The following is a 56283-nucleotide window of genomic DNA, read 5'->3' on the forward strand; positions in this document are numbered from 1 at the left end:
TGAATTGTTCCTATCGATATCCTGATCCTTCGTCATCTGCGGCCGCGAAGGCCCTTCTGCCGTTTGGATAGCCGGACATATGGCGCGGCGGGTGGCGTGATATTTTGTGACCGTAAAACCGGCCGCCTTCAATCTGACAGTGGCTGGATTGAGGGCAATATCAAACACATAACTCCCGGGGGTGAATTGAGCCGCAGGCTCAAGAGGGGGACAGCGCCCCCGCTTTTTTCACATCTCCCAGGGAAACGTGTCGAGCCGCACCGGCCGGTCCGCGGTGACCAGTACCTGGGTTTCCAGCTTGACCGACTCGGATCCTTTCTCGCCGATCAGGCTTTCAATGCAGATCACCATGTTTTCCTCGAATTGCCCGCCGTGGGCGCCGTCAAAGTCCACATGCAGCGGAACCACCGGCCATTCGTCAGCCATGCCGACGCCGTGAGCTGCCAATGAGTAACGGTAGGGTTGATAGGCGTCCGGGATCTGCCAGCTTTTGGCGTTGAACCCGGCGAAACTCAGACCCGGCTGCAGCAGCGCCATGTTGTGTTCGATCTGCGCCCGTGCCGCCGTGTACAGCCGCTTCTGGGTGTCTGTCATCGGCACATAGCCGCAGGTCCAGCTGCGCGACAGATCCGCGCAATAGCCATAGGGGCCGATCATGTCGGTATCGAATGAGATCATCTCTCCCTCGCGGCATTCGCGGGATGAGCATTCCTTGTACCAGGGGTTGGTGTTGGGCCCACAGGTGAGAAGCTTGGTTTCCAGCCATTCGCCGCCCGAGCGCGCGTTCTCGAAATGCAGATGCGCCCACAGCTCCTGTTCGGTGACACCGGGCACCGAATGCTCGTAGATCCGCGCCATGCCGGCCTCGCAGACCCGGATGGTCCAGCGCATCAGTTCGATCTCGTCTGCCGATTTGATGGCGCGGGCGGTCTCGGTAACCTGGCCGCCGTCGATGACCTGGATGCGGTGTTCCGACAACGCATGCACGCCCTCGGGTTCAATCCGGTCGACGCCCAGCCGCAGGTTGCCGCCGCCGTATTGCTTGATCAGATCCGCGATCTCCGCCGCCCAGGGGGACAGTCTGTCCGCGGCCTTGTCACCAGCGCACATGAACATCCAGCCGATGGCGTTCCTGACCTCGTCAATGCCGGGCAAGCCATCGTTCAGATGCTCGCAGCCCTTGAATTCGAACATGATGCCGGGGCCGCCGTTCAGGATCAGCGCATAGCGGATCGGGTTATGGGCGGTCCAGATCGACATGTTGGAACAGTCGAACGCATAGCGGATATTGACCGGGTCATAGAGCAGGAGGCCCGCCACGTCCTGGCGTGCCATCTCGTCCCGCAGCCGTTGCAGGCGGTAGGCGCGGGCGCGGTCCAGAACATCCTGGCCGATCGGTGACTTCAGCGGTTTGTCTGCACCTTCCGCATTGAGGAAAGTGCGTTTGCGCTCGTCCTTGAAAACAGCCAGGCCGGTCATGAGGCGCGCCCGTAAAAGCCAATGTTCTCCGCGTCGGTGAACCGCACGCCGGGGCGTTCGTAGAAGGTGAAGACGGCGATCACCCGCGTCTTGTGCCCTTTCACAGTGCCCACCCGGTGGGGGGAGTTTTTGCCGCGGAAGATGTTGAGGGTGCCGGGGGCCAGGGTGATGGCGCGCATGTTGGGATCTTTGCCTGCCAGCAGCCGCTCGACGCCCTCGTAATTAGGGTCGTCATCGCTGCGCAGCTCGGGGCTGTAGATGAACTCACCGCCCGCATCCGGTGCTTGCAGCAGCATGGTGGTGGTGAACTCGGAGCGGTCGAAATGCCAGTTCAGCGCCTGCTCGGCCCCATAGGACATGATGTTCAGCCGCGCCAAAGGGTCGTCCATGGTGTAAAGCGCGGGCTTGTCCATGGTGGCGGCCAGGAACGCGGCAAAGGGCGGCCAGTCATAGAGGCGCAGCACCGGCGAGTCCGGGAACTGGTCGGCGCAGAGGGTGAAGTTCGAGGTCTCGACCTTTTTCAGGGCAGGGTGGTCCGGCGCCAGCCCCTCAACCGTGTCTTTGAAGTAGACGTTGTGTTCGCGCTTGTGGTGAAAGCTCTCGGTCTTAAACTTGCCCTGCAGCGCATCTGCGGCGCCTTGGGCCACTTCCGGCTTCATCAGACCGTCCAGGCTGAACATGCCGTCCGCAGCCAGCTCGGCGCGGCAGCGGTCCACCAGGGCCTGCCATTCGGGGCTGCCGGGGCGGTCGAGCGGGTAGCGGTCGAGATCGAGAATATCGTGCATGGGGTGTTCCTTGGGATCTTTCGGGCTTTGCCCAAGCCTGCGCGCCGGATGGGGATCTGACCACTATAAAATATCTTGGCGAGCATAAGTAAATCTTGCACTGTGCAGCCATGAAACTGCCGCCTCTGAATGCGCTTCGCGCCTTTGAATGCGCCGCCCGGACCGGGAGTTTTTCGGCTGCGGGCACGGAACAAGGGGTGAGTTCGGCGGCGGTGTCGATGCAGGTGAAAAACCTTGAGGACTGGCTGGGGCTGAAGCTGTTCATCCGCCGTGCGAACCAGGTGCGGCTGACCGATGCGGGGCGTGATTATTACCAGAAGGCGGCGCTGTCGCTGGCAGAGATTGCTAGTTTCACCCAAGCGCTGACCGAGGGCCGCGGGTATCGCCCGCTGGTGATTTCGGCCACACCTGCACTGGCGCAGCTGTGGCTGCCGGAACGGCTGAAGATCTTCTCGGGCGTGCGCCCGGATGTGCCTGTGCGGCTTCGGATCGAGGATGACAGTATCGACCTTGAGGCTGAGGGCATTGATGCCCGGCTGTCTTATGGCGGGGAGCATCCGGATTACCGGACACAGGAAATGTTCAAGGACCGTTTGGTGCCGGTTGGCATTGATCCGGGGGCGGATATGCGGACAGCGCCGCTGGTGGAGGTAAGCTGGGGAGAGACGATTTCGTCGGTTCCCGGCTGGCGGCAGTATTTCGTGCAGCACGGGATTGCCCGCGAAAACCCTGTGGCAGCGGTGATTGCGCAGTCGGTGCCGTCAGTCGTGCCGCTGGTGCAGGCGGGACTGGGTATTGCACTGCTGCCCGAGCAGGTGGTGAGCGGGGAAATCCGCGCGGGCAGGCTGCACCGGCTGGACGGGCCGGCGCTGGCCATGCCGCGGCCCTATGTGCTGGTTACCGCGCATTACAAGTCGCGCTCACGGCGATTGCGGACGCTTGCAGAGGCGCTGGGCGTCCGATAAGGCGCCGGTTCTGCCGCATTTGGCGGATCCGTTTTGAAAAGTGACGCGTAACAGTATATGAGGGTGGCCTGCCGGATCCTATATGGGGCCGCATGACTTGGGGGAAACGCCGATGAACATTCACAACCGCGACGCTGCCGAGGCGCCGGACCGCGAGGCGGCTGCCGCCGCGCTGGATGTGCTGCGGGCCTGGGCCGGCACTGTGACCGAGACCGAGATCGCCCAGCTGGACCCGGCGGTGGCGCGGCTGCTGCCCGGCCGCGAGGTGGGCAACTACCCGGATCTGTCGCGTCACTACCTCGAAGATTTCACGTCGGACGAGGCCTACCGCGCGACGCTGCCCGACTTGCAGAACGGCCCGACCAGCCTGATCCGCGGCGCGCAGGAGCAGATCCAGCATGTGGGGATTTCAAATTTCCGCCTGCCGATCCGGTTCCACACCCGCGATGACGGCGATCTGACGCTGGAAACCAGCGTGACCGGCACCGTCAGCTTGGATGCAGGCAAGAAGGGCATCAACATGTCCCGGATCATGCGCACCTTTTATAAACACGCCGAGCGCACCTTCAGTTTCGAGGTGATGGCCGCAGCGCTGGATGATTACCTGAGCGACCTGGACAGTCCCGATGCGCGCATTCAGATGCGATTCTCCTTTCCTGCGCGGGTTCAAAGCCTGCGGTCCGGCCTCAGCGGCTATCAGTATTACGATTTCGCGCTGGAATTGGTGGACCATGACGGCGTGCGCGAAAAGATCATGCATATGGACTATGTCTATTCCTCGACCTGCCCCTGCTCACTGGAGCTGTCAGAGCACGCCCGCCAATCGCGCGGCCAGCTGGCTACGCCGCATTCGCAGCGCTCGGTGGCGCGTATTTCGCTGCAGTCGGTGCCGGGCAGCGACTGCCTGTGGTTCGAAGACCTGATCGAACTGTGCCGCCAGGCGGTGCCGACCGAGACGCAGGTTATGGTCAAGCGCGAGGATGAACAGGCCTTTGCCGAGCTGAACGCTGCCAACCCGATCTTTGTCGAGGATGCGGCGCGTTTGTTTTGCGAGGCGCTGCAGGGCGATGCGCGAATCGGCGATTTCCGGGTGGTGGCCAGCCATCAGGAAAGCCTGCACAGCCACGACGCGGTCAGCGTGCTGACCCAGGGTCCGCTGTTCAAGGCGACGAGCCTGGATCCGAAACTGTTCTCGACCCTGATCCATCAAGGATAGCCTGCCGGGCGGCGTGCCCGGTTTGAAGGCAGGCATACAACTGACCTCCCGTAATTTCTGCGCTGCCGCATTTTTTATGCTGCCATGCAGCGAAATATGGTAAACTCCGTGCTGTAGCCTGGAGGATTCTCCAGGTGTTCAGGGGAGCCGTTGTGCATGGGGCAGGGATCTTACACCCGGTTGCCGATGCTGCAGGCCCGGACCTGCTCCGGAGCCGCACCTCTCCTTTTTTGCCCGGCTGCAACACCAACAGGCAGGGTAAAACCAGTGCATGAAGTAAGGAGTATCTGATGAGCAGTTTTCACCAGCGCGGCGCATTCTCAGCCCTGGCGCATGAATGGGCAGGTTATACAGCAGGTACACAGCTGAAGCTGTGGCGGCAGATGACCGAAGCGGCGATTACGGCGCCGCTGGAGCAGATGCGGGCCGCGCATACCATGTTTGAGATGCAGCGGAAAATCCTCGGCTTCGCGGTGCCGCAGCAGGCAAGGCCGGAAACAGCACTGCCGCAGGCCGCCCAGCCGTCAACGCCTGCGAAAGAAGACACTTCAGTTGCGCCCGCAGTGCAAGCCACGCAACCGCCTGCCAGGAAAGCGGCGGAAAGACCTGCCGCCAAAAAGAAGCCGGTTGCCAAAAAACCGGCTGCGCGCAAGACCGCGGAACAAAAACCGGCCCTGCAGGCTGCTGCAGCAAAGGCACCTGTTGCTGAAACTGTGCCGGCCGAGGCAGCAGTTGCCAAGCCGGAAGTTGCAGAACCAGTGGCGGCGACGGCAAATCAGGCACCGGCACGCGCAACAGGGAAAACGGCCGCTGAAGCGGTTTCCGAGCCATCTGCGGTGTTCCGCGGGTCCTCTGCCCGCCGCGGCAGCCCTGAAAAACAGCAAAACACTGCGCAGTCCGCCGCAGTGGCGGCAGTGACCAAGTCCTTTGCTGTGCAGACGCCCGCACCGGAAACGGCGCCCCCGGCTGCCAAGCCGGCGCGATCAGAGAAAGCGGCGCCAGGCAAACGCCCGCGCAAGCCGTCCAAACCGCGCAAGATGCCCGCACGCAACGCTGCAAAAGCCGGCGAGGGCAAGGAATAGCGGCGCAGGCTTGACACTTACCGTGCGCAGGTCCAACGCTGCCCCGCATGTTGGATCTCCGCCCGGTTGGATATGTCATCGGCCTTTTGGTCGTTATTTTGGGAGCGATGATGCTGTTCCCGCTGCTGGTCGATCTGCTGGATGGCCGCGGTGAATGGCATGTGTTTCTGGAAAGTGCGCTCTTCACCATTCTGGTCGGCGGGCTGCTGGCCTTAAGCTGCGCCAACGGGGTGCGGGAAGGGCTGAGCATCCGCCAGACCTTTTTGCTGACCACCACCGTGTGGCTGGCGCTGCCGTTGTTCGGGGCAATCCCGCTGATGCTGGGGGCAACCGAGCTACGGTTTGTCGATGCGTTCTTCGAGGCGATGTCGGGGTTGACCACCACCGGATCAACAGTGATTTCGGGGCTGGACGACCTGCCGCGCGGGCTGTTGCTGTGGCGCGGCATCCTGCAATGGCTGGGCGGTATCGGCATCATTGTTGTGGCGATGGTGTTCCTGCCCGAACTGCGGGTCGGCGGGATGCAGATCTTTAAATCTGAAAGCTTTGACACCTTCGGCAAAATCCTGCCCCGCGCGCAGGCGATCGCCAAGCAGATCTCGTTGATCTACGTGTCGCTGACCATGGCCTGCATGCTGGTCTACATGGTGATGGGGATGGGGCCGTTTGATGCGCTGGTGCATTCCATGACCACCATCGCCACCGGCGGTTTTGCCAATTACGACACCTCTTTCGGGGCCTTTGCGGGACCGGTGGAATATGCGGCGGCGATTTTCATGATCCTCGCGGCGCTGCCGTTTGTGCGCTATGTGCAGCTGATCAACGGCCATGGCACGCCGATGCTGCGGGACAGCCAGATCCGCGGTTTTATGATGACGCTGGGCATTCTGGTCGCTGTGGCAGCCGGGGTTCTGTATTACGCCAATCCGCACAGCGGGGAACAGGCGCTGCGCTCGGCCCTGTTCAACATCACCTCGATCATGTCCGGCACCGGCTATGCCAGTGCGGATTACATGCAATGGGGCAGCTTTCTGGTGATGATCTTCTTCTTCGCCGGGCTGATCGGCGGCTGTGCGGGATCAACCGCCTGTTCCGTCAAGGTCTTTCGCTACCAGTTGCTGCTGGCCTCGATCAGAACACAGATCCAGCGCATCCGGTCGCCGCATGGGGTGTTTTTCACCCGCTACGAGGGGCGCCCGGTGGACGCTGAGGTGCTCAGTTCGGTTATCTCATTCTTCATGTTCTTTGTAGTTACGCTGGGCGTTGTAGCCTGGGCGCTGGCGCTGACCGGCTTGGATTTTGTGACCGCGGTGTCCGGCGCCGCGACGGCGGTGGCCAATATCGGTCCCGGTCTGGGCGATACAATCGGGCCGGCGGGTAATTTTTCAACGCTTAATGATCCGGCAAAATGGATCCTGAGCGCGGCGATGCTGATCGGGCGGCTGGAGCTGATGGCGGTCTATGCAATGCTGACGGTTCGCTTTTGGCGCAGCTGAACGCCCCGCAGATTGGCTGAAATTGCGCAAACCGGACCTTGTGGCGGTTTGCCGCGCTGAAACGGCAGCCCGAACCGCAGCTTCCTTGCCCGATGGGGCTGCCCGCTCTTGCCCTTAAGAGATCGCTCGCATATGAGGCACGGGACTGAAACCCGCAAGCGCAGGGAGACCCGCTCCATATGCCCGTACTTGTGATGAAATTCGGCGGCACGTCTGTCGCCAATCTGGATCGCATCCGCCGCGCTGCCAAACGCGTCGGCGTTGAGGTGGCCAAGGGCTATGACGTGATCGTCATCGTGTCGGCGATGTCCGGCAAGACCAACGAACTGGTCGGCTGGGTAGATGAGACCTCGCCGCTTTATGACGCGCGCGAATATGATGCGATTGTGTCTTCGGGCGAGAATGTGACCGCCGGCCTGATGGCGCTGACACTGCAGGAAATGGATGTTCCCGCCCGCAGCTGGCAGGGCTGGCAAGTGCCGCTTTTGACCACCTCGGCGCACAGCCAGGCGCGGATTGAAGAGATCCCGCCGGAAAACATCCGCGCCAAGTTTGATGAAGGCATGAAAGTGGCGGTTGTGGCCGGCTTCCAGGGCATCAGCCCCGAAGGCCGCATCACCACGCTGGGCCGAGGCGGTTCGGACACCACTGCGGTGGCCTTTGCGGCGGCGTTTGAGGCTGAGCGCTGCGATATTTATACCGATGTGGACGGCGTTTATACCACCGACCCGCGGATTTGCGACAAGGCGCGCAAGCTGGACAAGATTGCGTTTGAAGAGATGCTGGAGCTGGCGTCGCTGGGCGCCAAGGTGCTGCAGACCCGCTCGGTTGAACTGGCGATGCGCTATAAGGTGAAGCTGCGCGTGCTGTCGAGCTTTGAGGAACAAACTGACGAGGCCGGAACCCTGGTCTGCGCCGAGGAGGAAATCATGGAATCCAATGTTGTGGCCGGTGTGGCCTATTCCCGTGACGAGGCCAAGCTGACCGTGCAGTCGGTGGCCGACCGCCCCGGCATCGCGGCAACCATTTTCACCACGCTCAGCGATGCAGGCGTGAATGTCGACATGATTGTGCAGGATATCTCGGACGAGGGCCGCACCGACATGACCTTCTCCTGCCCGACTGATCAGGTTGCCCGCGCCGAACAGGCGCTGCTGGCGATCAAGGAAAAGGGCGAGCTGAACTATGCTGAACTCTTGGCCGACAAGGATGTGGCCAAGGTTTCTGTGGTTGGTATCGGCATGCGTTCGCAGTCCGGCGTGGCCGCCAAGATGTTCAAGGTGCTGTCGGATGAGGGCGTCAACATCAAGGTAATCACAACCTCGGAAATCAAGATATCGGTGCTGATCGACCGCAAATACATGGAGCTGGCCGTACAGGCGCTGCATGATGCGTTTGAACTGGAGAAAGCCGGCTAAACGCTGATCGGATAACAGTTTTCTGAATACCGCAAAGGCGCCGATCCGGCGCCTTTGTTGTGTCTGGCCTGCCGCTGGCGGTATTTTGCGCAATGCCGTGTCAGGCTGCTCTGATTGCGGGCAATGCTGCAAAAACACTTGGACTTTTTCCGCTGGGATGGGACAAGTAGGGGGAGGAGAGAACGCTGGGATACTGCTTTGAGTGGTATTTGTTCTGGTGAACCAATCAGAGCGGCAGTGTGCGGGGAAGTGACCTCGGGAGAGGGTGGCAATGGCTGATACAACGGAATCCGAAAGCAGGAAGCTTCTGGTTCGCCTGCGCGAGGCGATGGCGGGCGACGATGCCGGCCAGGCGCGGCTCGACAAGATCACCCATCTGATCGCCGACAGCATGGGGACCGAGGTGTGCTCGGTCTATCTGTTCCGCGATGACGAGACGCTGGAGCTGTGTGCAACCCAGGGTTTGAATCTGGAATCTGTGCACCAGACCCGGATGCGCATCGGCGAGGGCCTGGTGGGCCGGGTGGCAAGATACGGCAAGGTGGTGAACACGCCGGATGCGCCCAATGCCAAGGGGTTCCGCTACATGCCGGAAACCGGGGAGGAGCGGTTTTCCTCCTTCCTTGGGGTGCCGGTGCAGCGGCTGGGCGAGATGCTGGGCGTCTTGGTGGTTCAGTCCAAGGAGGGGCGCGAGTTTTCAGCCGATGCGGTCTATGCGCTGGAAGTGGTGGCGATGGTCATCGCTGAGATGACCGAGCTGGGCGCCTTTGTCGGCGAAGGCGCGGCCCTGTCGCCACTGCACAAGCAGCCGGTTCTGATCCACGGTACCTCGGCCCAGGAAGGCGCGGCGGAAGGCCACGTCTGGCTGCATGAGCCGCGGGTGATTGTGACCAATCCGATTGCCGATGATCCCCAGCGGGAGCTGGAGCGGATGAACAGCGCGGTCGAGGAACTGCGGGTCGGCGTTGACAAGATGCTGGAAGTCTCCCGCAACGGCGACAAAGATCAGCTGCAGGTTCTTGAAGCTTACCGGATGTTTGCCAATTCCAAAGGCTGGATGCGGCGGATGGAAGAAGACATCGCCCGTGGCCTGAGCGCCGAAGCCGCGGTGGAAAAAGAGCAATCCCAGGCCCGCGCCCGGATGAGCCAGGTGCAGGACGCCTATCTGCGCGAACGGTTGAGCGACCTGGATGACCTCTCAAACCGCCTGCTGCGGATTTTGACCGGGCAGGGGGCAGACACCGGTGCCGAACTGCCGGACAACCCCATCCTGATCGCCCGCAACATAGGTCCGGGAGATCTGCTGGAGTATGGCCGCGGCCTGCGGGGCATCGTGCTGGAGGAAGGCTCGGTCGGATCCCACGCCGCTATTGTCGCGCGGGCGCTGGCGATTCCGCTGGTGGTGAATGCCAAGCGGATCACCACCGAGGCGCTGAACGGCGACCACATCATGGTGGATGGCGATCAGGGCGTGGTGCATCTGCGGCCCGATGACACGGTTGTCGGCGCCTTCCGCGACAAGATCGCAATGCATACCAAGGCGCAGGAGCGCTATGCCTCGATCCGCAGCAAGGCGGCGGTCACCACCGACGGCCAGCGCATCAATATGGTGATGAATGCCGGCTTGATGGCAGACCTGCCGTCATTGGATAGTTCGGGTGCTGAAGGTGTGGGGCTGTTTCGCACGGAATTGCAATTTCTAGTGCGAAATCAGATGCCAAAGCGTTCGGAGCTGGTTGCTTTGTACAAGCGGGTGCTGGATGCAGCCCATGGTAAACCGGTGATTTTCCGGACTCTGGACATCGGATCCGACAAAGTTCTGCCTTACATGAAACCGACGGATGAGCCGAACCCTGCACTGGGCTGGCGGGCGATCCGGGTGGGGCTGGACAAGCCCGGCATCATGCGGATGCAGCTGCAGGCGCTGTTGCGCTCTGCCGAAGGGCGGCCGCTGTCGATCATGTTCCCCTTTGTTGCACAATTCGAAGAATACCGCGCGGCCAAGGCCGAGGTGGACAAGACTATCGAACGCGAGCGCATCCTGGGCCACGTGCTGCCGGCCGAGCTGGAGATCGGCGCAATGCTGGAGACGCCGTCGCTGGCCTATGCGCCGCAGAAGTTCTTTGACGAGGTGGCCTTTATCTCGATCGGCGGCAATGACCTGAAACAGTTCTTTTTCGCCGCCGACCGCGAGAATGAGCGGGTGCGGAAACGCTATGACACGCTGAATGTGAGCTTCCTGAGCTTTATCGAGCGCATCGTGGAACGCTGCGCCATCTCAGGCACGCCGCTCAGCTTTTGCGGCGAGGACGCGGGCCGCCCGGTCGAGGCCGTATGCCTGGCCGCCATGGGCATCCGCACGCTGTCGATGCGCCCGGCCTCTATCGGACCAGTCAAGTCACTGCTGCTGCGGGTCGATCTGGGCGAGCTGCGCAAGATCATCGCGGATGCGCGCCACCGCGGCGACCAGGCGGTGCGCCCGGCGGTGATGAAATATCTGCGGGAACTTTGACGGGTACCGGTGCCTGGGGCTGGCTGATAGTTTCATTGGAATATTGAGCAGACCCGGCAGGGGCTGCGCCGAAACGTTGCACTCATTTACTTCAAGCTTAAAACTTTATGCTTGAAGTTTTCCTGGGCCTGCCTATCCTGATCTGCAAGGATGTGCGCTGAGCGGGAAAGGATGATCATGAAAGTCGCCTGTTTGGGAGGAGGGCCTGCGGGTCTTTACTTTGCGATCTCGATGAAGCTGCGCCAGCCCGAGGCACAGGTCACGGTGATTGAGCGCAACAAGCCTGATGATACCTTTGGCTGGGGCGTGGTGCTGTCGGATGACGCGCTGGAGAACCTCAGCGCCAATGACCCGAAGAGCGCCGAAGCGATCCGCGAAAGCTTTGCCTATTGGGACGATATCGCGGTGGTGCATAACGGCACCCGCACGGTGTCAGGCGGGCATGGGTTTGCCGGAATAGGCCGCAGGCAGATGCTGCTGCTGCTGCAGGACCGGGCGCGCGAACTGGGCGTTGACCTGCAGTTTGAAACCATTGCCAAGACCGCCGCGGAATATCAAGCAGACTATGATCTTGTGGTCGGCTGCGACGGGCTGAATTCCAATGTCCGCAATGAGTTCGCGGAACATTTTAAACCGGAAATCGACGTACGGCCCTGCAAGTTCATCTGGCTGGGCACCCATCAGAAATTCGACGATGCCTTCACCTTTATTTTTGAGAAGACCAAACACGGCTGGATGTGGATCCACGCCTACCAGTTCGATGCGGACACGGCGACGGTGATTGTCGAATGTTCAGCTGAGACCTGGGAGAACTGGGGCTTTGAGGGCATGAGCAAGGAGGAGACCGTCCGCACCTGCGAGGAGATATTTGCCGATCATCTGGGCGGGCAGCGGCTGATGTCGAACGCGGCGCATTTGCGCGGGGCGGCGGTGTGGATCAACTTCCCTCGGGTGCTGTGCGAGAAATGGCATCATGAGAATGTGGTGCTGCTGGGGGACGCATCCGCCACGGCGCATTTCTCTATCGGGTCGGGATCGCGGCTGGCCTTTGACAGCGCCATTGCACTGGCTGAGCTGGTCAGCACCGAACCGACGCTGGAACGTGCGTTCGAGCGTTACCAGGAGGAGCGGCGGCTGGATGTGCTGCGGCTGCAGTCGGCGGCGCGCAACTCCTTGGAGTGGTTTGAAGAGGTCGAGCGCTATCTGGATATGGATCCGGTGCAGTTCAACTATTCCCTGCTGACCCGTTCGCAGCGGATTTCCCATGAGAACCTGCGGCTGCGCGATGCGGACTGGCTGCAAAGCGCCGAGAAATGGTTCCAGGACAAGGCGGGCGTGCCCGCGGATGCACCGGTGCGGCCGCCGATGTTTGCGCCCTATCAATTGCGCGGGATGGAACTGCAGAACCGCATCGTGGTTTCGCCCATGGCGCAGTACAAGGCGGTGGAGGGCTGCCCGGTGGACTGGCACCTGATCCACTACGGCGAACGTGCCAAGGGCGGCGCCGGGCTGATCTATACCGAGATGACTTGTGTTTCGGCTGAGGGGCGGATCTCGCTGGGCTGCCCGGGGCTGTATGCACCGGAGCATGAGGCAGCTTGGAAGCGCCTGACGGATTTCGTGCATGCTGAGACCGGCGCGAAGATCTGCTGCCAGATCGGCCATTCCGGGCGCAAAGGCTCCACCCAGCTGGGGTGGGAGGAAATGGACGCACCGCTGCCGGAAGGAAACTGGGAAACGGTTTCGGCCTCGGCCATCCCGTGGTCGGAAAACAACCCGGCCCCGCGGGAGATTACACGGGGCGAAATGGATCAGATTCGCGACGAATTTGTTGCATCGGCACAAATGGCGGAGCGTGCCGGGTTTGACATGATCGAACTTCATGCGGCGCATGGATACCTGATTTCCTCGTTTTTATCGCCAAAATCGAACATTCGGGGCGATGAGTATGGCGGCTCCTTGGAGAACCGCTTGCGTTATCCGCTGGAGGTGTTCCAGGCCATGCGCGCAGTCTGGCCTGAGGCGAAGCCGATGTCTGTCAGGATCTCCGCCAATGACTGGGTGGGTGACGATGGCGTCACTCCGGAAGAAGCGGTGGAGATCGCCAAGGGGTTCACTGCGGCAGGTGCGGATATCATAGATGTCTCCGCTGGGCAGACCTCCACTGACGCGCAACCGGTCTATGGCCGCATGTTCCAGACGCCGTTTTCCGATCGCATCCGCAACGAGGCCGGGATTGCCACCATGGCGGTGGGTAATATCTATGAGGCCGACCATGCCAATTCGATCCTGATGGCGGGCCGGGCCGATCTGGTCTGTGTAGGCCGGCCGCATCTGGCGGATCCCTATTGGACCCTGCACGAGGCGGCGCGGATCGGCGACCGGCACGGGGACTGGCCGCTGCCCTATCAGGCGGGCCGGGATCAGGCTTGGCGGCTGGCCGACCGTGACGCGGAGGTGATCCGGGCATGACACGCAGGGTACTGGTAACAGGCGGCGGCACCGGCATCGGCAAGGCAATCGCGCAGGCTTTTTCAGCCCAGAACTGTCAGGTAACAATTTCCGGCCGGCGGCGCGACGCACTGGAGCAAGCCGCGAAGGGTACGGATCTTGAGATCAGACCTGCAGATGTCACGGACGAGGCCCAGGTCGCGGCGCTGTTTGACACGCCGTATGACGTGGTTGTGGCAAATGCCGGTACCGGGAACGCCGCGCGGATCGAGGATGTTGAGCTGGCAGACTGGCAGCACACCCTGACGGTGAACATGACCGGCACCTTCCTGACCTTTCGGGCGGCACTGCGGACTGGGATGAAACCAGGCGGGCGGCTGATTGCCATCGCCTCGACTGCCTCCTTGCAGGGCGGGGCGCATATCCCGGCCTATGCGGCCTCTAAGCACGGGGTGCTGGGACTGGTGCGCTCGGTCGCGCAGAGCGTGGCCAAGCGCGGCATCACTTGCAATGCGATCTGCCCGGGGTTTGTCGACACCGAGATGGCGGAGACTGCGATCAGCGGGCTGATGGCCCGGCATGACATTCCGCGGGAGAAGGCGCTGAAAATGGTGGTTGGCGGCAATCCGATGCAGCGGCTGATCGCGCCTGCGGAAGTGGCGGCAACGGCGGTGTTCCTGGCGTCAGAGGACGCGTCTTCGATCAACGGGCACGCGATGAGTGTTTCGGGAGGCGAGATTTGAGCACAACGTCAAAAGACCGGCTGCGGCTGTGGCTGAAGGTGCTGAAGGCCACCAAGGCGGTGGAGAGCGAGGTGCGTGAAAACCTGCGGCGGGACTTCGCAACCACGCTGCCGCGGTTTGATGTAATGGCGGCGCTGATGCAGCATGAAAAAGGGCTGAAAATGAGTGAGTTGTCAGGCGTTCTGAAAGTGTCGAACGGCAACGTGACCGGCATTGTCGAGCGGTTGGTGGAGGACGGCCACGTGCAGCGCGAGAAGGTCGAGGGCGACCGGCGCGCCAATCTTGTGCGGCTTACGGCGGCGGGCCAGGCTGAGTTCTCGCGCCAGGCAGAGGCGCATGAAAGCTGGATCAATGCGGCCTTTGACGGGCTGGCAACGGATGAGGCGCAGGCAATTGCCGAAAGCCTGGACGCGGTGGCGCGGCGGCTGGACGAGGGAGGCAAGGCATGAAGGTGAACACGGACCCGCAGCACTTTCTGTGCCGGATCGAGGATGGCGTTGCCACAGTCTCGCTGGATCGGCCGGAGCGGAAGAACCCGCTGACATTCGACAGCTACGCAGAGCTGCGCAACTGGTTCCGGGACTTGCACTATGACGACAGCGTCAAGGCGGTGGTGTTTGCCTCCAACGGCGGCAATTTCTGCTCGGGCGGCGATGTGCATGATATTATCGGGCCGCTGACGAAGATGAGCATGAAGGAGCTGTTGGCGTTCACCCGGATGACCGGCGATCTGGTCAAGGCAATTGTGACCTGCGGCAAACCGGTGATTGCAGCGATTGACGGGATTTGCGTTGGCGCGGGGGCAATTATCGCCATGGCCTCGGACATCCGGATTGCCACGCCGGAGGCCAAAACGGCGTTTTTGTTCACCCGTGTCGGCCTTGCAGGCTGCGACATGGGCGCCTGTGCGATCCTGCCGCGGATTATAGGCCAGGGGCGGGCGGCGGAGCTTTTGTACACCGGGCGGTCGATGAGCGCTGAGGAAGGGCATGCCTGGGGATTTCACAACAAGCTGGTGGCGCCGGACGCTCTGGAGGCGGAGGCGCAAGCCTGGGCGGCGCGGATCGCAGCAGGTCCGAACTTTGGCCACATGATGACCAAGACCATGCTGGCACAGGAATGGTCGATGTCGATTGAACAGGCGATTGAGGCTGAAGCGCAGGCGCAGGCGATCTGCATGCAGACGGCGGATTTTGAGCGTGCGTTTCATGCTTTTGTGAATAAGGAAAAACCGGTGTTCGAGGGCGACTGAGCCGCTGGAGCCGCAGGCCTCGTGCCGCAGGAGGGTACGGGAGCCTCCGGCGGGAGTATTTGGACAAAGGTGAAACAGGGAGAGCCGCGCCATGGCAGACAAGTCGTTTTTGAACTGGCCGTTCTTTGAGGACCGGCACCAGGGCTTGGCGGAGGAGCTGGAGGCCTGGGCTCGGGAGAATCTGAATGGCATAGATCATTCGGACACCGATGCGGCCTGCCGGGCTTTGGTAGCTGCGCTGGGAAAGGGGGGCTGGACGCAGCATTCCGGCGCGATGGCCGGCGGGAAATTGGACGTGCGCAGCCTGTGCCTGATCCGCGAGACGCTGGCGCGCCATGACGGGTTGGCGGATTTTGCGTTTGCCATGCAGGGGCTGGGGACCGGCGCGATTTCGCTGTTCGGGACAGAAGCGCAGCAGCAGGAGTGGCTGCCATTGACGCGGGCGGGCAAGGCGGTATCGGCCTTTGCGCTGACTGAGCCGCAGTCGGGGTCGGATGTGGCCAATTCCGCCATGACGGCGGCGCTGGACGGCGAACATTACGTTTTGAACGGTGAAAAGACCTGGATCTCCAACGGCGGGATTGCCGATGTCTACACGCTGTTTGCCCGCACCGGCGAGGCACCGGGGGCGAAGGGGCTGAGTGCCTTTGTCGTGCCGGCGGGCCTGCCTGGGTTCGAGGTGGCGGAGCGGCTGGAAACCATTGCGCCGCATCCGCTGGCAACCTTGCGTTTTACCGATTGCCGGATTCCGAAGTCGGCTTTGCTTGGCCAGCCGGGTGCGGGCTTCAAGATTGCGATGTCGGTGCTGGATGTGTTCCGTTCCACCGTGGCGGCGGCGGCGCTGGGGTTTGCCCGCCGGGCGCTGGACGAATCGCTGGCGCGGGTGGCTGCGCGGCAGGTGCAGGGCGCGCCGCTGTTTGATCTGCAAATGGTGCAGGGGCATATAGCGGATATGGCTCTGGATGTGGATGCCGCTGCGCTGCTGGTTTACCGTGCCGCCTGGGTCAAGGATTCAGGCGCCGCGCGGGTCACGCGGGAGGCGGCGATGGCCAAGCTGTTTTCCACCGATCAGGCGCAATCTGTGATCGACAAGGCAGTTCAGCTGCATGGCGGAGACGGCGTGCGCCGGGGCCAGAAGGTTGAGGAGCTTTATCGGGATATCAGGGCGTTGCGGATCTACGAGGGGGCTTCGGACGTGCAGCGGGTGGTGATCGCCCGCCAGGCGATGGGTGCCTTTCAGGGAGGGAAGTGATATGCTGGGACCAACCGCGCATGTAGACAGTTTTGCCCGGGACAACCTGCCGCCTGCGGATCAATGGCCTGAGTTTCTGCTGGAGGGGTTTGACTATCCGGAACACCTGAATGCCGCTGTCGAGCTGACCGATGCGATGGTTGAAAAGGGGTTCGGCGACCGCACTGCGCTGATAGGCAACGGGCGCTACCGGACCTACAAAGAACTGGCGGACTGGACCAACCGGCTGGCGCATGTGCTGAGCGAGGATCTGGGCGTGAAGCCTGGCAACCGGGTGCTGATCCGCTCGGCCAACAACCCGGCGATGGTGGCCTGCTGGCTGGCGGCAACCAAGGCGGGCGCGGTGGTGGTCAATACCATGCCGATGCTGCGCAAGGGAGAGCTGGCCAAGATCGTCGATAAGGCCCAAGTGTCCCATGCGCTGTGCGACACAAGGCTGAAGGATGAGCTGGTCGCCTGCGCCAAGGATTCGGAATTCCTGAAAACGGTTGTCGGCTTTGACGGCACGTCCAATCACGATGCGGAACTGGACCGGCTGGCACTGGAAAAACCCGTGGCTTATGAGGCGGTGCAGACGGGGCGTGATGACGTGGCCCTGCTGGGCTTCACCTCCGGCACCACCGGCGCACCCAAGGCAACCATGCATTTCCACCGTGATCTGCTGATCATCGCTGACGGCTATGCGCGTGAAGTGCTGGATGTGCAACCCGAAGATGTGTTTGTCGGTTCACCGCCGCTGGCCTTTACCTTCGGGCTGGGCGGGCTGGCGATCTTTCCTTTGCGCTTTGGTGCTGCGGCGACGCTCTTGGAAAACGCCTCGCCGCCGAACCTCATTGAGATCATTGAGAAATACAAGGCGACGGTTTGCTTCACCGCGCCGACTGCTTACCGCGTGATGCTGCGGGCGATGGAGGAGGGGGCGGATCTGTCGTCGCTGCGGGCGGCAGTGTCGGCCGGGGAGACTCTGCCCGCGCCGGTTTATGACGAGTGGATGCAGAAGACCGGCAAGCCGATGCTGGACGGGATCGGGGCGACGGAGATGCTGCATATCTTCATCACCAACCGGTTCAGCGACCACCGGCCCGCTTGCACCGGCAAGCCTGTGGGCGGCTATCAGGTGAAGGTGCTGGAAAAAAACGGCAACGAGGCCCCGCGCGGCGAGATCGGGCGGCTGGCAGTCAGGGGACCCACAGGGTGCCGTTACCTGGCCGATGACCGGCAGGCTGGGTACGTGCAAGACGGCTGGAACATCACCGGCGACAGTTTTATCCGGGATGACGCCGGGTATCTGCACTTTGCCGCCCGCAACGATGACATGATCGTCTCCTCCGGGTACAACATTGCAGGACCTGAGGTAGAGGCGGCCTTGCTGGCGCATGAAGCGGTGGTGGAATGCGCGGTGATCGGCGTCCCGGATGAAGCGCGGGGCGAGATTGTGCAGGCGCATGTGGTGCTGGCCGATGAGCTGGCGCCGTCGGATGAAATGGTCAAGCTGCTGCAGGATCACGTAAAGGCGGAAATTGCGCCTTACAAGTATCCGCGTTCATTGGTGTTTACCACGGCACTGCCAAAGACCGAGACCGGAAAAATCCAGCGGTTCAGGCTGAAAGCCTAGCTGCCAGGGATTTCTCAGTGCTTATCCTGTTGGCGGCTGCCAAGCAGCCGTCAGGGTGCATGAGTTTTATACTCGCAGCACGCATGCGGCATGCCGAAGGTCCGTTCTGCGGGCAACTGTGTCGCGCTCATCAACCGTTTCAACGCACTCGGCATAGCCGAGATAACGCGCATCGCATGACATCAATGGGGAAAGGGGCCATCACGCTTATCGTTGCCGAGGAATTGCGCACCATCAAAATGAAGATGAAGCACGAGAAGGCGAGCTACTACAAAACGCACGGGTTCGGGAAGAACGCGACGATCGAGTTGTATCTGGCCGGTTGTGATGACGAGATGGTCAAGGCTGTCACCGGCCACTCAGGTGTTGAGCTGCTGAAAAAGTACGGTGGGCCGATCCGGCAAAGAGAGTTGGCGAAGGGCGCGCAAGAGGCAAGAAATCAATTGGAACGAAGCAAGATCGAAACGTGAAAGTTTCAACGGTTGTTTCAAAAATCGCAGTGGAGGAGAGGATGGATGACGCAAGTCATTGATTTAATTGGAGGCGAGTACCGGAATCGAACCGGTGTACACGGATTTGCAATCCTCCAATAAATTATTTAATTTCATATACTTAAGTGAAAAATGGTATCAGGACATATGCAGAACGCTAGCGGAACCTGATACTCTCCCTTTCTGGACGCTATGGTGTGGCTATTCAGAGAGAGAATGTTCGGCTGGCAGGGCTTACGGTTGGCCCAAAAAGAAAGTCGCCGGAAGGGTTGCAGCCCTGTCCGACGACAAACAAAAGTTCTTTGCTCACCCTAACTACCAGAACCCCAAGCCCGGCTCAAGCTTGGAGCGGAAAGTGTGGTCATGACTGCGCAGCTTACCCATTGCGGGCTGCCTGATGGTATGACGCGCTGGAAGTTTTTTGGGCTTATTGAGACCGCGCGCCGTCAGCTTGGCCTGAGTAAGGGAGCAATTGCCTATCTGAAGGTCGCAATTTCAAACACCATGGAAGAGGATTACTCTGCCGGTAGGATTTGCAGTTTTTGGACCTCTGTAACAAAGATTGCAGCGCAAGCAGGGATGGACCGGCGACAGGTTGCACGCATCGAGGGCCATCTAGTTCAGCACGGCTTTCTGGCAAAGACCGCATCCGATCATAGTCGTCGCGCAGGTTGTCGAAGAGACGGCAAGATTGGCTATGAATTTGGAGTTAATCTCGCCCCTTTGATCAAGCGTGTGGCTGAGATACAGGCTGCGGCAGCAAGGGCTGCGTTTGAAAAAGATGAAGCTGAACGGCTGCGAACCCGGATAAAGAAGCTGTTTGGGGACATCCGCCGGTTACAATTCGGCGAGGCTATGGAGGCCGCTGAGGAGGTGCTTCCCAACCGCCGACCTTCGACGATCCAGAATTTCGAACGCTTGAAACAAGTCACTGAGGCACTTGAGGCAGTCTGGGACGAATTTTCGCTGAAAAACAGTAGGGGTGAAAAGTCCCTCCAGTGCGACAATTCACCCCCACCCAATACAAGTAAAGAAAATAGAGAAAAAAATTGTAGCTCCAACCTCGCTGCCACACCCGATCCAGTACGTCTTGCCCCAGGTCAAGCTGCGCTTTTAGCAAGCAAACCTCTGCAAGAGATTATCGAGCTATACTGGAATTCCTTCGACAGCCGAGGGCCGCTTAGTTGGCGAACTATTCAACTTGCCGTAAGGGAGCGCGCCGATCAACTGGGGATCAGCTCTTCAGTTTGGCAACGCCAATGCCAGGTGATTGGGGCGCAAGGAGCCACGCTGTGCCTCCTGATCGCGGATCGCAACGCGGAACGCACTGACGGCTATCGGGTGCGTGATCCTGCTGCTGCATTTATTGGTATGGTGCGATCTGAAAGACGACGCGGAGCGGTTATTCAATGCCTTCTCGGCGAACTATCTGACTTCATTGGAGCGCAGGCAAATGGCTTATGAGGTATGGTTCGCAAAAGACCACTCTCAAAATTCAGATCCCTCAGCTACTCTAGGCCGCGCGCCCATCAATAGGCTGGCGCGGGCTAGGGTTGCAGCCACCAGAGGTGGCTTCGATCCGAAGCGGATCGGCGGCGCAACCGCTTGGCTGGGTACAGGGGCGCAGCGTCCTGTCCGGCATGTTGCTTGCAACATAATAGTCGGTCCATATTGTGTTTCTTTTCAAACCCGGGGGCTGTGATGTCTGGCCCTCAATTTATGCACCTCCAGTCCTTTGCCAGGAAAGCCAACAAAGGCGGCCAATCTGTGGAGCAAGTATTAGGGGAAGCGGCTCGGGAGGCAGTGTTCTGCAAGCATGTCGTCGATCCAATCGCACCAGAGATCGTTTATGGAGGAGACATCGAAACTGTTCGACGGCTGCATGATCAGATGGTCGAAGGGGGAGGTGTCGAGGTGACTCTCAAGAGCGGCAAAGTCTCGCGCCGCGGAATTCGTAAAGATCGCCACACGCTTTTGACAGCAGTGGCCTCTCACCCGTTTCCCACGGAACTTGTCCGCGATAACCCTGATGCGCGAGCCAGCTACGAGCATTGGCGTGATCGGAATATTGTCTGGCTTAAGCAGCAATTCGGGAGCGGCCTGGTGTCAGTGATCGAGCATTGGGACGAGCAGCACCCCCACATCCATGCGTATGTTCTCCCTTTTGACGATCCCGGTTGTTCTGCCCGCCATCTCAACCCGGCGTGGGAGGCCAAAGAGACCGCGATGCGGGCAGCCAAAGAAAACGGGCATACCGACAAAGAGGCTGTGAAACTGGGCAACGTGGCTTATCGGGAGCGGGCACGCGAACTACAGGACAATTATTTCGAGAATGTGAGCTTGCCTTGCGGTCTCACACGTACTGGACCAAAGCGGCGCCGTTTGAGCCGTCAGCAATGGAAGGCTGAAAAAGAGGCAGCGCAGCGCGATGCTCAATCGCTCAAGAAGGTTAATGACCGGCAACATGCACTGACAGTGGCCAAGGCGAAGGCCGAGCAGACCTTAAAGGCGGAGGCGCAGCGCTTAGCGAACACGAAACGGCTTTGGGAGGATGCTCATCAGCGCGCGGAAAGATGGGAGGCGGATGCTGAGCGCGCAACCAAGGATGCGCAGCGTGTTCGCGAAGAGATGGGCGTCCAGCAGGCTCGCTTGCATGAAGAACAGCATCAACTCGCGCACGACCGCACAAATGCGCTGAAAGAGGTAATCGAGATCGTTCTTCAGCTTGTCCAGGGGGGTGTTAGTGGCACAGTTCGTCCACACCCGCACAAAAGATCATGGGTCATTGCTGACGAAGATCTTCGTGATCGAACCACGCAGCTGGCTGCGCCTGATTTGATCAAAAGTTTTTTTGAATCTTTTGCACGATGCATGGACATCTCTAGCTGCGCAACTGAACGATTTCGAAAGATCTAAGGCTGCTGAGGTTTTTCAAGAACCGGTTGAACGAGGGCTGAGACAGGGAGCAGAAAGCGATCCCTCACCGCGATAGGTTTTAACGGCGCAGGTCAAACTTCCAAAACAAAGGCCGGGTCAAATTCCAATTCCTCAGCCGGATACCCCCGCTGGTTCATGACGAAGCGGATCGGCCCATTATCGCCGTTTCCGACCCACTCTCCTGGATCGTGGCTGTGGCCACAAATCCAAGCATTTATGTCGAATTTCTGGATGCGTTGCCTGAGATCACAGGCGAACCCGTTGTTTGCCGCGCGTTTCGCGTCGCCACCTATCAGACGCCAGGGGGCTATGAGTTGGCGGACAGGAAGATGATGCGTCATGACCACGGTTGGCCCGTCAAACGGCGTGCTAAGGGCAGCAAAAATTGCGGCTTTGTCGCGGCTGTGACAGTTCAACATGTCCTCAAGGCTGAACAGCATATTGGGGCGGTAAAAAATGGCGCGATAGTCCGGCATCAGATCTGAGACACGCTCGCGGGCAAGGTTCTCCAGCGCGGGGTATAGCTGCAAATCGGTCCACAGCGTCGCACCGATAACTCGCACATCAGCAATTTCGGTCGCCGCGCCATGCAAAACGCGAATATCCAGCCCTTCGGCCTTGAGTTTGGCGAGCTGGCGCTCTTCGTCTCTCAGCAGATCCTGCCACACTGCCCCGTAAGGCTCATGGTTTCCCCAGATGAGCACCACTGGGCAATCATATTTTCTCGCAGCCATGGCAGGGATCTCAAGATGGCGGCCCTTTGTGTGGGTGTCGCCAGCAATAAGAATGCCATCAATGCCGCTCAACACTTCTGGTAGTTCAAACCCATGCCAGGCTTCGTCGTGCAGATCGCTCCAGACCAAAAACCGCGCCATTTGCTACTTGCTCATCAGTTCGGGGATTTGTTGTGCATCAAACTGCTGTTTTCCGTCTTGCCGGCCTTGCCAAGGTGCGCCCAACTTTCGCGAACGGGGGGGATTGTCCTCGGTCAAATCGGCTTGAAAGCCTTATCGCTGGAAGCTTGCGTATGCCCACAATATGAGGCGTTTCGTTGCGAGTGAGACATGCGCAAATGACTTAATTATTTGAAAAATAAGCGGCTTTGTTGACGAATGCTTCACAAGACGCGTTGTATTCATCGCATTCCCGAACCAATTTCGTCAATTCCTTGAAACGGGCATCTTCCGCCTCATTGCGCGATCGCGTTGCGAGTGCGGAATATTCCGCTCGCCATGTTTTGCACTGAGAAGTGTCAAAACCGTTTGGGATTTCTTTTTCACTCATTGCGATACCAAATCTCTTTGGGAAGGTCTCTTTTGCAGGCCATCACCAAAAAGAAACCTCCAGCCACGACAAAAGGTATCCCCCACCAGTCGATACCTTTGCCGTCTACAAAGGCAAGAAACAGTCCCAGGACGGTCACTACGAGGCTTAGGCCGACACCCTGGAGTCGTCGAAGCCACACCGGCGTCATGTCTTTCTTGGCATGGCACTGGCCGCAAACGTCCGCGCGCGGATCGAGTTCAGCGTAGCAAAACGGGCAATGTACGGCTTCGAGTGAAAGGATGCCGTCGGCCATTTTGATACTCCCAGCTCGAAATTAAACGAAGAAAACTATGCAAGTCAGCGGTCTTGTGATGAATGATACGATTAGTCCGTGGACGATTAAACACCTTTCTTGCGCTACAGCAATATGGAGTGCAGTTTTACAGTTGAGGATTTTGGCAAGCGTTTGCGAGCGTTGCGCAAAGAGCGCGGCTATTCGCAGGAGAGCTTTGCGCTGACGGTAGAGCTGGACCGAACTTACATCGGCGGGATCGAGCGAGGGGAGCGAAACCCTGGTCTGAAGACAATTGTAAGGATTGCCGATGCGCTCGACGTGCCAGTGGCAGATTTGTTCGTAGTCCACTGATACCCCAAGGGGTGAATACCATGCAGGCGCAGGTATCCACCAATAAAATCAATAAATTGAGATTTGTGTTTTGTTGTGACTATCGCGCGAGCGCGTTGAGGATCTGCGCGCGCACTTCCCCGGGATCTCCACTTTCCATTGTGGCCATGACAAATACAGCCTTACCGCCTGATGCTTTGGCCCACTGTTGGCCAATCAGCTCCTTTTCGCGGCTGTCTCGGCTTTCTTCAGGGGTGCGATCCTTGCCTTTGTATTCAACAACAAGAAATCGTCCATCCTCCATCACACCGACGAAATCCGGATAGAATTTGTCTGTTGATGTCGGCAGAGAAAACGAATTCGGATGCTTGCTGACATTTCGTGTCCAAAATTTCAGGCGTGGCGACGCATTCAAGCCGAGAGCGTCTAGCGCTAGGGCACATTTCACCTCTTCGCCTGCGTCACCCTTTTTGCTATCAAATTCTGGCACTTCACGAGGTCCCATGAAATGGTGCTTGAAAGTGTACATGCCGCGATACTTGGGGACATCGCTATACATCTCGTCAAAGAATCTGATGCCTTCATCAAACGAAATCTCGAGCCGTGCCTCTGGCCCGAACAAGTTCATCTGATAAACATTATTGCGTTCTTCCTGGCGAAACTCCTGAATCTTGGCATTCAGTTTGCGGGCGAGAATGAACTTGCAGCGCATCAGTTGCGAAAGAGGGATGTTTCGGTCGCGAGTTAGGTGTGTGACAACATCGTTTAGCCAGGCCAGAAGCTCTGGCTGTCCGATCCAGGGATCTCGGACTTTGCCATCCAACCAGCGAACCAAGGTGTTTGGCGTCCAGTCGTCAACCTCAATGTCCAGCGACAGTTGGTCAGAACTATCTGCGGCCGAAATGGTTACACGATTTCCATCAAGGTCAATTTCGAAGGTGTTTGTGGTCTCTACCACGTCGAATTCTGCGCTGGTCAACCGTGCAGGGTGATTGGCCAGAGACCAATCATGAAACTCCATGAAAATATCAGTATCGCCAAAGACAAGCTCGCCCTGAACATGCGCCATGAGGCGTGGCAACGTGAACTCTTCCCCCATATGGGCAGGAGCTAAATCTTCTGCATTCTTTGCTTTGAACTCCTCCAGCCTTTCACGCAATTCACCGTGCAGGCGTGGCGGTGTGTTCTCAAACAGGCGCTTTTCCTCTTTCGGTTTCGGGACGCCTGTAAACTCCACAGCGGTTTGGCCGCCTTCCGACACGGAAACCTTGATCTTGCCGGGGGCGACGGCCGCAATGTCACGCCGCTCCTCTTCAGAGGCGTCTACCGTGACCGTCATCGTGGGGCTTGGCCGGGATTGGCGGCCAAACAGCCCGTCATCCAGTCCTGGCTGCTCAGCCTCAATATTGGCCTCTGCCTCACTCTCCTCAAATCCCATATCGACCAGCTTGTCGCGCAGGCTGACAGCGGCTTCGGAGAAGTGTTTTGAGACGAGCTTGGCATAGGATTTGTTCAGTGCGGCTTCCTTGCGTTTGGTCGCGTATGGCATCCGCAGAACCCGGCCCAAAAGCTGCTCGGCATCGGTAGAGCTGCGGATATTGGCCAGGGAGCAGAACACATAGGCAAAGGAACAGTCCCAGCCTTCTTTCAGCGCCTCGATGGTGATGACGTATTCAATGGGGCAGTCAGGTTTGAATAGATCAATTCCGTCAAGCTCACGCTGCGCGCCCGTGGCCAAGGCAATTTTTGCCGGGTCGATGTCTTCATTGTCGATAAGGTGCTGTTTCAATACGTCAACAGTGACTTCTTCGCCTTTCTTCTGCGCCTGAAACAGCACAATGGGGCGGATATAGCCCTGACGATCCAGATCGGCGTTCTCTTGCAGTTCTGCGCGCTTCAGAATGGCGGAGTTGACTGCCCCCTGCCAGGTTTCGGCCTCATCCAGCACCACCGGCATTTTGATCATCTCTTCATCCTTCAGCTCTTGGGCCGAAACGGAATGAAGGATGTTGTTGAACCCTTTTGGGGTCGCGGTGAACTCAATCAAAGCACTTGGGTTGATGCGCTCATAGATTTCCTGGCTCAGCTTGGAACCGGCCTTGTGCGCTTCGTCCATGATCACAAGTGGCCGGTGCAGATGCATCAGGTTGGCGAAGCTATACCGAACGCCTTTATCGTCTTCGGTGCGTTCAAGCCCGGGCGCGGAGCCGGGAACCGCCGTGAAATGCGGCTCCAGCATCTCATGGTGGGCATAAACCTTGCGGCCATCGGTATTGGTCACGCGCAGGGTCTGGATCGTGCCGACAACGACGCAGAGGTTGGAGCGCAGATCATGCGGTGTGATCTGGTTGAAGTCGCTGATGTCAAAGACGCGCACGCGGCCCTCAAAAGCATCATCCAGAACCTGGCGATAGGGATGGCGCGGGTTTTTCAGCGCCTCTGCCGTCTGCACCCGGATAGTGTTTGTTGGCACCAGCCACAGCACCAGCGGAAAATCCTTTTCCACCCAAGCGTCCTTGGCCACGGTGATTGAATGCGCGGCCAGTATGGTTTTGCCGCCGCCCGTGGGCAGGCGCAGGCAGACATAGGGCACCTCTGGCAGTGCTTTGATTGGCCTGTAGCCTGCGGCATAGCCTTTCAGCCGCTTGGCCAGCTCCGGTTCTGACGTGATCTGCTCATAGGCTGATTTGGGGCCGGAAATGCGGGCCTCTTCCAGATAGCGCCGCAATGTGGCGAGAGAGGCCTTTTGATAATCCTTGAGGTTCATTTGCGGGCTTTCACGTCATATGGGGTTTGTTTGAATTCGATATTTTCAGCTTTCAGCGTCGCCTCTGACAGGGCAGTGCGTTCGCCGTAAATGGTGAGCGGGCCGGAAAATTCGCCCATAGCCTGGCGGATGGTGGCCAGCGTTTTGCGGGTCAGCACGTTGCCGCCGGAAACGGATTTGTCGCCAAGGATGCCATTATACAGAAGCGCCAAGCCGCGCCCGTCCTGAGCACCAAGGAAAGGGGAGAGCGGCTGTGGTTCAGACCAGGGCTGTCCTGTTTCAGCAAACCAGATATGAGCGGCAAGGGTGGGGAAACGGATGTCGGGCTGGATTTGTCCTTCTTCCGTGAAAACTGGCGACCCGAGGCGATAGAAACGGAAGCCACCACCGCCTTGCCAGTTCACTGCCTTTGAGATGCCCCCATTTTCGCCTTCGGCAACTTTTTGAATACGTGGGACGCAATGGGTGACGGCGTGATCACCTCGTTCGATACCAATCCACCTGCGGTTCATCTTGTGCGCAACCGCGGCCGTTGTTCCTGAGCCAAGAAAGCTATCCAGAACCAGGTCCCCCGGTTTGGAAAAAAGTTCGAAGACACGCTTCACGAGCGCTTCGGGTTTCTTGCTTTTGGGGAATTTGACCTGCCCTTCATTGTGCAGGTTGTTTGACCGGAGGTCACCCCAAAGGTTGGTCAATGGCTCGCCTGCAATGAGTTGACCGTCAATCTCTTTGAGCTTTCCTCGGTAAAATAGCCAACGCTTCCCGTTCTGAAGGTAGATGTCTGGGTGGTTTTCCCGTTCTTGGAGGAAAATACGGTCTGGCTCGCGCAGAGACAAGTCTATCATGTCCCGAGTTTCCTGCCCAACTGCGTTGTAGTCAGGTGAAACGGGTTGGACGACGCGGTGTGAGTTTTCGATAACAAATCCGTTGAGCGCCTCTTCGTATTCATCCCCAAGCGCTTTTTTCTGCTGGGTGACCTTCATTCCTGCGTTCGCCGCAAACGCCCTGGTAAGGGGCACAAGCCTCCAAGCGTGATACGGTTCTTCATAGTTCGCGATAAACGATGAATACCTTTTGTCCCGCTCCCTGCCTGTAAAGACACGATAAGGCGCCCATGCCTCAGACTTGTCTTTCGCATACATCAGGACGTAATTTGTTACAGTCACGAGGCCGGGGTTAATCGACTTGTGCCCTACAGCCGCCCCTTGAACAAACGTTGCAAGATTTACCCTGTTAGAGCGTCCAAATATCTCGTCCATAATGACGATGAAGTAGGCGAGTTCTTCGTCATCCAAGTGTACTGCAACCGTACCTCCGGGCGCCAAGAGTTCATGGATAAGCCGCATTCGAGGGACCATCATCCCTAGCCAAATTGAATGCTCGAGATTGTCGTCATAGTGTTCAAATGCTTGGCCGGTGTTAAATGGCGGGTCGATGTAGATGCACTTCACCTGGCCAGCGTAATAGGGTAGCAGAGCCTTCAAGGCGTCCAGATTGTCGCCTTGGATCAGCATGTTGCCGGTATCTCGGTCGCCATAGCCCAGCTCAGGCACCTCCTCCAGCAGGCGGTAGGGCACCTTTTCAGCGGCGCGTACATCTTCGTCTCGGGTCAACCAGCGTAGGGTCGGCATCTGCTCGGCTCTTTCTTATTTTGTGGGGGCGCGACGCGTGTGCGCCTCTGCCCGGCGACGACGGGCAAGTGTGTTCATGCTGTAAACGGAGAAAGTCAGTGCAATTGGCCAAAGAAAAGCGATGGTCAATGCGGCCTGCGTGAACTGAGGCGCAAAGATCAAAACGCCTAGGGCAATAGCCATGAGGCCGCAGGCAAACAACCCGATGAGCAAAGGCACCCTTAGCGCGACGGGCAGCCATTCATCCGGCTCGTACTGCGCAAGCAGCGCATCAATATCAGCATTGGGAATGCGTCCGGGAGGGGTGAAACGCAGAACTGTCATTGGGCCATGTCCAGCAAGTTATCGAGCCCTAGGGCACTCAGGTTGGGCAATTCTCCGGTGCGGCGTTCGGCGGATAGGCGCTCGGTATATAGCCTGCAAACGATCATCCAGCGTTTCCTGGTGCCAAGCCGTTCACCGCGCTCTGTCAGGCGTTCTTCCACGCGCTCCAATATGTCGCCAAGGGCCTGAAGCGCGCCTTCCTCGCGGTTCTGAACTCCGGTATCCCCATCCAGAATCCACAGTGGATCGGCTTGATAGACTTCAAGCAACTTCGCCAACACAGGTACGGTCAAATCGCGCTCGCCACGTGCGTAGTTGTGCAGAGTGGTCCTGCTGATGCCAAGAGACGCCGCAAAATCGGTCTGAGATGCATTTGCCGTGCGGCGAACCTGTTCGAGACGTTCTCCGATAGGCGACTCTGTAGACAAGGCAAACCTCCCCGTTGAACGCAAAGCGGAACAAGTGTTATCAGTCGTGAACATATGCCCGCGAATGAAATCAATTCGGGAAACAAATATCAAATTGTGAACAGGAGTCACCATTCGATGTCAGATCTCCATCAACAATTGGAAAGCCCTCGACAGGTGGCGGAACGGCTAGGCTGGCCACTCGCTCGAGTGCGGAAGCTGATACGTGCAAAACAGATCCGGCATGTAAAGGTCGGAGGGATCTATCTGCTGCCCCAAGGCGCACTAGAGGAATATTTGGAGGCGAATACGGTCGAGCCGTTGCCCAAGCCTGCATCTAGTGGATGAGGTTCGGTCATGGCTCGATTGATTCCACTTGCCGCGAAAGAAAGTACTGCGGCACAACTCCTTGATATGTCGGTCAGAGAATTTCGGGCGGGTGTCGCGGCAGGGCATTTGCCGGCCGGCAAGGATATTGGGGGAGAGGTTCGCTGGGATACAGGTTTGCTCCAGCGCATCATTGCAGGAGAGCTTATTGATGGAAACGAGGAGGTCCGGTGGTAGCTCGAAAAAAGTACCTCTGGCAGCATCCGAGCGGTCGCTGGTACGTCAGGAAAGGTGGGCGGTACTATCGGATTCATGCAGAAGACGGCACGCCAGAATTTGATGAAGAGTATTGGGAGATACTTCGTGGGAAGCGCCACGAAGTAAGGAGGTCGTGGTCGGTTTTGATTGCGGAGTTCCGCCAGTCGGAAAAATGGGCAGGTTACAAGCCCAGATACCGTGAAGACCTTGAAAAGATTTTCCTTTACCTGGATGAGAAGATCGGCAAACGGGACGTGAAATGGCTGACGACTGCCGAAGTCTACAAAGCGATGGAGCTGAATTCTCATCGCGTCAGATTTGCAAACTATATCCCTGTTGCACTTACGTTGCTGGTCAAGTTGGCTCGCAGAAAGGGGTGGATGCAAGAGAACCCTGCCGAAAACATCGAGCTGCTGAAGGTTCCTGAGGAACGCAAAAAACCTCATATTCCCTGGACCCATGCAGGAGTTGCAAAGTGGCGGCAAGAAGCGAAGCCCCTTGCGCTTCTGATCTTTGAAATCGGTGTCGGAAGTGACCAAAGGCCAGGGGATTGGAATGGTTTTTCTTGGGGTGATTATGACGGCGAAAATTTGAAGCTGACCCAGAACAAAACTGGCACCAGGCTTTTGCTTCCATGCACTCCGGAACTCAAAGAACAGCTCGATCTTGCCAGAAAAGCGCTTGGTAACACGCATATTCCAGACCGCCCGATTTTGGCGAATGATGATGGTTCGCCGATGACCTATCACAAGATCGCACGGGTAATGAGAGGCGAGAGAGCGCGCTTAGGGTTACTTTAACATGACCTTCATGCGCTTCGTTACCGAGGGGTGAAAGAGCTGGCCTATGCGGGGTGCAACGATGACGAGATCGCCAGTTACTCCGGACACATGTCCAAGGCCATGATCAGACACTACGCCGGTGAAGCAAGGCAATAAATGAACGCGAAAAGAGCAAACGCCAAGAGAATGAAGAAATGAACGAAACGAGACCGAACCGTGAAACTGATACCACCAGTGATACCCTCACATGTGCAATATCAGCTAAGTCATTGAATTTTTTGGAGGCGAGTACCGGAATCGAACCGGTGTACACGGATTTGCAATCCGCTGCGTAACCACTCCGCCAACTCGCCAGCCGTGGTGTAGGGCGTGATTAATCACATGCTTGCAGCCTGTGCAAGAGGCGTATTGCCTCTGTCCGGGCCAAAAACTGCTTTTCTTCCCAGATAGGAAAAATCTCAGCTGTCCGCACTTTGGCCAGGTGCTGCCGCACGGATGGCTTTGGCGATCAAGGCGGGAATACCGGGCAGCGCGCCTGTGACGGGCAGCAGAATTCCTTGGAAACAGGCAGCCTCAAGCGCTTGGGGGATGTCCTGTTTTACATGGTCGCCGGCCTGGGCAAAGAACGGCAGGCAAATTGAACAAGCAGGCAAGGCGGTTGCGGCGGTTTCAATCCGCGGGAATTGTTCCACATAGCCGGGCGACAGAGTGCAGCCGGGCAGCAAGGGACGCAGGCGGGCGGCAAAATGTTCTGCGGCCTCTGCTGCTTTGGGGCCGCGGGCAGAGCCGTGCGCGGCAAGCAGAAGATGCGTTTCTGCTAACGGCCAGCTTAGCCTTTGTGCGGCCAGGCGGACGGCCTGTGCCGCGAGGGCGGGAAGGTAGGCATCCAGACCGAAAGGCGGTGCCATGCGGTAGCTGCGGCCCTGAAGGCGGCCGGGCAGAGCCTTGGCCGTGAACCATCCCTGCGACATGAAAAACGGATAGACCACGGCGTCCTCGGCCATTTCGCGCTCCAGCCGTCCAGGCGTGGCTAGGGTGGCGGAGCGCACATCCCAGTCCGGCAGATGCGCCGCAACCTCTGCTGCGAGACCGGCCAGGGCGGCCTCTGCCGGAACAGGGTCGGAAGGCTGGCCATGGGCGGTTATAACGGCGGTGCGCGTGATCTTTGTCAAGGTGGGGGTCCGGATCGTTGAAATTGCGGAAGCTGGCAGGATTGTTCCTATATTTGGGGAGCTTGCCGGGAACTCTGCAAGGCTTGGAGGGATTTTTTCTGCGGTGTGTTGAGAAACGAAACCAAGAAGGTTGACCTTCCCGGGCGCTTCACCTAAATCAGCAAACACTCTGAGCGGGTATGGTGAAATGGTATCATAAGAGCCTTCCAAGCTTAAGGTGCGGGTTCGATTCCCGCTACCCGCTCCAGATCTTCCCCGATTGCCATTCTGTTACACCGTGACGCGGGTTGTCCGCGCTTTCATGTGCTTTTTGAAACGGCTCAGTGCTTGACGCGCGGGGCCTGCAGGGCCATGAACCTTGGCGAATGCGCGGGATTTCATACCCGCCAGCCCAAAGTGCAGAAGGATCCGGAATGGCGCGGAGACAAGCGGCCCCGAATGCGGAACAGGAGCGGGAAGGCTCCCGTAAAATTGGCGTGCTGTCGGCGCTGTGGCCGTATATGCGGCCATACCGTTTGCTGATGCTTGCCGCGACTTGCGCGCTGGTGATGACCGCAGGGCTGTCGCTGACGCTGCCTTTGGCGGTGCGCCGGGTGGTGGACAATTTCCGGGTCTCGGATTCCGAACTTCTGAACCTCTATTTTGGCGCGGCGCTGGGAATTGCTGCGCTGCTCGCGGCTGGCACCGGCGTGCGCTATGCGCTGGTGACCCGGCTGGGGGAGCGGGTGGTGGCCGATATCCGCAAGGCGGTGTTCGACCGGGTGATCGGCATGAGCCCGGAGTTTTACGAACGGGTCATGACCGGCGAGGTGCTGAGCCGGATCACCACTGATACAACGCTGATCCAGTCGGTACTGGGATCCTCGGTGTCGATTGCGTTGCGCAATCTGCTGATTTTCCTTGGCGGCATGGTGCTGATGCTGCTGACCTCGGCCAAGCTGACGATGATGGTGCTGCTGATCGTGCCGGCCGTTATTGTCCCGATCCTGGTGCTGGGCCGCCGCCTGCGCGCGATCAGCAAGGAAAACCAGGACTGGATTGCGGCCTCGTCGGGCAATGCGGGCGAGGCGCTGGGGGCGGTGCAGACCGTGCAGGCCTTTACCCATGAGGCCGCCAGCCGCCTGAAGTTCGGCGAGATGACCGAGACCGCCTATAATGTTTCCTGCCGCCGGATCCAGACGCGTGCTTATCTGACGGTAATCGTGATTTTCCTGGTGTTCTCCGGCGTTGTCGGCGTGCTGTGGATGGGCGCCAATGACGTGCGCGCGGGTGTTATGTCCGAAGGGTCCCTGATCCAGTTTGTGATCTATGCGGTGCTGGTGGCAGGCTCGGTGGCGGCGCTGTCGGAAATCTGGAGCGAGCTGCAGCGCGCTGCCGGCGCAACCGAGCGGCTGGTTGAGCTGTTGAACGCCAAGGATACCGTGCTGGATCCGGTTGCGGCGCAGGTGCTGCCCGCGCCTGTTAAGGGTGAAATCCAGTTCGACAATGTGTCGTTCCGCTATCCGTCGCGCCCCGATGTCTCGGCGCTGGACGCGGTGTCGCTGGCGGTAAAGCCGGGCGAGACTGTTGCATTTGTCGGACCGTCCGGCGCGGGCAAGACCACCATCATTCAGTTGCTACAGCGGTTCTATGACCCGAACCAGGGCGCGGTGAAACTGGACGGTGTGGCGCTGACGGCACTGCAGCGGGATGAGTTCCGCCATCACATCGCGCTGGTGCCGCAGGACCCGGTGATTTTTGCGGCCTCAGCCCGCGAGAATATCCGCTTTGGCCGGCCAGAAGCCTCGGATGCCGAGGTTGAGGCTGCAGCCCAGGCCGCCGCCGCGCATGACTTCATCTCGAAACTGCCCGAAGGCTATGACAGTTTTGTCGGCGAGCGCGGGGTGATGCTGTCGGGCGGCCAGAAACAGCGGATTGCCATTGCCCGTGCCATCCTGCGCGATGCGCCGGTACTGCTGCTGGACGAGGCGACCTCGGCGCTGGATGCTGAAAGCGAACGTCTGGTGCAGGCCGCGGTGGACGAGCTGAGCCAGGGCCGGACGACACTGATCGTGGCGCACCGTCTGGCAACGGTCAAAAAGGCCGACCGGATTGTGGTGATGGATCAGGGCCGGATCGTGGCCACCGGCACCCATGATGAGCTGGTGGCGCAAGGCGGGCTTTATGCGCGGCTGGCCAAGCTGCAGTTCACCGAAGGACTGGCGGCGGAGTAACTGCTGAACAGAGCAAAGTGACAAGCGCCCCGGATCGTTTCCGGGGCGCTTTTTGCTGGTAAAACCGCCAAAGGCCGGAAAATGGCGCCACGTCATGCCGCAAATTGCCTTGGCGTGACCCTGCACCGGCGCTTGCGCAATTGCCTGTTTGCAATAGTCTGGGCGCAAACAGAACACCCCATGAATTGGGGGAACGGGGAGGAGATTTATGGGATTTTCCGGAGTCGCAGACCGCGACGCGCTGCAGAACGAAATGCCGTATGAGGCGCGGGATCTGCCGGCCACGCTGTATGGGCTGCTGTCACGGACGGCGGGCAAATACCCCAACGGCAAGGCAGTCAGCTATCAGATTTTTTCCGGCCCCCGGGACAAGGCGGAAACCCTGACCTGGAGCACGCTGAAGGATCAGGTGAGCCAGGCGGCCAATATGTTCCGCGCGCTGGGGATCGGAGAGCAGGACGTGGTCGCCTATGTGCTGCCCAATTGCCACGAGACGCTGGTGACCATGCTGGGCGGCGCGGTGGCGGGGATTGTGAACCCGATCAACCCGCTCTTGGAGCCAGAGCAGATCGCGTCGATCCTGCGTGAAACCAAGGCCAAGGTGGTGGTGACCCTGCGGCCCTTCCCCAAGACCGACGTGGCCCAGAAGGTGGCCGAGGCCGTGCGCCATGCGCCCGGGGTGAACACGGTGCTGGAAGTGGACCTGAACCGCTATCTGACGCCGCCGAAATCCTGGATCGTGCCGCTGATCCGGCCCAAGCTGGACAATCAGGCCAAGGCGGCCCATGCAGATTACCTGAATTTCTCCAAGGAAATGGCAAAACATCCCGCCACGCTGAATTTCGCCGACAGCGACGGCGACCGGGTTGCCTGCTATTTCCACACCGGCGGCACCACGGGAATGCCCAAGGTTGCGCAGCACAAATACTCAGGCCTGATCTATAACGGCTGGCTGGGGGACAAGCTGCTGTTCACCGAAGAAGACAACATCATGTGCCCGCTGCCGTTGTTTCATGTCTTTGCAGTGCATGTGATCATGATGGCGGCGGTATCCTCGGGGGCGCATGTGGTGTTTCCGACGCCGCAGGGCTATCGCGGCGAGGGGGTGTTCGACAATTTCTGGAAGCTGATCGAACGCTGGAAGATCACCTTTATCATCACCGTGCCCACTGCTGTTTCGGCGCTGATGCAGCGGGAAGTGGACGCTGATATCTCCTCGGTGAAAACGGCGTTTTCGGGCTCGGCCCCGATGCCGATGGAATTGTTCAAGCGGTTCGAGGCAGCGTCAGGCGTGACCATTGTCGAAGGTTACGGGTTGACCGAGGCGACCTGCCTGGTGTCCTGCAACCCTCCGGGCGGGGAGAAGAAGGTCGGGTCGGTTGGGATCCCTCTCCCCTATACCGATGTGCGGATCGTCAAGCAGACCTCCGACGGCCCGCTGGAATGCGGTGTTGATGAAGTGGGGGAAATCTGCATTTCCAACCCCGGCGTCTACCCCGGCAACACCTATACCGAAGCCGAAAAAAACGCGGACCTCTACTATCAGGACAAATACCTGCGCACCGGCGACTTGGGGCGGATTGACGGGGATGGCTACCTGTGGATCACCGGCCGTGCCAAGGATCTGATCATCCGCGGCGGCCACAACATCGATCCGGCCGAGATCGAAGAGGCGTTGCTGGGGCATGAAGCGGTGGCATTTGCCGGCGCTATCGGCCAGCCGGATGCCCACTCGGGCGAGCTGCCTTGCGCCTTTGTCGAGCTGGTGGGCGGCGCCTCGGTCAGCGAGGCGGAGCTGCTGGAATACTGCAAAATCCACGTGCATGAGCGGGCGGCGATCCCCAAGCATATGACGGTGCTGGACGAGCTGCCGAAAACCGCCGTGGGCAAGGTATTCAAGCCGGATCTGCGCAAACATGCGATCACCCGTGTTTACAACGGCGCACTGGAAAAGGCCGGTTTGGCTGCACGTGTTGTCAGTGTCACCGACGACAAAAAACGCGGCCTGGTGGCCCAAGTGGCGGCCAATGGCAGTGCCGAGCCTGAAATTTCCGCTGTTCTGGCCAGCTTTACCCGGCCCTGGGAGCCGGCGGCGGACTGAACCTGATTGTAAACGTGAGATAAAAGGCGCCCTCAGGGGCGCTTTTTCATTCAGGCATTCCATTTGCGGGAATCTCTGCCTAGGCTCGGAAAAACAGACACGCAGGGAGGCTCGCGGATGGATTATGAACGGCTGATCGACGAAGAGACCTGGGACTTTATCCAGAAGACCGGGGAGCACTACCCTGATGACGCCGTTGAAATGTCCATTGAAGAGCAGCGCCTGATTTATGACTCCATGGCACGCGAGTTCCGGGTGCCGCGTCCGGATGTGGTTTCGGTCATGGATACATCGGCTAACGGGGTACCGGTCCGGGTCTACACCGCAGGCGATCCGACCCGCACGGTGCTGTTCTGCCATGGCGGCGGTTTTGTGGTTGGCGGGCTCGACAGCCATGACGATGTCTGCGCCGAGATCTGCGCCCAGACCGGTTACCGGGTAGTGGCCGTGGATTACCGCCTGGCGCCGGAGCACAAGCACCCGGCCGGTTTCGAGGATGCCTGGACCGCCTTGGAATGGGTGGAGGCCGCTTATGGCACCGGCATTGTCCTGACGGGCGACAGCGCCGGTGCGAACCTGTGCGCTGCGGTGGCGCATCATGCGCGTGGCCGGACAGAGGCAATCCTGGGGCAGGTGCTGATTTATGGCGCCTTTGGCGGCGATGTGAACCAGGGGTCCTATATCGAACATGCCAAAGCGCCGATGCTGACCCGCGAGGATGTGCTGTTTTACATGGATATCCGCACCGATGGCGCGGCGCCGAAAGATGATCCGCTGTTAACACCGCTTACCGACAGCGATTTTGCAGGCCTGCCGCCGACAGTGCTGGTGACGGCTGATTGCGACCCGGTGCGCGATGACTCCCGCGATTACAGCGACCGCATTCTGGAGGCCGGCGGCAAGGCGCATTGGATCAACGAGCCGGGCCTGATCCACGGATATCTGCGCGCCCGCCACAGCGTGGGCCGGGCGCGGGACAGTTTTGAGCGGATCTCGGTCGCGATCGAAGCACTGGGACAGGGGATCTGGAGCTACGATGACGAGGCGCCCTAGCCGGCAACCTCACGGCATTGCTCCTGTACCAGCGATGTATCCAGCCAGCCGCCGCTGGTTGCCTGCCAATCCGGGCCGGAGGTTGTGACATAGGTCCAGCTGCCGACCGGGATGTGTGAATAGCTGACATAATCTCCGGCAACGATCTGCCCGACCAGCGGTGCATCCGGACGGTGTCCCGCGCGCAGGCCGGTCACCGGACCCAGCCAGCCCAGGCAGGCGCTTTCAAATTCGTCACGCACAGGCAGGTCCCACAGCTGGTGCCTGAGGAACAGATCGTCCAGGTCCAGATAGGTCTGTTTGTTGTTCACCCGGCAGCCGAACCGCGCCTCCATCTCCTTGACCAAAGCCACCATCCGCCCGGCGTGCGGCGGCAGGGATACGGATTTGCCGATGCAGTCGCCGTTGTCGAACACCGCCCGGCCCAGCGGCGAGCCGAAACAATACCCGGCCCGGTCGATAACAGCGTTTCTGGTGAACCAAAGGTCGTGACAGGCATCGCTGGCCAGTACCGGGGACGCCAGCAGGCACAGCGCGGCAGCAAAAGATTTCATGGCAATCCTTCCTGATCAACAAAACGGCGGCTGAGGGACATCCTAGCACACAACCGCCGATTTCGCGTTACTTCAGGAACGGTTCTGCCTTCATGGTGCCGGCAATGGGCGCGCCCAGACGCTTCAGGATGGTCGGCGCCAGCTGGCGCTGGTCGATCACAGCGTCATGATCGGGGCCTTCGGCATCACCAAAGTAGTACAGTGCCGTTTCCTGCTGCAGGGCGCCGCGGCCGCCATGGTGGCCGCGCTCGTCCTGGCCGTGGTCGGCGGTGACAATCACCTCATAACCCAAATCGCGCCAGCGGGTGATGAAAGGGGCCAGCATCTCGTCCATCACGAAACAGGCGTGGTCCATTTCCTGGCAATCGTGGAAATACCGGTGGCCCATGCTGTCCAGGGTGCAGGTGTGCAGCATCCCGTAGTCCAGGCCAAAGCGCAGGCAGAGGTTGGTCAGGGTGCCGAACAGGTCGACATCCGACGGGGTCATCTGATTATCTTTGCCGTAGCCGGTCATGGAATGAAACCGGCCATGGTTGATGGTCTTGCTCTCGGGCTCGTCGTATTCGATGTCGCGCACGTAATCGAACGGGTGCCGGTTGAAGAAGGACGACCAGTAGCTGTGCGCCACAGCCCCCGTCACGCCGCCCGCTTCGCGCACCTGGGAGAATACGTCCTTTTCCTTCAGCCGGAACACATTGGCATTGCCGGTGCAGCCATGGATGGCAGGCGCCACACCGGTGTGGATCGAGGCATAGCAGCTGGCCGAGATCGACGGCAGAACAGCGCGCAGTTTCCAGACGCGGGCATCGCCGCTGTCGACCCAGCCTTCGAGGTTGCCGAACAGGCGGCGGAAGTTGCGCCACGGCACGCCGTCCAGAATGATGAGCAGGAGTTTGTTGTCCATTCGCCGAATCCCTTTTTCGCGCAGACCTTGGTGCCGTATCATCGTGACGGTTTCTTGAATTGCCATTCAAAAAACGAAAGGATGGTCAGAAACCGGCATTTCGGCGGGAAGTTTCCTGGCTTTGCCGGGGAGAGGCCGGGCCGGGCTTAGAATGCGGTGGCAAGGACATAGACGCCGGCAAGCAGCAGGAGCCCGCCAGTGGAGTTAGCAAACAGGCGCGGGTTGCGGACATGCTTTTCCGCCAGTACATAAAGCGCAAGCCCGGCAATCCAGTAGAGGTTCATGATGCCGCCGGCAAACAGCAGCAGCATCAACGCCCAGCAGCAGCCGAGGCAAAAAACGCCGTGATGGGCGCCCATCAGTACAGCACCATCCAAACCTGTGCGGTTATGCGCGGTCAGAAATTGTACCGGCATCCGGCAATGAAATAGGCAGGCGTGCTTGTAGGGGGTAAACTGATAGGCGCCCGCCGCCAGCAACAACGCACCGCCAAGCGCGCGGCTGCTAAGCGACATCATGGGACCATCAGAGAGGCCCCACGATTCCAGCCACCATTGCAAGCTGGTGGCGATAATTGAAAAAACGGCCCAAGCCAGCAGATAACCGCCAAGAAACGCCAGACTCAGCAGCGGTGCCTGCTGCGGCCTGGAGCCGGCTTTCTTGATGGCCGTGTAGAGCAACAGCACAGGCGCGGCACTGGGAGTCATCATGGCGACCATCATGATCCACCACATCAGGAAGATCAGCCCGGTGTAGGCAGGCGTCCAGGCATCGTTCGCGCCCATCTGCATCGGTGCGCCAATCGGTCCGGCCATCCGTGTCATTTCTACCGCGGTCATGGTCATGCCAACGCCAAAAACAGTGTAAAACACGCTAAGCAGCACGATCAGGGCCACGGCGCCCAGCACCACTGCCTGGTCGTGGCGTGCCAACCGTTCCGCTGTTCCCTTTATGCGCAGCACCGGTGCCATGGCCGTCTCAGGCCGCGCGCTCAACGCCTCTGCCGGTCAGGTGCAGCTCGGCGATATGGGCGTGGGTTGCGCTGTTCTTGTCCAGGCTGATCGCTGCGTTGCGTGTCACGGTCGAACCGCTGGCCATGGCGGCCTCGGTGAACTCGAAGCCTTTCGGCAGCGCGATGCTGACGAAATGCGGATCCCCGGAAACGATATTGGCGATCGGCTGCACTTTGGTTTCGGCGTAATCGCCAACCTTGGCCGACCCGGTGCCGGTTTCGCGATCATAGTCCAACGAGATCGCTGCATGCAGCGTTTCGTGCTTGGTCGGGCTTGTCAGGCTGAACACATAGAACATGGTAGCGAATTCATCGGTGTCTTCGCCTGTCATGATCGCCTCCAGCGCGGCCCGCTGATCCGCGGTGGCGCGTTCGTCGATGATCATCTGCATCTGGCCGTTGCCCTCGTGCACGGCGCCCGGCCATTTATAGATCACCGCCGCATAAAGCCCGTCCAGCTGGACGCTGCCATAATGCCCCTTGTCGATACGGTAGGTCAGCATGGCTTCGCAAGTGCCGTCCGTGGGCAGCTGTGAGAACTGGCACGGACACCCCGGATTGCAATTGCAGTTGCCGATTTCCTGTCCGTGAATGGCCCAATCTGTCATAGCAGCCCCTCCAGCCTGTTGCAGTCAAACAAAACTGCCCGATGACTTCAGGTTGGCCTGCAAAGCAAAAACAGCTGCACTCAGAAACAGAACATTTATTTGCGGCTGGGTCCGCCGCATTTCCCCGGTCCCGTCAAACTATCACAAAATGACGGAGGCAGAAAAGAAAAAGCCCCCGCCCGGAACCGGGCAGGGGCGTATGACATAGCAAAAGATTACGGGATCAGTTGCCGGCGCTTTCCATCTTGCGGTGGGCAATCACCTCTTCCAGCCAGCCCAGCTTCATCTCGGGGACGGAACTCAGCAGCAAGTCGGTGTAATCGTCAAATGGCGGGCTCAGCACTTTGGACTTGCCGCCGTAGCGCTGCACCTTGCCCTGGTACATCACCGCGATGTTGTCGGAGATGGCGCGCACGGTTGCCAGATCGTGGGTGATGAACAGATAGGCCACATCCTCGATCTTCTGCAGGTCCAGCAGCAGCTTCAGGATGCCGTCCGCCACCAGCGGGTCCAGCGCCGAGGTGACCTCGTCGCAGATGATCATCTTGGGCTTGGCCGCCAGCGAACGGGCAATGCAGACACGCTGCTTCTGGCCGCCCGACAGCTCCGCCGGATAACGGTCCATGAATTTTTCGCCCAGCTCGATCTCGTCGAGCAGTTCGATGATCCGCTTCTTCTTTTCCGCGCCGCGGATGCCAAAGTAGAACTCCAACGGGCGGCCGATGATGGTGCCAACGGTCTGGCGCGGGTTCATCGCCACATCCGCCATCTGGTAGATCATCTGAAGCTCGCGCAAGTCCTCGCGGCTGCGCCCTTTGAGGTCGCCCGACAGGGTGCGGCCTGCGAATTCGATCTCACCCTCGCGCGGGGGCAGAAGCCCGGTGATGACGCGGGCCAGGGTGGATTTTCCGGAACCGGATTCGCCCACCACCGCCAGCGTCTGGCCGGGATAGAGGTCAACATTCACATTGTGCAGCACGTCGAACTGGGTGCCCTTGTAGCGCGCGGTGATGTTCCTCACGCTCAGCACCGGATCGGGCGTAGGGGCCTTTTCCTCGTGTTCGATGGAGCGGACCGAGACCAGCGCCTGGGTGTACTCCTCCTGCGGGTTGTTGATGATCTGGTCAACGGGGCCGTATTCCACGGTGTTGCCCATCTTCAGCACCATGATGTCGTCGCTCACCTGCGCCACAACCGCCAGGTCGTGGGTGATGTAGAGCGCGGCAACGCCGGTGTCGCGGATTGCTTCCTTGATCGCCATCAGCACGTCGATCTGGGTGGTCACGTCGAGCGCGGTTGTCGGCTCGTCGAACACCACCAGATCCGGCTCAGGGCACAGCGCCAGCGCGGTCATGCAGCGCTGCAGCTGGCCGCCCGAAACCTGGTGCGGGTAGCGTTCGCCGATGTTGTCCGGGTCCGGCAGGCCCAGCTTGGCGAACAGGGCGCGGGCGCGGGCTTCGGCGTCCTTGCGGGAGAACTTCTTCTGCTCCACCGCGGCCTCGACCACCTGGTCCATGATCTTCTTGGCCGGGTTGAAGGAGGCTGCCGCCGATTGCGACACATAGGTCACCTCGGCACCGCGCAGGCGCCGGATGTCCTTGTGACCGCCCTTGAGGATGTCTCGGCCGTTGACCCAGACCTCGCCGCCGGTGATCTGCACGCCGCCGCGGCCATAGGCCATGGACGCGAGACCGATGGTGGATTTACCGGCACCGGATTCACCGATCAGCCCCAGCACCTTTCCGGGCGCAAGATCAAAGCTGACCCCGTGCACGATTTCGATGTCGCGGGGCCGCTCGCCCGGCGGATAGATGGTCGCGCCGATTTTCAGGTCGCGGACTTTCAGCAGGGCATCGCTCATCCGCGGCCTCCTTTCAGCGAGGTTGTCCGGTTCAGCACCCAGTCAGCAACAAGGTTGACCGAGATCGCCAGAGTGGCGATGGCAAAGGCCGGGATCAGGGCTGCGGGAATTCCGTAGACGATGCCCTCCTTGTTTTCTTTCACGATGCCGCCCCAGTCAGCCTCAGGCGGCTGCACGCCCAGGCCCAGGAAGGACAAGGTTGAGACAAACAGCACCGCAAAGATGAACCGCAGGCCCATTTCGGCAATCAAAGGCGACAACGCGTTGGGCAGGATTTCGCGGAAGATGATCCAGGCGGTTTTCTCGCCGCGCAGGCGGGCCGCCTCGACGTAGTCCATCACCTCGATATCGACCGCCACGGCACGGGCCAAGCGGTAGACGCGGGTGGCGTCCAGAAGGCCCATCACCAGGATCAGCATCGGAATGGTGACCGGCGCAACCGACAGCACCACCAGGGCGAAGATCAGGGTGGGGATCGACATCACCAGATCGACAAAACGTGACAGCGCCTGGTCAACCCAGCCGCCGGCAACGGCGGCAAAGAAACCGAGGATAGAGCCCAGGGTGAACGACAAGACGGTTGCTGCTGTGGCGATGAAGATGGTGGTGCGGCCGCCGTAGATCATCCGGCTGAGCAGATCGCGGCCGATATTGTCGGTGCCTAGCAGGTATTCGGCGCTGGACGGTTCCCAGACATCGCCGACCACCTCGCCGACACCAAAAGGTGCCAGCAGCGGGGCAAAGATTGCGGCCAGAAAGTAAAGGGCAGTGAAGAACAGCCCGATGAGTGCGGAAATGGGGATGTTCTTCATTTCGGGTGCCTCAGACGCGGGTTGCTCAGGATGGCGACGACATCGGCAATCATGTTGAGACCGATATAAACGGCGGCAAAGATCAGGCCGCAAGCCTGGACAACTGGCACGTCACGCTTTGACACGTGGTCGACCAGATACTGGCCCATGCCGGGATAGACAAAGACCACCTCGATCACCACAACGCCCACAACCAGATAGGCGAGGTTCAGCATCACGACGTTAACGATCGGTGCAATCGCATTGGGGAAGGCATGGCGGTAGATCACCTGAAAGGCGTTGAGGCCCTTCAGCTCAGCCGTTTCAATATAGGCCGACTGCATCACGTTCAGGATCGCTGCACGGGTCATCCGCATCATATGCGCCAGAACAACCAGCGTCAGCACGGTGATCGGCAGGGCGATGGCGTTCAGCTTTTCAAACAGGGTCATGCCGTCATTGATCATGGCGACCGACGGGAACCAGCGCAGTTTCACTGCGACCACGTACATCAGCACATAGCCGATCAGGAATTCGGGGATCGAGATCGAGGCCAGGGTGACGGCCGAAATCAGTTTGTCGGGCCAGCGGTCTTTGAACCGCACGGCAAGCAGGCCCAGGAAAATCGCCAGCGGAACAGCGACCACAGCGGCCCAGAACGCCAGGAACATGGTGTTCCAGAAACGGCCGGCCAGCGCAGAGGTGATGTCCTGGCCACTGGTCAGTGCAGTGCCGAGATCACCCTGCATGGCACCGAACAGCCAGGCGAAATAGCGCCCCACAGGCGGATCATTGACGCCAAGTTCGGCCCGCAGGTTGGCAAGAGCCTCCGGTGTTGCTGATTGCCCCAGGATCGATTGGGCAACATCGCCAGGCAGCACGATCGTGCCCGCAAAGATCACTACCGAGATAAGCAGCAAAAGAAGGAGGCTCAGCGCGATGCGCTGAGCCAGGAGTTTTACAATCGGGGACATTTAAGCTTTGACCCACAGCTTGCTGGCAGCATAGCCGTTCATCAGAACTTGGCCTGGGACACCTTCGACGAAACCGTCGACCTTGTCGGTTGTTGCCTCGACGAAGTCATTGAACATCGGGCAGATCAGGCCGCCCTGGTCGCGCAGGATTGTCGACATGTCGGCATACATCTGGGTACGCTTGGCGACGTCCAGTTCACCGCGGGCTGCAACCAGCATCTGGTCGAACTGCTCGTTGTTGAAACGGGTGTCGTTCCAGTCCGCGGTCGACAGGTAGGCGGTTGTGAACATCTGGTCCTGGGTCGGGCGGCCGCCCCAGTAGCTGGTGCAGAAGGGCTGATTGTTCCAGACTTCCGACCAGTAACCGTCGTTCGGCTCACGCTTGACGTCCAGCTTGATGCCGGCGCTTTGACAGGACTGCTGGAACAGTGCGGAAGCATCCGGTGCGCCGGGGAACGAATTGTCCGAGGTGCGTAGCAGTACCGAGCCGTCATGGCCGGATTTCTTCATGTGGAACATCGCTTTGTCCGGATCGAACTGACGCTGCTCCAGCTCGGTGTACATCGGATATGAAGCATTAATCGGGCTGTCATTGCCCACCGTGCCGTAGCCGTTCAGGATCTTGTCGACCATTTCCTCGCGGTTGATCCCGTACTTCAGCGCCATGCGCAGGTCGTAGTTGTCGAACGGCGCGGTATTGGTGTGCATGATGAACACATAGTGGCCGGCTGCGGAGGTTGAATGCACAGTGATGTTCGGCGCGCGGTCGACCAGTTTTGCAGTGCGCGGGGGCACCCGGTCGATCACATCCACCTGGCCGGACTGCAGCGCTGCGACACGGGCGGTGTCATCGTTGATGACGATGATTTCAACGGTCTCGGCATTGCCCAGATCACCCCAGTAGTTCGGGTTCTTCTCGGCCACGAAACGCACACCCATATCGGCGGACTTCATGATGTAGGGGCCGGTGCCGATGGCAGCCGCAGGATCGTCATTGCCGCCGCCCGGCTGAACGATCAGGTGATAGTCCGCCAGCAGATAGGGGAGGTCGGCGTTCGGGCTGTCGAGTTCAAAGACAACGGTATCGCCGTCTGCGCGTACGTCCTTGATGCCGCGCATGATGCCCAGGGCGCCGGACTTGGTGTCTTCGCCGCTGTGACGCTCCATGGTTTTGACCACATCATCAGCAGTGACGTTCTGGCCGTTGGAGTAGGTTACGCCGGAACGCAGCTTGAAGGTCCAGGTCTTGGCGTCGGATGAGGCTTCATAGCTCTCAGCCAGTTTGCCTTCGATGCCGCCGTCTTCGGTCAGTTCCACAAGGGTTTCACCCCACAGGCGGGTGACCATGAGGCCAACCGTGTTGGTGACCAGCGCGGGGTCCAGGCTGTCGGTGGTGGAGCCACCCTGCAAACCAAGGCGCAAAGTGCCGCCTTTTTGCGGGCCGGCGGCCTTGGCTGCACCGGACAGCAGCAGGTTTGCGGACACAGCGGTAAAGCCCAGTGCGGCGGCTTTGCCCAGGAAGTCACGGCGCGTCAGTTTGCCTGCCACGGCCTGACTGGCCAGATACTGCATATGCTTGTTCATTGATTTCTCCCGATTGATTGCGGTGCTGCAAGCACCCGTTTTTTGATTGGTGGTTCAAGATTTGCGCATTTACTGCCACCTCGCAAGCGTTATTCGCCAAACCCTTGGCAGGGGGGAAGGAGCACTTGCGAGGCTGGATAAGGGGGTGTCGTCTTTTTCAGGTAAGGTGCCGTTTTCAGGGGTAATGTCGCGTGTAAATCAAAAAAACATCCGGAATGCGACAAGAAATTTTTGTGCTCCGGAATGACGGAATTTTTATGAATCTGCCACGATCGCGCACGCCACCGGGTTTGAATTCGAAGAGAATCGATGCTTTGAGGTCCAAAAACGTCTTCCGCACCGCAAAAGACCAATCTCTGACCTTTTCCCGCAGCGGCTGGCGGGGTCGTCCGGGCCATCCCTAAGAACGGTTTGCGGCATGCCAGAAGGCAGCCTGTTGACGCCGGATCAAAGCTGTTCTGTGTCTATCCATACCGTCACCGGGCCGTCATTCAGCAGCCGGACCTTCATGTCGGCACCGAACTGTCCTTTTGCAATTTTCAAACCTAGCCGGGACAATTGCTCCGCAAAATACTCATACAGCCGTTTGCCTTCGGCAGGCGTAGCGGCAGTGGAAAACCCCGGACGGTTGCCGCGGCGGGTGTCGGCGGCCAGGGTGAATTGGCTGACCACCAGCGCACTGCCGCCGGTATCCAGCACCGAGCGGTTCATCTTGCCGGCCTCGTCCTTGAAGATCCGCAGCTTGGAGATTTTGGCTGCCAGCTGATCCGCCTGCGCCTCACCGTCGCCGTCCATGGCGCAGATCAGGATCAGCAAGCCGGGGCCGATTTCGCCGATGGCCGTGCCCTCAACGGTGACCGAGGCCTCGCTGACCCGCTGTATCAATGCCCGCATGACTGCTCCTTGTGGTGAATAGTTCCGGCCGCTGCGCCGTCTGTCCGCCGGTCTGCAAGAACTCTAGCCCCTTTGCAATGCAGAGGCGGGGTGACAGGCAGTAATCATCCGGTGCGGGTCCGGGTTTTTGCGGCGGATCAAGGCGCCGCCGCGGCGCCAATGGTAAAATGGGATGTAAGCAGAAAGGAGGCTGAACAATGGTGGAAAAAACCGAACATGGCGGCTTTTGGCCGTCGCTGTATGATCCCTTCCGCGGTTTTGGCGCCCGGCTGGCCGATTGGCTGAATCCGGCCGCTGAAGCGTCCTCGGGCAAAGAGGCCTATGATATCGCGATGGAACTTCCGGGTGTCGCGCTGGAGGATCTGGAACTGACGGTGGACAATGGCGTGCTGACAATACGCGGCGAAAAGAAGACGCAGACCGAAAAGACCGGTGACACGTGGTACTTCAGCGAACGTCAGTATGGAGCCTTCCGCCGCTCGTTCCGGCTGCCGGAGGATGCGGACGGGCAGACGGCCTCGGCCCGGATGGAGGATGGCGTGCTGCACATAGCGGTGCCGAAGAAGGCACTGGAACAGACCGAAACGGCCCGCAGGATCGAGATCAGCAAAGGCTGACAGAGAGGCCGGGCTTGGTTCCTGTGCAGATCCGGGGAAAGGAACCGGCCGGTTCAGGAAGGGGGGCGATTGCGCCCCCTTCCGTTTTGGAGCAGGCACTATTGCTGACTGGCCAGCAGCGCGATCCCGGCGCCGGCCAGCAGGGCCAGCAGCACGGCAAAGGCTATTTTCCAAGCCGAGTATGGCCGCTCGCCCTGTACGCGCCCGGATTGCCCGTTGACCACAAAGCGGTAAGTTTTACCACGGTATTTATAGGCCGCCAGCCAGACCGGCAGCAGGATGTGTTTGAACGTCACCTCCGAAACCTGGGTGTCAATACTGCCGATCCGCTGGCGGTCGCCGCCGATGTCAAAACGCACATCACGCTCAATCACCCGGTCCATCTTCTGGCCTGCCTCGGCAAAGCCGGTTTCCAGATCCACGGTGTAAGCCTCGGCCCGGAAACCCGCCAGGTATTGCGGCTGGTATGGTTCCAGCTGAGACAGATCCCAGGGTTCCAGCGCCTCGGTATAGCGTTTGGGCAGGCTGTTGGAGGCCAGTACCAGCACATCGTCAAAGAACCGCTGCACCCGGCCTGACACCGGCGTCCAGCGTACCTTGGACACCTTCCGGGTCCTGGTCTCGCCATCCTGCTGGTAGGTCTCGGTCACGTAATAAACCGTGCCGCGCTGACCGGAATAGCGGCTGCGGGTCTGGGCGTCATAGGTCCAGTAGGGCACATAGATACCCTGCATCCGCCGCCCCTTGCGGGCGTATTCCCTCAGGCCGCTGGGCGCAAACCACAGGCCGCCCAGCCAGTCGGTCATTGCCTTATGCGCGGCGCGTTCGGGCATTGCAAAGGGCAGCACGCCCTTGGGTTTGATATGCCTGCTTTCGCCGGTTCCAGTGACCACCGGTGTGGCGCAGAACGGGCATTCCTTGGCATGGGTATCGGGGTCAAACTCAACCTGTGCTGCGCAATTGGGGCAGGTGGAAACACGGGTCACTTCGATCTCCGCCTCTGGCAGCCGGTCTGCGGCGGCGGCGGCGAAGTCCAGTTCCTGAAGCGCAGTCCCTCTCCATGGCCCGCTGCGGATGCTTTCGGAATGCCCGCAGTGGCCGCAGGTCAGGGTGCCCGCGGCCGGGTCATAGGAGTAATCCGCACCGCATTGTTCACAAGGGAAGCGATGAGTTTCTTCCTCGGCGGCGGGCATGGTTTCAGCGGGCGGCGGCGGGGGCATCGTCACTTGCGGCAACCTGTCAGGTAAGGGGTCAGGGGATGGGGCGGGCAGCAAACCGATTGGGGGTTGCTGCCCCGGCGCGGCGTTATCCGGCAGGCGGCGGCGGGGGAGGCGGCGGCAGGATGGTGAACAGCTGCGCCAGCTCCATCACATCGCCGGCCCGCTTCCAGCCATCCTGGCCCGGGGTCCAGACATGGCTTTCCCGCGTCAGCGTGCCGTCCTGCGCCATCCTTCCCATTCTTGCCTTTGAGTAGGGGCCGGAGGTCTGTCCGTCCGCTGCAATGTGCCAGACATGCTCGACCGGCGGCGGTGGCGGAGCGGCAGGCGCGGCCTGCGGGGCTGCGGCAGGCGCTGCCGGTGCGGCAGCAGCGGGGGCGGGGCGGGCGCCCCAGGGGCCTGCGGGCTGACCCGCTGCCCCGTTGCCGAACTGGTTGCCCATCTGCTGGGCCATCGCGAACCCCATGCCCATTCCCATGCCTCCGCCCATGCCGCTGTTCGGGGTTTGCGCTGCAGCGGTCATTGCCTCAGCTGCGGAGAATTGCGTGTACCGGCCAAGATCGCCCAGCACACCCATCTGGGTGCGCTTGTCCATCGCTTCTTCCACCGCAGGCGGCAGCGAGATGTTTTCAATGTACAGTTCAGGGATCATCAGGCCGTATTCGGCGATTGTGCCGGAGATCTCTGCCGCCACCAGCTTGCCCAGGTCCGCGGTATTGGCAGCCATGTCCAGCACCGGAATGCCGGAGCCAGCGATGACGCGGGAGAACTCCTGAACGATGATGTTGCGGATCTGATAGGAAATCTCGTCCATGGTGAATTCACCATCGGTGCCGACGATCTCGGTCAGGAACCGCGCCGGGTCAGCGACCCGCACGGTATAGCTGCCAAAGGCCCGCAGCCGCACCGGGCCGAATTCCGGGTCGCGGCAGATGATCGGATTCTTGGTCCCCCATTTCAGGTCGCTGAACCGGGTGGTGTCGACAAAATAGACTTCCGATTTAAACGGCGACTGGAACGCGTGGTCCCAGTGCTGCAGCGTTGTCATCACCGGCATGTTGTTGGTCTCAAGCATGTAAAGACCGGGTGTGAACACATCCGCCAGCTGACCCTCATGCACAAACACTGCCGCCTGGCCCTCGCGCACCGTCAGCTTGGCGCCGTATTTGATCTCATGGCCCTCGCGTTCAAACCGCCAGACCATGGTGTCATGGGTGTCATCCACCCAATGGATGACGTCAATGAATTCGCCTTTGAGAAAATCAAAAATACCCATCTGTCAGGTCCTCTTTCTTTGCTGGCCTACAGTTCCTGGCCCATCGCCTCGCGGGCGAGAATGCGGATCACCGGGCGGGCCTCGTCGGCGCCCATCCCTGTTTTCAGTCTTGGATCATACAGCATCTGCAGCAGTTTTTCGTCAAAGCTGGTCAGCAGCGCAAATTCATCGTCGTCGTTAAAGATCGAGGGCCGCGCCCGCGGGCTGTCATTCCTGAGACCGAGCCCTTGCGCGACTTCCTCATGCACGCAGCTTTTGCGCACCAGATCGGGATGTTCGGCGCGGATCAGCGCCACGCCGCGGGTATAGGACAGGGGGTCGCTTTGCGGCCCGCCGGCAACCACAAGGCAGTAAAAACTGCGGGGCGGGGCAGCCAGCAGCGACAGGTCTTTGGCGCTGATCGAAGGCAGCAGCTCGCGCACCCGCTCAGCGACAAATGCGCTGTCATCAAGGCTGGCAAAGATCACGTGAAAGTTCGCCCGGGACGCCACCGTGCTGACCGGATGGCTGGTAATCCGGGCCAGCCGTGCGGCATAGGCGGTGACTGTATCCTTGTCCGCCGCCCGCTGGACCGCCGGCACCGAGGGGCCGAATTCGGCTGCGATCCGCACCGGCCCGGCCCAGCGGCCCAAGCCGCCGGAAATGCCCGATCCGCCGTATTCGTCATAAAACGCCAGTGCCTCGAAACTTTCGGCCAGGTCCTCGGCATCATAGGGCGTGTCCGGACCGCCGCCATCGGTGCGCAACAGCCCGCGGGTCAGCAGGTCGCGTTGCAGGGCATTGTAGTAATAGGCCAGCTGGGCGCTGTCGGCAGAGGGTTTGTAGACCGCAGGTTCAGGCACTGCGGGTCGGGCCTGCGGCACCAGTGATTCCGGCTGGGCAAAGGGCAGGCAGGCAGACAGGGCAGCCAGCCCGGCCAGGGCGGCTCCGCTCTTCCAGACGGCTTTTGTTGCCTGCACGCCTGCCACTCCGCTCAGGTCGGCACAGCGGTGCCGGCGTTGTCGCCGACCCCGTCGCGGCGCGACTTGGCAGAGGCCAGCGTATCGCGCAGCTCAGCTTCCATCTTCTGCAGATCGGCCTCGGCTGCGGCGCGTTTGGCCTTACCCTCGTCAGCGATCCGCAGGCTGTCCTGAATGGTGCCGATCAGGTCGGCATTGGCCTGCTTTACCGCTTCGATGTCAAAGACGCCGCGCTCCATCTCCTCCCGGATCATCTCGTTCGACTGACGCAGATTGGCTGCGTTGGATTTCAGCAGTTCATTGGTCAGGTCATTGGCGTCACGCACGGCGGCGGCGGCCTGGGCCGAACGCTGGATGGTCAGCGCCTGGGCCAGCTGGGTCTCCCACAACGGTACGGTGTTGACGAGTGTCGAGTTGATTTTGGTGACCAGCGACTTGTCGTTCTCCTGCACCAGCCGGATCGAGGGCAGCGACTGCATGGTGACCTGGCGGGTCAGTTTCAGGTCATGCACCCGGCGCTCCAGGTCGTCGCGCGCGGCGCGCAGATCGCGCAGCTCCTGCGCCTTCATCACCTGGTCATCTTCGGGTGCTGTCTGCACTTCGGCTTCCTTGGCAGGGATGGCGGTCCCGTCCAGCTCAGCCAGCTTGGCCTCGCCCGCAGCGATGTACAGCGCCAGCTCGTCATAGAAGCTCAGCGTCTTTTCATAGAGCATATCGAGAGACTTAATATCTTTCAGCAGGGTGTGCTCGTGTCCCAGCAGATCGTCGGTGACCTTGTCGATTTGCCCCTGCACGGTTTCATACCGCGCGGTGAACTTGGCAAAAGGGGCTGCCTTGCCCAGCAGGCGCTCCCAGAACGACGGCTTGCGGCGGATGTCCAGTTCGGACACTGAAAAGCCGCGGATGGTGGTCACGATATTGCCTAAGGAATCGCCCGCAGGCCCCACATCCTTGTTGCGCACATCGGCCAGCATCGCCTGGCTGATCGTCTGCAGTTCGCTTTGCGCGGCCGAGCCGAAATGAATGATCGAATTGGTGTCGCCCATGTCGATCTGATCCATCCGCACCCGGATCGCTTCGCTGGTGGGGGCGTCGGCCTGCGCCAGCGGCTGGATGTCTGCGGCAGGCTCGGGCAGTTCGATCGCCGTGACCTCATTGACCAGGGCCTCGGCTTGGGCGGCTTTCTGTTGCACGGCTTCGGACATGAACGGCTTCCTCGCTAATCAGTTTTGGTCCAGGTGGACCCCTTCACGCTGCAAACGGTCGCGCAGCACATCAATTTCAATGGTCAGATCCGCACGGTCCTCGACCAGCATCTTGCGGGTGCGCGCGGCAAAATTCTGTTCCAGATCATCCAGCAGCGCCAGATAATCGGTGCGGGCCTGGGCGTCCTGGCTGCGGGCGTAGATATCGGCGAATTTCACCGTCGCGTCGCGGGCGCCCTTCAAATAGACGGTCAAGTACTTGCGGGCGGCGGTCAGGTCGCGCGGGTCTTCCTCGACCGTGCGGAACAGGTCGCGGGCCACCGCCTGAAACTGCTCTACCCGGGCTTCGACCTGGCGGTCACGGGCGCGCAGAGCCGCGTCGGTCATCGCAGCAAGGCTCGCTTCCGCCTCGTCCACCGCACGGGCGACACGGGATTGCTGGAATTCATCGATGCCCTCGGCGCCTTTGTCCTGCAGCGGGTCGATCCCGAATGCGGTCAGGTAGAGGCCAAGCGTTGCGGCGCCATAGATAACTGCGGTCAGAACACCGGGTTCGGCCTTCCACGCCGCCAGCGCCGCGCCTGTGCCTGCCAGCAATGCGGCCAGGATCTTGCGGGGCAGGGCGGGTTTGCGGGCCACCTTGCGGGCGGCAAAGGCGGCCTCGGCCTTCAGTCCTTCGCGCAGCAGGAAGGCGCCGCCGGTCCACAGGCCTGCGCCTGCCAGCCCCAGCGCCAGCCCTATTGCTCCGTCATTCAAGGACAAAAGCGTCAGGATCGCGGGCGGCACAAACATCAGGTTGGCGCGCATGCCAACAGGATCTACTTGCGCATTGCGAAAGGATTGCGCGGGCTTTGCGGGCTGCTGCGCGGGTTGTCCATCGGGGCTGTATTTGCCGCCGTAACGCTGTGCCATGGGATCAGCCCCCTACAATCCAGCCGGTGCTGAGGCCAAGCATCAGGATCAACAGGGCGGCATAGGCAAGTTTCTGCACGCAGGTCCCCCCAGAACGGCCAGCAAAGATTAACTGATTGGAAATCTAGGGGATAGCTGGCGGTGTTGCTAGGGGGAAGTCTGCGGGAAATGGCTCAGCGGCGGGGATTCTTGCCGATCGGACGCTTTCCGCCCCCGCGCTGAGCGTCCCCGCCGCCGCGGGGGGCTGACGGTTTGCCGGAGGGTTTGCCCGGTTTCCCTTGCGCTTTCTGCCCGGGTTTTCCACCCGGTTTGCCCATTGGTTTTCCTGCCGGTTTGCCAGCTGGTCTGCCCATCGGTTTGCCGCCAGGCTTGCCTGCAGGTTTGCCGCTGCGCGAACGGGTCGGTCGGGCTTCGGGCTGTTCTTCTTCCGGAGCAAGCCCCAATTGGTCGCGTACCACACGCGGGCGCAGCTCCTCGACTGCACCGGGTTTCAACTCGCCCAGCTGGAACGGGCCGTATGAAATCCGCAGCAGCCGGTTCACGTTGAAGCCGATATCCTCCATCGCGCGGCGGATCTCGCGGTTCTTGCCTTCCCGCAGGCCCACAGTCAGCCAGGCATTGGCGCCCTGCTGGCGGTCCAAGGCAACGGTCATCGGCTGAAATCGCTCGCCCTCGATCACCAGGCCCTTGCGCAGCGGAGCAAAATCTTCGTCCTTGGGGCGGCCGTTGATCCGCACCCGGTAACGGCGCAGCCAGCCGGTCGAGGGCAGTTCCAGCTTGCGCTTGATGCCGCCGTCGTTGGTCAGCAGCAGCAAGCCTTCGGAGTTGATATCAAGCCGCCCGACCGTCATCACCCGCGGCATGTCTTCGGGCAGCTCGTCAAAGATCGTCGTGCGGCCCTTTTCGTCGCTGTTCGAGGTGACCAGTCCGATCGGCTTGTAGTACAGCCACATCCGCGGCGCTTCGGCCTCGGGCAGGGGCTTGCCATCGACGCTGATCCGGTCCGCCGCAGTCACGTTCAGCGCCGGGCTGTCGATCTTCTCGCCGTTCACTGACACACGGCCTTCGGCGATCATCCGTTCAGCCTCCCGGCGCGAGGCGACGCCTGCGCGCGACAAAACCTTGGCGATGCGGTCGCCCTCGGGGGCGGCGCCGCCCTCGGGGGCGGCGGCTGCAGCTTTGCGGGGCTGGAATTTCGGGCCGGGTTTGCCCTTGGGGGATGCGGGTGCTTTGCTCATGTGCGTGCCATAGAGCATTCCGCCGCCTTGCGAAAGCGCGCAATCGCGGGCAGGAAGGGGCATGGCATTCAAATCGCATATGGACAAGGCGCTGGAGCAGGCGCGTGCCGCGGCAGACCGCGGCGAGGTGCCGGTCGGCGCGGTGCTGATCGCACCGGACGGGCAGGTCGCGGCGCTGGCGGGCAACCGCACCCGCGAGCTGAGCGACCCAACCGCTCATGCCGAGATCCTGACGATCCGGGAGGCCTGTGCCGCGCTTGGGGGCGAACGGCTGGCCGGCTTTGATCTCTATGTGACGCTGGAACCCTGTGCGATGTGTGCCGCCGCCATTGCCGCTGCCCGCATCCGCCGGGTTTATTACGGGGCTTCCGATCCCAAATCCGGCGGTGTTGCACATGGCGCATGCGTATTCTCCCATCCCCAGGCGCACCACGCGCCCGAAGTCTATGACGGAATAGCCGAAGGCGAGGCCAGCGCGTTGCTCAAGGACTTCTTCGCAGGCAAACGCTAAGCAGGTAACGATAATTTTCCGCCCGGCTTTTGGTGATTGCAGAATTAGGTCATTTGTCCTATTCAAGGTGTAGGTCATTTGTCCTAGGGGTTTGGATGGCGCAGGAAACAACCAGAGACCGGATTGCAGAAGCCGCCGATCAGCTGTTCTATGAACGCGGGTTCGAGGTGACGTCATTCGCGGACATCGCTGCTGCGGTTGGCATCTCGCGCGGAAATTTCTACTATCATTTCAAGACCAAGGACGAGATCCTTGAAGCGGTGATCGCGCGCCGCATGGCCAGTACCCGCACCATGCTGAAGGATTGGCAGGCGGAGGTCAGCAGCCCCGGGCAGCGGATCGCCTGCTTTATCCGCATCCTGATCGCCAATCAGGCCAAGATCGCCCTCTACGGCTGCCCGGTCGGCACGCTGGTGGCGGAACTGGGCAAACTGGACCACGCTGCCCGGGATCAGGCCAATGCCATTTTCACCCTGTTCCGCGATTGGCTGTGTTGCCAGTTTGAGCGGGCGGGCTGCGGCGAAGCGGCGGACTCCCTGGCCATGCACCTGCTGGCCCGCAGCCAGGGGGCGGCAACGCTGGCGCAGGCGTTTGGCGACGTGGAATTCATCAATAGAGAAGTGGCGCTGATGCTGGATTGGCTCGGGGATCAGCTGCCAGGGGATCACCCTGCCTAACACTCATCACAGGAGACACGCATGTATTTTATTTTGCTTTCATTCGCGGCGCAGAAGGACCGCCTGGCCGAATTCCTGGAGGGCCACAAGGCCTGGCTGAAACAGGGGTTCGAGGACGGGGTGTTCCTTGCTGCCGGGTCCATGACCGATGGCGAAGGCGGCGCGATCCTCGCCGTGGGTGAAGGCGAAGAGGAACTGGCCGCCCGCGTCGCGCAGGATCCATTTGTGAGCGGCGGCGTGGTGGAGCCGGAAATCATCGGCGTGGCGCCCACCATGATGGACCCCCGGCTTGACTTCCTGCGGGGCGGGGAATGAGCAGCACCATCATCGCCGCCGACGGCCATCCCCGCTGCGCCTGGAGCGCCTCGGCGCCGGACTTCCTGCGCTACCACGACGAGGAATGGGGCTATCCGGTCGGCGACGACATCCGATTGTTCGAGAAGGTCTGCCTGGAAAGCTTCCAGTCCGGTCTCAGCTGGCGCACCATTCTGGACAAGCGCGAGAATTTCCGCGCCGCCTTTGCCGGTTTTGATTTCTATGAGATGGCCAAATTCGGCGAACGGGACGTGGAGCGCCTGCTGCAGGACAAAGGCATCATCCGCCACCGCGGCAAAATAGAAGCGGTGATCAACAACGCTGGCCGCGCCCAGGAGCTGGTGGCTGAGGCCGGCTCGCTTGCGGCGTTTTTCTGGAGTTTCGAGCCAAGACCAGAAGATCTTCCGGACCCGCAGACCGCCTCAACCAGTCCCGATTCGGTGGCCCTGTCCAAGGCGCTGAAGAAACGCGGCTGGAAATTTGTCGGCCCCACCACGGCCTTTGCCTTCATGCAGGCAATGGGTTTGATCAATGACCACGCCCGCGGCTGTATCTGCCGGGAGAAAGCGGCTGAAGCGAGAAAGACCTTTACCGCGCCACGGCTGGAAAGGTCTGACTGACGGCGTTTGAGTGAAGCGCAACAGCGCCAGGCCGCAGGCCTGGCGCCCGGCCCAACAGGTGCGGAACTGCAACGCAGATCCTGCGCCGGGCGGGAGTGCCCCGGTGCGTCCCAAAGTAGCTACAGTTCGATTGCTTTCATCACCTCCGGTTCAATGACCTCGACCCCCGGCAGCCCCTCAATCAGATCCGATGCGTCCTGCTCCAGGATCGGGAAGGTTTTGTAATGGCAGGGGATCACCGTCTTGAAACTGAAATAGCGCTTGGCGGCATAGGCTGTTTGTTTCATGTCCATGGTGAAATGCCCGCCTGCGGACAGGATACCGATATCGGGTTTGTAGTAATCCCCCATCCAGTCCATGTCGGCCATGATCGCAGTGTCGCCGGACAGGTAGACAGTCTTGCCCTCCGCCATCAGCATGTAGCCCACTTCCGAGCCGCCGGTGCGCAGGCCGTCCTGGGTGTTGAAGGTCGAACTGTGCGAGGCAGGCACCATCGCAACCTTCACCCCATCCAGATCCACTGTGCCGCCCTTGTTAAAACCAATGGTCTCCACCCCTTCGGTTTCGCCCCACAGCCCCATCAGGTCGTATTGCCCTGCCACCGGCACCTCCAGCCGTCTTGCCAGCGGCAGCACGTCCACCACATGATCGAAATGCACATGGGTCAGCAGGATATGGGTGGCGCCCGCAATTGCGGCCTCATGCTGACCCTCCGGCAAAACCGGATTGCCGCTAAGCCAGGGGTCGACCAGCAGCACCCGGCCTGCGGCCTCAATGCGGAACGATCCGTGTCCCAGCCAAATGATCTTCATCTCAAATCTCCTCCCGTGGCTTTTGGCCGAAGCCTAACAGGCTTGCTGCGAAATGGAATTGAAGCCTGCGGATAATTTGCCCGCCTGCCGGGCTGGCCAGGCGAGGACGCAGCGAACGTCCC

The 56283-nt window shown here is 60.2% G+C and carries 52 protein-coding genes and 2 tRNA genes; 27 read left to right on the forward strand and 27 right to left on the reverse strand.

The genetic code is table 11. From position 1 onward, the window contains the following. Window positions 1–228: 228 nt before the first annotated feature. Window positions 229–1479 (reverse strand): Xaa-Pro peptidase family protein, encoded by a 1251-nt coding sequence (locus tag L1069_RS05830; RefSeq protein ID WP_237455019.1) that lies wholly within the window; start codon window positions 1477–1479, stop codon window positions 229–231. Beyond that, window positions 1476–2264 (reverse strand): 2OG-Fe(II) oxygenase, encoded by a 789-nt coding sequence (locus L1069_RS05835; RefSeq protein WP_237455020.1) that lies wholly within the window; start codon window positions 2262–2264, stop codon window positions 1476–1478. The genes L1069_RS05830 and L1069_RS05835 overlap by 4 nt, the downstream gene beginning before the upstream one ends. A 110-nt stretch (window positions 2265–2374) precedes the next feature. Here L1069_RS05835 and L1069_RS05840 point away from each other — a divergent pair, with 110 nt between their 5' ends. From L1069_RS05840 to L1069_RS05910, 15 genes are all read left to right on the forward strand, one after another. Beyond that, window positions 2375–3229: a LysR substrate-binding domain-containing protein gene (locus L1069_RS05840; RefSeq protein ID WP_237455021.1), complete on the forward strand. Its 855-nt coding sequence runs from the start codon at window positions 2375–2377 to the stop codon at window positions 3227–3229. A 112-nt stretch (window positions 3230–3341) separates the two neighbouring features. Continuing rightward, the gene (folE2, locus tag L1069_RS05845) at window positions 3342–4445 is read left to right on the forward strand and encodes a GTP cyclohydrolase FolE2 (protein ID WP_237455022.1); all 1104 of its coding nucleotides are present in this window, start codon (window positions 3342–3344) and stop codon (window positions 4443–4445) included. A gap of 290 nt (window positions 4446–4735) precedes the next feature. Further along, a complete protein-coding gene (locus tag L1069_RS05850) occupies window positions 4736–5527 on the forward strand; it encodes a hypothetical protein (protein ID WP_237455023.1) in 792 nt (263 codons plus the stop codon). 47 nt (window positions 5528–5574) lie between these two features. Then, complete coding sequence (locus tag L1069_RS05855; RefSeq protein WP_237455024.1) at window positions 5575–7023, forward strand: TrkH family potassium uptake protein; 1449 nt, start codon at window positions 5575–5577, stop codon at window positions 7021–7023. A 179-nt stretch (window positions 7024–7202) separates the two neighbouring features. After that, window positions 7203–8441 carry an aspartate kinase gene (locus L1069_RS05860; RefSeq protein ID WP_129370346.1) on the forward strand — a complete coding sequence of 413 codons (1239 nt, stop codon included), beginning with the start codon at window positions 7203–7205 and terminating at the stop codon, window positions 8439–8441. A gap of 271 nt (window positions 8442–8712) precedes the next feature. Then, window positions 8713–10953 carry a phosphoenolpyruvate--protein phosphotransferase gene (gene ptsP / locus L1069_RS05865; RefSeq protein ID WP_129370347.1) on the forward strand — a complete coding sequence of 747 codons (2241 nt, stop codon included), beginning with the start codon at window positions 8713–8715 and terminating at the stop codon, window positions 10951–10953. 177 nt (window positions 10954–11130) lie between these two features. Further along, complete coding sequence (locus tag L1069_RS05870) at window positions 11131–13425, forward strand: bifunctional salicylyl-CoA 5-hydroxylase/oxidoreductase (protein ID WP_237455025.1); 2295 nt, start codon at window positions 11131–11133, stop codon at window positions 13423–13425. Continuing rightward, on the forward strand, window positions 13422–14147 hold the full coding sequence (locus L1069_RS05875; protein WP_237455026.1) for an SDR family NAD(P)-dependent oxidoreductase: 726 nt from the start codon (window positions 13422–13424) through the stop codon (window positions 14145–14147). Before L1069_RS05870 ends, L1069_RS05875 begins: the two co-directional genes overlap by 4 nt. Next, on the forward strand, window positions 14144–14596 hold the full coding sequence (locus L1069_RS05880) for a MarR family transcriptional regulator (RefSeq protein WP_237455027.1): 453 nt from the start codon (window positions 14144–14146) through the stop codon (window positions 14594–14596). Before L1069_RS05875 ends, L1069_RS05880 begins: the two co-directional genes overlap by 4 nt. After that, a complete protein-coding gene (locus L1069_RS05885; protein ID WP_237455028.1) occupies window positions 14593–15399 on the forward strand; it encodes an enoyl-CoA hydratase family protein in 807 nt (268 codons plus the stop codon). The genes L1069_RS05880 and L1069_RS05885 overlap by 4 nt, the downstream gene beginning before the upstream one ends. 91 nt (window positions 15400–15490) lie before the next feature. Continuing rightward, window positions 15491–16651, forward strand: coding sequence for an acyl-CoA dehydrogenase family protein (locus L1069_RS05890; protein ID WP_237455029.1), 1161 nt, complete (start codon window positions 15491–15493; stop codon window positions 16649–16651). Between the two features lies 1 nt (window position 16652). Further along, window positions 16653–18266 (forward strand): AMP-binding protein, encoded by a 1614-nt coding sequence (locus L1069_RS05895; RefSeq protein ID WP_237455030.1) that lies wholly within the window; start codon window positions 16653–16655, stop codon window positions 18264–18266. Between the two features lie 59 nt (window positions 18267–18325). Further along, entirely contained in the window at window positions 18326–18736 is a 411-nt protein-coding gene (locus L1069_RS05900; RefSeq protein ID WP_237455031.1) for a hypothetical protein, read from the forward strand. 384 nt (window positions 18737–19120) lie between these two features. After that, window positions 19121–20221 (forward strand): helix-turn-helix domain-containing protein, encoded by a 1101-nt coding sequence (locus L1069_RS05905; RefSeq protein ID WP_237455032.1) that lies wholly within the window; start codon window positions 19121–19123, stop codon window positions 20219–20221. A gap of 237 nt (window positions 20222–20458) precedes the next feature. Continuing rightward, the gene (locus L1069_RS05910; protein WP_237455033.1) at window positions 20459–21673 is read left to right on the forward strand and encodes a hypothetical protein; all 1215 of its coding nucleotides are present in this window, start codon (window positions 20459–20461) and stop codon (window positions 21671–21673) included. A 92-nt stretch (window positions 21674–21765) separates the two neighbouring features. Here L1069_RS05910 and L1069_RS05915 read toward each other — a convergent pair whose 3' ends face one another. From L1069_RS05915 to L1069_RS05925, 3 genes are all read right to left on the reverse strand, one after another. After that, window positions 21766–22569: a metallophosphoesterase gene (locus tag L1069_RS05915; RefSeq protein ID WP_237455034.1), complete on the reverse strand. Its 804-nt coding sequence runs from the start codon at window positions 22567–22569 to the stop codon at window positions 21766–21768. Window positions 22570–22771: 202 nt separating this feature from the next. Next, window positions 22772–22978: a hypothetical protein gene (locus tag L1069_RS05920; protein ID WP_237455035.1), complete on the reverse strand. Its 207-nt coding sequence runs from the start codon at window positions 22976–22978 to the stop codon at window positions 22772–22774. Next, window positions 22971–23273: a hypothetical protein gene (locus L1069_RS05925; protein ID WP_237455036.1), complete on the reverse strand. Its 303-nt coding sequence runs from the start codon at window positions 23271–23273 to the stop codon at window positions 22971–22973. The genes L1069_RS05920 and L1069_RS05925 overlap by 8 nt, the downstream gene beginning before the upstream one ends. A 99-nt stretch (window positions 23274–23372) precedes the next feature. Here L1069_RS05925 and L1069_RS05930 point away from each other — a divergent pair, with 99 nt between their 5' ends. After that, window positions 23373–23606 (forward strand): helix-turn-helix transcriptional regulator, encoded by a 234-nt coding sequence (locus L1069_RS05930; protein ID WP_237455037.1) that lies wholly within the window; start codon window positions 23373–23375, stop codon window positions 23604–23606. Between the two features lie 79 nt (window positions 23607–23685). Here L1069_RS05930 and L1069_RS05935 read toward each other — a convergent pair whose 3' ends face one another. The 4 genes from L1069_RS05935 to L1069_RS05950 are packed head-to-tail and all read right to left on the reverse strand — an operon-like array spanning window position 23686 to window position 28849. After that, window positions 23686–26352 carry a DEAD/DEAH box helicase family protein gene (locus L1069_RS05935; protein ID WP_237455038.1) on the reverse strand — a complete coding sequence of 889 codons (2667 nt, stop codon included), beginning with the start codon at window positions 26350–26352 and terminating at the stop codon, window positions 23686–23688. Further along, on the reverse strand, window positions 26349–27983 hold the full coding sequence (locus L1069_RS05940) for a site-specific DNA-methyltransferase (protein ID WP_237455039.1): 1635 nt from the start codon (window positions 27981–27983) through the stop codon (window positions 26349–26351). The genes L1069_RS05935 and L1069_RS05940 overlap by 4 nt, the downstream gene beginning before the upstream one ends. Window positions 27984–27998: 15 nt before the next feature. Further along, the gene (locus L1069_RS05945; RefSeq protein WP_237455040.1) at window positions 27999–28307 is read right to left on the reverse strand and encodes a hypothetical protein; all 309 of its coding nucleotides are present in this window, start codon (window positions 28305–28307) and stop codon (window positions 27999–28001) included. Next, window positions 28304–28849 carry a helix-turn-helix transcriptional regulator gene (locus tag L1069_RS05950; protein ID WP_237455041.1) on the reverse strand — a complete coding sequence of 182 codons (546 nt, stop codon included), beginning with the start codon at window positions 28847–28849 and terminating at the stop codon, window positions 28304–28306. The genes L1069_RS05945 and L1069_RS05950 overlap by 4 nt, the downstream gene beginning before the upstream one ends. A 222-nt stretch (window positions 28850–29071) precedes the next feature. On the opposite strand from L1069_RS05950, the gene L1069_RS05955 reads away from it, so the two are divergent. Both L1069_RS05955 and L1069_RS05960 read left to right on the forward strand, forming a co-directional pair. After that, entirely contained in the window at window positions 29072–29278 is a 207-nt protein-coding gene (locus tag L1069_RS05955) for a hypothetical protein (RefSeq protein WP_237455042.1), read from the forward strand. Then, window positions 29272–30099 carry an integrase gene (locus tag L1069_RS05960; protein WP_237455043.1) on the forward strand — a complete coding sequence of 276 codons (828 nt, stop codon included), beginning with the start codon at window positions 29272–29274 and terminating at the stop codon, window positions 30097–30099. The genes L1069_RS05955 and L1069_RS05960 overlap by 7 nt, the downstream gene beginning before the upstream one ends. Window positions 30100–30360: 261 nt before the next feature. On the opposite strand, the gene L1069_RS05965 is transcribed toward L1069_RS05960, so the two are convergent. Next, a tRNA-Cys gene (locus L1069_RS05965) sits at window positions 30361–30434 on the reverse strand. Window positions 30435–30539: 105 nt separating this feature from the next. Continuing rightward, window positions 30540–31253 (reverse strand): CbiX/SirB N-terminal domain-containing protein, encoded by a 714-nt coding sequence (locus L1069_RS05970; protein WP_237455044.1) that lies wholly within the window; start codon window positions 31251–31253, stop codon window positions 30540–30542. A gap of 173 nt (window positions 31254–31426) precedes the next feature. On the opposite strand from L1069_RS05970, the gene L1069_RS05975 reads away from it, so the two are divergent. From L1069_RS05975 to L1069_RS05990, 4 genes are all read left to right on the forward strand, one after another. Further along, window positions 31427–31500, forward strand: a tRNA-Gly gene (locus tag L1069_RS05975). 166 nt (window positions 31501–31666) lie between these two features. Next, window positions 31667–33466 carry an ABC transporter transmembrane domain-containing protein gene (locus L1069_RS05980; RefSeq protein ID WP_237455045.1) on the forward strand — a complete coding sequence of 600 codons (1800 nt, stop codon included), beginning with the start codon at window positions 31667–31669 and terminating at the stop codon, window positions 33464–33466. A 208-nt stretch (window positions 33467–33674) separates the two neighbouring features. Continuing rightward, window positions 33675–35567: an acyl-CoA synthetase gene (locus tag L1069_RS05985; protein ID WP_237455046.1), complete on the forward strand. Its 1893-nt coding sequence runs from the start codon at window positions 33675–33677 to the stop codon at window positions 35565–35567. Between the two features lie 117 nt (window positions 35568–35684). Further along, on the forward strand, window positions 35685–36620 hold the full coding sequence (locus L1069_RS05990; RefSeq protein WP_237455047.1) for an alpha/beta hydrolase: 936 nt from the start codon (window positions 35685–35687) through the stop codon (window positions 36618–36620). Here L1069_RS05990 and L1069_RS05995 read toward each other — a convergent pair. The 9 genes from L1069_RS05995 to dtd form a co-directional block, all read right to left on the reverse strand. Then, window positions 36617–37174 (reverse strand): DUF4453 domain-containing protein, encoded by a 558-nt coding sequence (locus tag L1069_RS05995; protein WP_134830209.1) that lies wholly within the window; start codon window positions 37172–37174, stop codon window positions 36617–36619. The genes L1069_RS05990 and L1069_RS05995 overlap by 4 nt on opposite strands. A gap of 67 nt (window positions 37175–37241) precedes the next feature. Continuing rightward, entirely contained in the window at window positions 37242–38078 is an 837-nt protein-coding gene (locus tag L1069_RS06000; protein ID WP_237455048.1) for an alkaline phosphatase family protein, read from the reverse strand. Window positions 38079–38224: 146 nt separating this feature from the next. After that, entirely contained in the window at window positions 38225–39049 is an 825-nt protein-coding gene (locus L1069_RS06005; RefSeq protein ID WP_134830208.1) for a DUF2182 domain-containing protein, read from the reverse strand. Between the two features lie 7 nt (window positions 39050–39056). Next, window positions 39057–39698, reverse strand: a complete 642-nt coding sequence (locus L1069_RS06010) for a DUF1326 domain-containing protein (protein WP_129370361.1) — start codon at window positions 39696–39698, stop codon at window positions 39057–39059. Between the two features lie 223 nt (window positions 39699–39921). After that, window positions 39922–41559: an ABC transporter ATP-binding protein gene (locus L1069_RS06015; RefSeq protein WP_211037742.1), complete on the reverse strand. Its 1638-nt coding sequence runs from the start codon at window positions 41557–41559 to the stop codon at window positions 39922–39924. Further along, complete coding sequence (locus L1069_RS06020; RefSeq protein ID WP_134830207.1) at window positions 41556–42371, reverse strand: ABC transporter permease; 816 nt, start codon at window positions 42369–42371, stop codon at window positions 41556–41558. Before L1069_RS06020 ends, L1069_RS06015 begins: the two co-directional genes overlap by 4 nt. After that, window positions 42368–43324, reverse strand: a complete 957-nt coding sequence (locus L1069_RS06025; protein ID WP_134830206.1) for an ABC transporter permease — start codon at window positions 43322–43324, stop codon at window positions 42368–42370. The genes L1069_RS06020 and L1069_RS06025 overlap by 4 nt, the downstream gene beginning before the upstream one ends. Beyond that, window positions 43325–44908, reverse strand: coding sequence for an ABC transporter substrate-binding protein (locus tag L1069_RS06030; protein ID WP_205879897.1), 1584 nt, complete (start codon window positions 44906–44908; stop codon window positions 43325–43327). It abuts the gene before it with no gap. Window positions 44909–45355: 447 nt separating this feature from the next. Further along, a complete protein-coding gene (gene dtd / locus L1069_RS06035; protein WP_237455049.1) occupies window positions 45356–45802 on the reverse strand; it encodes a D-aminoacyl-tRNA deacylase in 447 nt (148 codons plus the stop codon). Between the two features lie 197 nt (window positions 45803–45999). On the opposite strand from dtd, the gene L1069_RS06040 reads away from it, so the two are divergent. Then, complete coding sequence (locus L1069_RS06040) at window positions 46000–46419, forward strand: Hsp20/alpha crystallin family protein (protein WP_129370367.1); 420 nt, start codon at window positions 46000–46002, stop codon at window positions 46417–46419. 98 nt (window positions 46420–46517) lie between these two features. Here the strand turns inward: L1069_RS06040 and L1069_RS06045 are convergent, their stop codons facing one another. The 6 genes from L1069_RS06045 to L1069_RS06070 all read right to left on the reverse strand — a co-directional run bounded on the left by L1069_RS06045 (window position 46518) and on the right by L1069_RS06070 (window position 53226). Then, window positions 46518–47639, reverse strand: a complete 1122-nt coding sequence (locus tag L1069_RS06045; RefSeq protein WP_237455107.1) for a TFIIB-type zinc finger domain-containing protein — start codon at window positions 47637–47639, stop codon at window positions 46518–46520. Window positions 47640–47724: 85 nt separating this feature from the next. Continuing rightward, on the reverse strand, window positions 47725–48912 hold the full coding sequence (locus L1069_RS06050) for an SPFH domain-containing protein (RefSeq protein ID WP_237455050.1): 1188 nt from the start codon (window positions 48910–48912) through the stop codon (window positions 47725–47727). Between the two features lie 26 nt (window positions 48913–48938). Continuing rightward, window positions 48939–49880: a DUF2927 domain-containing protein gene (locus L1069_RS06055; RefSeq protein ID WP_237455051.1), complete on the reverse strand. Its 942-nt coding sequence runs from the start codon at window positions 49878–49880 to the stop codon at window positions 48939–48941. Between the two features lie 5 nt (window positions 49881–49885). Next, window positions 49886–51076: a toxic anion resistance protein gene (locus L1069_RS06060; RefSeq protein ID WP_237455052.1), complete on the reverse strand. Its 1191-nt coding sequence runs from the start codon at window positions 51074–51076 to the stop codon at window positions 49886–49888. A gap of 18 nt (window positions 51077–51094) precedes the next feature. After that, window positions 51095–51988 (reverse strand): 5-bromo-4-chloroindolyl phosphate hydrolysis family protein, encoded by an 894-nt coding sequence (locus L1069_RS06065; protein WP_237455053.1) that lies wholly within the window; start codon window positions 51986–51988, stop codon window positions 51095–51097. A 173-nt stretch (window positions 51989–52161) separates the two neighbouring features. Next, window positions 52162–53226: a pseudouridine synthase gene (locus L1069_RS06070; RefSeq protein ID WP_237455054.1), complete on the reverse strand. Its 1065-nt coding sequence runs from the start codon at window positions 53224–53226 to the stop codon at window positions 52162–52164. A gap of 61 nt (window positions 53227–53287) precedes the next feature. Here L1069_RS06070 and L1069_RS06075 point away from each other — a divergent pair, with 61 nt between their 5' ends. From L1069_RS06075 to L1069_RS06090, 4 genes are all read left to right on the forward strand, one after another. Beyond that, window positions 53288–53737, forward strand: a complete 450-nt coding sequence (locus tag L1069_RS06075) for a nucleoside deaminase (protein WP_237455055.1) — start codon at window positions 53288–53290, stop codon at window positions 53735–53737. Between the two features lie 95 nt (window positions 53738–53832). Further along, window positions 53833–54414 carry a TetR/AcrR family transcriptional regulator gene (locus tag L1069_RS06080; RefSeq protein WP_237455056.1) on the forward strand — a complete coding sequence of 194 codons (582 nt, stop codon included), beginning with the start codon at window positions 53833–53835 and terminating at the stop codon, window positions 54412–54414. A 21-nt stretch (window positions 54415–54435) separates the two neighbouring features. Next, entirely contained in the window at window positions 54436–54729 is a 294-nt protein-coding gene (locus L1069_RS06085; RefSeq protein ID WP_134830201.1) for a YciI family protein, read from the forward strand. Beyond that, window positions 54726–55349, forward strand: coding sequence for a DNA-3-methyladenine glycosylase I (locus L1069_RS06090; RefSeq protein WP_237455057.1), 624 nt, complete (start codon window positions 54726–54728; stop codon window positions 55347–55349). The genes L1069_RS06085 and L1069_RS06090 overlap by 4 nt, the downstream gene beginning before the upstream one ends. A 119-nt stretch (window positions 55350–55468) precedes the next feature. Here L1069_RS06090 and L1069_RS06095 read toward each other — a convergent pair whose 3' ends face one another. Beyond that, window positions 55469–56161, reverse strand: a complete 693-nt coding sequence (locus L1069_RS06095) for a metal-dependent hydrolase (RefSeq protein WP_237455058.1) — start codon at window positions 56159–56161, stop codon at window positions 55469–55471. Window positions 56162–56283: the final 122 nt, after the last annotated feature.

The organism is Leisingera sp. MMG026 (assembly GCF_021654205.1).
Classification (GTDB): domain Bacteria; phylum Pseudomonadota; class Alphaproteobacteria; order Rhodobacterales; family Rhodobacteraceae; genus Leisingera.

Excerpts from the sequence above, each read along its gene's own strand:
- L1069_RS06005 (WP_134830208.1), bottom strand. The coding sequence starts at position 39,049 with ATGGCACCGGTGCTGCGCATAAAGGGAACAGCGGAACGGTTGGCACGC.
- L1069_RS05910 (WP_237455033.1), top strand. The coding sequence starts at position 20,459 with ATGTCTGGCCCTCAATTTATGCACCTCCAGTCCTTTGCCAGGAAAGCC.
- L1069_RS05905 (WP_237455032.1), top strand. The coding sequence starts at position 19,121 with ATGACTGCGCAGCTTACCCATTGCGGGCTGCCTGATGGTATGACGCGC.
- L1069_RS06030 (WP_205879897.1), bottom strand. The coding sequence starts at position 44,908 with ATGAACAAGCATATGCAGTATCTGGCCAGTCAGGCCGTGGCAGGCAAA.
- L1069_RS06025 (WP_134830206.1), bottom strand. The coding sequence starts at position 43,324 with ATGTCCCCGATTGTAAAACTCCTGGCTCAGCGCATCGCGCTGAGCCTC.
- L1069_RS06085 (WP_134830201.1), top strand. The coding sequence starts at position 54,436 with ATGTATTTTATTTTGCTTTCATTCGCGGCGCAGAAGGACCGCCTGGCC.
- L1069_RS06075 (WP_237455055.1), top strand. The coding sequence starts at position 53,288 with ATGGCATTCAAATCGCATATGGACAAGGCGCTGGAGCAGGCGCGTGCC.
- L1069_RS05900 (WP_237455031.1), top strand. The coding sequence starts at position 18,326 with ATGAGTTTTATACTCGCAGCACGCATGCGGCATGCCGAAGGTCCGTTC.
- L1069_RS06065 (WP_237455053.1), bottom strand. The coding sequence starts at position 51,988 with ATGGCACAGCGTTACGGCGGCAAATACAGCCCCGATGGACAACCCGCG.
- L1069_RS05855 (WP_237455024.1), top strand. The coding sequence starts at position 5,575 with ATGTTGGATCTCCGCCCGGTTGGATATGTCATCGGCCTTTTGGTCGTT.
- L1069_RS05940 (WP_237455039.1), bottom strand. The coding sequence starts at position 27,983 with ATGCCGACCCTACGCTGGTTGACCCGAGACGAAGATGTACGCGCCGCT.
- L1069_RS06080 (WP_237455056.1), top strand. The coding sequence starts at position 53,833 with ATGGCGCAGGAAACAACCAGAGACCGGATTGCAGAAGCCGCCGATCAG.
- L1069_RS05885 (WP_237455028.1), top strand. The coding sequence starts at position 14,593 with ATGAAGGTGAACACGGACCCGCAGCACTTTCTGTGCCGGATCGAGGAT.
- L1069_RS05870 (WP_237455025.1), top strand. The coding sequence starts at position 11,131 with ATGAAAGTCGCCTGTTTGGGAGGAGGGCCTGCGGGTCTTTACTTTGCG.
- L1069_RS05840 (WP_237455021.1), top strand. The coding sequence starts at position 2,375 with ATGAAACTGCCGCCTCTGAATGCGCTTCGCGCCTTTGAATGCGCCGCC.
- L1069_RS05875 (WP_237455026.1), top strand. The coding sequence starts at position 13,422 with ATGACACGCAGGGTACTGGTAACAGGCGGCGGCACCGGCATCGGCAAG.
- L1069_RS05925 (WP_237455036.1), bottom strand. The coding sequence starts at position 23,273 with ATGGCCGACGGCATCCTTTCACTCGAAGCCGTACATTGCCCGTTTTGC.
- L1069_RS05850 (WP_237455023.1), top strand. The coding sequence starts at position 4,736 with ATGAGCAGTTTTCACCAGCGCGGCGCATTCTCAGCCCTGGCGCATGAA.
- L1069_RS05990 (WP_237455047.1), top strand. The coding sequence starts at position 35,685 with ATGGATTATGAACGGCTGATCGACGAAGAGACCTGGGACTTTATCCAG.
- L1069_RS06090 (WP_237455057.1), top strand. The coding sequence starts at position 54,726 with ATGAGCAGCACCATCATCGCCGCCGACGGCCATCCCCGCTGCGCCTGG.
- L1069_RS05830 (WP_237455019.1), bottom strand. The coding sequence starts at position 1,479 with ATGACCGGCCTGGCTGTTTTCAAGGACGAGCGCAAACGCACTTTCCTC.
- L1069_RS05945 (WP_237455040.1), bottom strand. The coding sequence starts at position 28,307 with ATGACAGTTCTGCGTTTCACCCCTCCCGGACGCATTCCCAATGCTGAT.
- L1069_RS06040 (WP_129370367.1), top strand. The coding sequence starts at position 46,000 with ATGGTGGAAAAAACCGAACATGGCGGCTTTTGGCCGTCGCTGTATGAT.
- L1069_RS06020 (WP_134830207.1), bottom strand. The coding sequence starts at position 42,371 with ATGAAGAACATCCCCATTTCCGCACTCATCGGGCTGTTCTTCACTGCC.
- L1069_RS06045 (WP_237455107.1), bottom strand. The coding sequence starts at position 47,639 with ATGCCCCCGCCGCCGCCCGCTGAAACCATGCCCGCCGCCGAGGAAGAA.
- L1069_RS05920 (WP_237455035.1), bottom strand. The coding sequence starts at position 22,978 with ATGAGTGAAAAAGAAATCCCAAACGGTTTTGACACTTCTCAGTGCAAA.
- dtd (WP_237455049.1), bottom strand. The coding sequence starts at position 45,802 with ATGCGGGCATTGATACAGCGGGTCAGCGAGGCCTCGGTCACCGTTGAG.
- L1069_RS05860 (WP_129370346.1), top strand. The coding sequence starts at position 7,203 with ATGCCCGTACTTGTGATGAAATTCGGCGGCACGTCTGTCGCCAATCTG.
- L1069_RS05955 (WP_237455042.1), top strand. The coding sequence starts at position 29,072 with ATGGCTCGATTGATTCCACTTGCCGCGAAAGAAAGTACTGCGGCACAA.
- L1069_RS05915 (WP_237455034.1), bottom strand. The coding sequence starts at position 22,569 with ATGGCGCGGTTTTTGGTCTGGAGCGATCTGCACGACGAAGCCTGGCAT.
- ptsP (WP_129370347.1), top strand. The coding sequence starts at position 8,713 with ATGGCTGATACAACGGAATCCGAAAGCAGGAAGCTTCTGGTTCGCCTG.
- L1069_RS05935 (WP_237455038.1), bottom strand. The coding sequence starts at position 26,352 with ATGAACCTCAAGGATTATCAAAAGGCCTCTCTCGCCACATTGCGGCGC.
- L1069_RS05890 (WP_237455029.1), top strand. The coding sequence starts at position 15,491 with ATGGCAGACAAGTCGTTTTTGAACTGGCCGTTCTTTGAGGACCGGCAC.
- L1069_RS06070 (WP_237455054.1), bottom strand. The coding sequence starts at position 53,226 with ATGAGCAAAGCACCCGCATCCCCCAAGGGCAAACCCGGCCCGAAATTC.
- L1069_RS05895 (WP_237455030.1), top strand. The coding sequence starts at position 16,653 with ATGCTGGGACCAACCGCGCATGTAGACAGTTTTGCCCGGGACAACCTG.
- L1069_RS05950 (WP_237455041.1), bottom strand. The coding sequence starts at position 28,849 with ATGGTGACTCCTGTTCACAATTTGATATTTGTTTCCCGAATTGATTTC.
- L1069_RS05980 (WP_237455045.1), top strand. The coding sequence starts at position 31,667 with ATGGCGCGGAGACAAGCGGCCCCGAATGCGGAACAGGAGCGGGAAGGC.
- L1069_RS05835 (WP_237455020.1), bottom strand. The coding sequence starts at position 2,264 with ATGCACGATATTCTCGATCTCGACCGCTACCCGCTCGACCGCCCCGGC.
- folE2 (WP_237455022.1), top strand. The coding sequence starts at position 3,342 with ATGAACATTCACAACCGCGACGCTGCCGAGGCGCCGGACCGCGAGGCG.
- L1069_RS06000 (WP_237455048.1), bottom strand. The coding sequence starts at position 38,078 with ATGGACAACAAACTCCTGCTCATCATTCTGGACGGCGTGCCGTGGCGC.
- L1069_RS06060 (WP_237455052.1), bottom strand. The coding sequence starts at position 51,076 with ATGTCCGAAGCCGTGCAACAGAAAGCCGCCCAAGCCGAGGCCCTGGTC.
- L1069_RS05995 (WP_134830209.1), bottom strand. The coding sequence starts at position 37,174 with ATGAAATCTTTTGCTGCCGCGCTGTGCCTGCTGGCGTCCCCGGTACTG.
- L1069_RS05985 (WP_237455046.1), top strand. The coding sequence starts at position 33,675 with ATGGGATTTTCCGGAGTCGCAGACCGCGACGCGCTGCAGAACGAAATG.
- L1069_RS06010 (WP_129370361.1), bottom strand. The coding sequence starts at position 39,698 with ATGACAGATTGGGCCATTCACGGACAGGAAATCGGCAACTGCAATTGC.
- L1069_RS06095 (WP_237455058.1), bottom strand. The coding sequence starts at position 56,161 with ATGAAGATCATTTGGCTGGGACACGGATCGTTCCGCATTGAGGCCGCA.
- L1069_RS06015 (WP_211037742.1), bottom strand. The coding sequence starts at position 41,559 with ATGAGCGATGCCCTGCTGAAAGTCCGCGACCTGAAAATCGGCGCGACC.
- L1069_RS06050 (WP_237455050.1), bottom strand. The coding sequence starts at position 48,912 with ATGGGTATTTTTGATTTTCTCAAAGGCGAATTCATTGACGTCATCCAT.